The 57671-nt window shown below is 63.1% G+C and carries 44 protein-coding genes and 2 pseudogenes (2 of these 46 only partly in view); 16 read left to right on the forward strand and 30 right to left on the reverse strand.

The genetic code is table 11. From position 1 onward, the window contains the following. A protein-coding gene (locus AABE10_RS15285) for a universal stress protein (RefSeq protein ID WP_342934115.1) crosses the window boundary here: on the reverse strand, window positions 1-366 show its start. Its footprint begins 474 nt before the window's first position; the window shows 366 of its 840 coding nt (coding positions 1-366); its start codon is at window positions 364-366; its stop codon lies beyond the left edge, outside the window. A 231-nt stretch (window positions 367-597) separates the two neighbouring features. Between AABE10_RS15285 and AABE10_RS15290 the strand changes: the two genes are divergently transcribed. From AABE10_RS15290 to AABE10_RS15305, 4 genes are all read left to right on the forward strand, one after another. Continuing rightward, a complete protein-coding gene (locus AABE10_RS15290; RefSeq protein WP_342934116.1) occupies window positions 598-1101 on the forward strand; it encodes a hypothetical protein in 504 nt (167 codons plus the stop codon). A gap of 1 nt (window position 1102) precedes the next feature. Further along, window positions 1103-1876, forward strand: a complete 774-nt coding sequence (gene phbB / locus AABE10_RS15295; protein ID WP_342934117.1) for an acetoacetyl-CoA reductase — start codon at window positions 1103-1105, stop codon at window positions 1874-1876. Then, a complete protein-coding gene (locus AABE10_RS15300; RefSeq protein ID WP_342934118.1) occupies window positions 1873-3702 on the forward strand; it encodes a PHA/PHB synthase family protein in 1830 nt (609 codons plus the stop codon). The genes phbB and AABE10_RS15300 overlap by 4 nt, the downstream gene beginning before the upstream one ends. Window positions 3703-3839: 137 nt before the next feature. Continuing rightward, window positions 3840-4880: a zinc-dependent alcohol dehydrogenase family protein gene (locus AABE10_RS15305; RefSeq protein ID WP_342934119.1), complete on the forward strand. Its 1041-nt coding sequence runs from the start codon at window positions 3840-3842 to the stop codon at window positions 4878-4880. Window positions 4881-5080: 200 nt separating this feature from the next. On the opposite strand, the gene AABE10_RS15310 is transcribed toward AABE10_RS15305, so the two are convergent. Next, complete coding sequence (locus AABE10_RS15310) at window positions 5081-5806, reverse strand: SDR family oxidoreductase (protein WP_342934120.1); 726 nt, start codon at window positions 5804-5806, stop codon at window positions 5081-5083. Window positions 5807-5920: 114 nt separating this feature from the next. On the opposite strand from AABE10_RS15310, the gene AABE10_RS15315 reads away from it, so the two are divergent. Next, window positions 5921-6853 carry a LysR family transcriptional regulator gene (locus AABE10_RS15315; protein WP_342934121.1) on the forward strand — a complete coding sequence of 311 codons (933 nt, stop codon included), beginning with the start codon at window positions 5921-5923 and terminating at the stop codon, window positions 6851-6853. Between the two features lie 96 nt (window positions 6854-6949). Then, window positions 6950-7087, forward strand: coding sequence for a hypothetical protein (locus AABE10_RS15320; protein ID WP_342934122.1), 138 nt, complete (start codon window positions 6950-6952; stop codon window positions 7085-7087). A gap of 179 nt (window positions 7088-7266) precedes the next feature. Here the strand turns inward: AABE10_RS15320 and metE are convergent, their stop codons facing one another. Then, entirely contained in the window at window positions 7267-9558 is a 2292-nt protein-coding gene (gene metE / locus AABE10_RS15325) for a 5-methyltetrahydropteroyltriglutamate--homocysteine S-methyltransferase (RefSeq protein ID WP_342934123.1), read from the reverse strand. A 119-nt stretch (window positions 9559-9677) separates the two neighbouring features. Here metE and AABE10_RS15330 point away from each other — a divergent pair, with 119 nt between their 5' ends. After that, window positions 9678-10586 carry a LysR family transcriptional regulator gene (locus tag AABE10_RS15330; RefSeq protein ID WP_342934124.1) on the forward strand — a complete coding sequence of 303 codons (909 nt, stop codon included), beginning with the start codon at window positions 9678-9680 and terminating at the stop codon, window positions 10584-10586. A 797-nt stretch (window positions 10587-11383) separates the two neighbouring features. Here the strand turns inward: AABE10_RS15330 and AABE10_RS15335 are convergent. From AABE10_RS15335 to AABE10_RS15345, 3 genes are all read right to left on the reverse strand, one after another. Further along, window positions 11384-12328, reverse strand: coding sequence for a hypothetical protein (locus AABE10_RS15335; RefSeq protein WP_342934125.1), 945 nt, complete (start codon window positions 12326-12328; stop codon window positions 11384-11386). A gap of 1400 nt (window positions 12329-13728) precedes the next feature. Continuing rightward, window positions 13729-13959 carry a hypothetical protein gene (locus AABE10_RS15340; protein WP_342934126.1) on the reverse strand — a complete coding sequence of 77 codons (231 nt, stop codon included), beginning with the start codon at window positions 13957-13959 and terminating at the stop codon, window positions 13729-13731. A 23-nt stretch (window positions 13960-13982) separates the two neighbouring features. Beyond that, window positions 13983-14645: a SagB/ThcOx family dehydrogenase gene (locus AABE10_RS15345; protein ID WP_342934127.1), complete on the reverse strand. Its 663-nt coding sequence runs from the start codon at window positions 14643-14645 to the stop codon at window positions 13983-13985. 3 nt (window positions 14646-14648) lie between these two features. On the opposite strand from AABE10_RS15345, the gene AABE10_RS15350 reads away from it, so the two are divergent. After that, window positions 14649-14816 carry a hypothetical protein gene (locus AABE10_RS15350; RefSeq protein ID WP_342934128.1) on the forward strand — a complete coding sequence of 56 codons (168 nt, stop codon included), beginning with the start codon at window positions 14649-14651 and terminating at the stop codon, window positions 14814-14816. Between the two features lie 70 nt (window positions 14817-14886). Continuing rightward, on the forward strand, window positions 14887-15171 hold the full coding sequence (locus tag AABE10_RS15355) for a DUF1488 domain-containing protein (RefSeq protein WP_342934426.1): 285 nt from the start codon (window positions 14887-14889) through the stop codon (window positions 15169-15171). Window positions 15172-15220: 49 nt separating this feature from the next. Here AABE10_RS15355 and AABE10_RS15360 read toward each other — a convergent pair whose 3' ends face one another. From AABE10_RS15360 to AABE10_RS15375, 4 genes are all read right to left on the reverse strand, one after another. After that, complete coding sequence (locus AABE10_RS15360) at window positions 15221-16924, reverse strand: AAA family ATPase (protein ID WP_428983321.1); 1704 nt, start codon at window positions 16922-16924, stop codon at window positions 15221-15223. Continuing rightward, window positions 16921-18252: a polyhydroxyalkanoate depolymerase gene (gene phaZ, locus AABE10_RS15365; RefSeq protein ID WP_342934130.1), complete on the reverse strand. Its 1332-nt coding sequence runs from the start codon at window positions 18250-18252 to the stop codon at window positions 16921-16923. The genes AABE10_RS15360 and phaZ overlap by 4 nt, the downstream gene beginning before the upstream one ends. 164 nt (window positions 18253-18416) lie before the next feature. Continuing rightward, window positions 18417-19379, reverse strand: coding sequence for a polysaccharide deacetylase family protein (locus tag AABE10_RS15370; protein WP_342934131.1), 963 nt, complete (start codon window positions 19377-19379; stop codon window positions 18417-18419). A gap of 359 nt (window positions 19380-19738) precedes the next feature. Next, window positions 19739-20335, reverse strand: a complete 597-nt coding sequence (locus tag AABE10_RS15375) for a rhomboid family intramembrane serine protease (protein WP_342934132.1) — start codon at window positions 20333-20335, stop codon at window positions 19739-19741. 202 nt (window positions 20336-20537) lie between these two features. Here AABE10_RS15375 and AABE10_RS15380 point away from each other — a divergent pair, with 202 nt between their 5' ends. Then, the gene (locus tag AABE10_RS15380; protein WP_342934133.1) at window positions 20538-21227 is read left to right on the forward strand and encodes a CBS domain-containing protein; all 690 of its coding nucleotides are present in this window, start codon (window positions 20538-20540) and stop codon (window positions 21225-21227) included. Between the two features lie 150 nt (window positions 21228-21377). On the opposite strand, the gene AABE10_RS15385 is transcribed toward AABE10_RS15380, so the two are convergent. After that, window positions 21378-21587, reverse strand: a complete 210-nt coding sequence (locus AABE10_RS15385; RefSeq protein WP_342934134.1) for a ChaB family protein — start codon at window positions 21585-21587, stop codon at window positions 21378-21380. Window positions 21588-21907: 320 nt separating this feature from the next. Between AABE10_RS15385 and AABE10_RS15390 the strand changes: the two genes are divergently transcribed. Next, window positions 21908-26059 carry an ATP-binding protein gene (locus AABE10_RS15390; protein WP_342934135.1) on the forward strand — a complete coding sequence of 1384 codons (4152 nt, stop codon included), beginning with the start codon at window positions 21908-21910 and terminating at the stop codon, window positions 26057-26059. Window positions 26060-26076: 17 nt separating this feature from the next. Here AABE10_RS15390 and AABE10_RS15395 read toward each other — a convergent pair whose 3' ends face one another. The 10 genes and pseudogenes from AABE10_RS15395 to AABE10_RS15435 form a co-directional block, all read right to left on the reverse strand. Next, on the reverse strand, window positions 26077-26742 hold the full coding sequence (locus AABE10_RS15395; protein ID WP_342934136.1) for a response regulator transcription factor: 666 nt from the start codon (window positions 26740-26742) through the stop codon (window positions 26077-26079). After that, a complete protein-coding gene (locus AABE10_RS15400) occupies window positions 26739-28610 on the reverse strand; it encodes a type IV pili methyl-accepting chemotaxis transducer N-terminal domain-containing protein (RefSeq protein WP_342934137.1) in 1872 nt (623 codons plus the stop codon). Before AABE10_RS15400 ends, AABE10_RS15395 begins: the two co-directional genes overlap by 4 nt. 221 nt (window positions 28611-28831) lie before the next feature. Beyond that, a complete protein-coding gene (locus tag AABE10_RS15405; RefSeq protein WP_342934138.1) occupies window positions 28832-29233 on the reverse strand; it encodes a SirB2 family protein in 402 nt (133 codons plus the stop codon). A gap of 54 nt (window positions 29234-29287) precedes the next feature. Further along, window positions 29288-30091 carry a peptidylprolyl isomerase gene (locus AABE10_RS15410; protein WP_342934139.1) on the reverse strand — a complete coding sequence of 268 codons (804 nt, stop codon included), beginning with the start codon at window positions 30089-30091 and terminating at the stop codon, window positions 29288-29290. A 16-nt stretch (window positions 30092-30107) separates the two neighbouring features. After that, window positions 30108-30830 carry a respiratory nitrate reductase subunit gamma gene (gene narI, locus AABE10_RS15415; RefSeq protein WP_342934140.1) on the reverse strand — a complete coding sequence of 241 codons (723 nt, stop codon included), beginning with the start codon at window positions 30828-30830 and terminating at the stop codon, window positions 30108-30110. Next, entirely contained in the window at window positions 30827-31597 is a 771-nt protein-coding gene (gene narJ, locus AABE10_RS15420) for a nitrate reductase molybdenum cofactor assembly chaperone (RefSeq protein WP_342934141.1), read from the reverse strand. The genes narI and narJ overlap by 4 nt, the downstream gene beginning before the upstream one ends. A 3-nt stretch (window positions 31598-31600) precedes the next feature. Further along, window positions 31601-33124, reverse strand: coding sequence for a nitrate reductase subunit beta (narH, locus tag AABE10_RS15425; protein ID WP_342934142.1), 1524 nt, complete (start codon window positions 33122-33124; stop codon window positions 31601-31603). Window positions 33125-33151: 27 nt separating this feature from the next. Beyond that, window positions 33152-36781, reverse strand: coding sequence for a nitrate reductase subunit alpha (locus AABE10_RS15430; protein ID WP_428983322.1), 3630 nt, complete (start codon window positions 36779-36781; stop codon window positions 33152-33154). 110 nt (window positions 36782-36891) lie between these two features. Further along, window positions 36892-36957: pseudogene (locus AABE10_RS36440) on the reverse strand (hypothetical protein); the annotation flags it as partial. 18 nt (window positions 36958-36975) lie between these two features. Then, window positions 36976-38385, reverse strand: a complete 1410-nt coding sequence (locus tag AABE10_RS15435; protein ID WP_342934143.1) for a NarK family nitrate/nitrite MFS transporter — start codon at window positions 38383-38385, stop codon at window positions 36976-36978. A 971-nt stretch (window positions 38386-39356) separates the two neighbouring features. On the opposite strand from AABE10_RS15435, the gene AABE10_RS15440 reads away from it, so the two are divergent. The 3 genes from AABE10_RS15440 (at window position 39357) to AABE10_RS15450 (ending at window position 43759) form a co-directional block, all read left to right on the forward strand. Then, window positions 39357-39692, forward strand: coding sequence for a hypothetical protein (locus tag AABE10_RS15440; protein WP_342934144.1), 336 nt, complete (start codon window positions 39357-39359; stop codon window positions 39690-39692). A gap of 123 nt (window positions 39693-39815) precedes the next feature. Next, entirely contained in the window at window positions 39816-40481 is a 666-nt protein-coding gene (locus tag AABE10_RS15445) for a response regulator transcription factor (protein WP_342934145.1), read from the forward strand. Then, complete coding sequence (locus AABE10_RS15450; protein ID WP_342934146.1) at window positions 40481-43759, forward strand: ATP-binding protein; 3279 nt, start codon at window positions 40481-40483, stop codon at window positions 43757-43759. The genes AABE10_RS15445 and AABE10_RS15450 overlap by 1 nt, the downstream gene beginning before the upstream one ends. A 513-nt stretch (window positions 43760-44272) precedes the next feature. Here the strand turns inward: AABE10_RS15450 and AABE10_RS15455 are convergent. The 9 genes from AABE10_RS15455 to AABE10_RS15495 form a co-directional block, all read right to left on the reverse strand. Then, window positions 44273-45001 carry a response regulator transcription factor gene (locus tag AABE10_RS15455; protein WP_342934147.1) on the reverse strand — a complete coding sequence of 243 codons (729 nt, stop codon included), beginning with the start codon at window positions 44999-45001 and terminating at the stop codon, window positions 44273-44275. A 35-nt stretch (window positions 45002-45036) separates the two neighbouring features. Beyond that, a complete protein-coding gene (locus AABE10_RS15460) occupies window positions 45037-45750 on the reverse strand; it encodes a response regulator transcription factor (RefSeq protein ID WP_342934148.1) in 714 nt (237 codons plus the stop codon). 62 nt (window positions 45751-45812) lie between these two features. Further along, a complete protein-coding gene (locus tag AABE10_RS15465) occupies window positions 45813-46193 on the reverse strand; it encodes a transposase (RefSeq protein WP_342934149.1) in 381 nt (126 codons plus the stop codon). An 87-nt stretch (window positions 46194-46280) separates the two neighbouring features. Further along, window positions 46281-46598 carry a hypothetical protein gene (locus tag AABE10_RS15470; RefSeq protein ID WP_342934150.1) on the reverse strand — a complete coding sequence of 106 codons (318 nt, stop codon included), beginning with the start codon at window positions 46596-46598 and terminating at the stop codon, window positions 46281-46283. A gap of 4 nt (window positions 46599-46602) precedes the next feature. Then, on the reverse strand, window positions 46603-48354 hold the full coding sequence (locus AABE10_RS15475) for a methyltransferase domain-containing protein (RefSeq protein ID WP_342934151.1): 1752 nt from the start codon (window positions 48352-48354) through the stop codon (window positions 46603-46605). A 7-nt stretch (window positions 48355-48361) separates the two neighbouring features. Beyond that, complete coding sequence (locus AABE10_RS15480; protein WP_342934152.1) at window positions 48362-53797, reverse strand: filamentous hemagglutinin N-terminal domain-containing protein; 5436 nt, start codon at window positions 53795-53797, stop codon at window positions 48362-48364. A 527-nt stretch (window positions 53798-54324) separates the two neighbouring features. Then, window positions 54325-55065, reverse strand: a complete 741-nt coding sequence (locus tag AABE10_RS15485; RefSeq protein WP_342934153.1) for a response regulator transcription factor — start codon at window positions 55063-55065, stop codon at window positions 54325-54327. Window positions 55066-55267: 202 nt separating this feature from the next. Next, the gene (locus AABE10_RS15490; RefSeq protein WP_342934154.1) at window positions 55268-56104 is read right to left on the reverse strand and encodes an EAL domain-containing protein; all 837 of its coding nucleotides are present in this window, start codon (window positions 56102-56104) and stop codon (window positions 55268-55270) included. Then, on the reverse strand, window positions 56104-56541 hold the full coding sequence (locus AABE10_RS15495) for a transposase (RefSeq protein ID WP_342934155.1): 438 nt from the start codon (window positions 56539-56541) through the stop codon (window positions 56104-56106). The genes AABE10_RS15490 and AABE10_RS15495 overlap by 1 nt, the downstream gene beginning before the upstream one ends. 601 nt (window positions 56542-57142) lie before the next feature. On the opposite strand from AABE10_RS15495, the pseudogene AABE10_RS15500 reads away from it, so the two are divergent. Further along, window positions 57143-57358: pseudogene (locus AABE10_RS15500) on the forward strand (response regulator); the annotation flags it as partial. Between the two features lie 18 nt (window positions 57359-57376). Next, window positions 57377-57671, forward strand: the 5' portion of a protein-coding gene (locus tag AABE10_RS15505) for a response regulator transcription factor (protein WP_342934427.1). It continues 47 nt past the right edge of the window; the window shows 295 of its 342 coding nt (coding positions 1-295); its start codon is at window positions 57377-57379; the stop codon falls past the right edge of the window.

Below are 57671 nucleotides of genomic sequence, written 5' to 3' on the forward strand. Positions count from 1 at the left end.
CGATTCGGGATCGGACGGGTCCGTCTGCCCAAGGACGATCAGATCGGCGAGACGGGCATACGGAGGCACGACATCGTTCGCATAGCCGTTCGCCGCGATCCATTGGCCCTCGACCTCCGCGCGCGCGAGCTCCGCATGAAACAGGCGCTCCAGCGCGGCGCAGCGCTCGTGACGCTGGCGCTCGTGCTCCTCGTAGTACTCCGCCGTGCCGGCCATCACGAAGAACGCGTGCGGCGCGGGAATGTACGTCGAGAAAACGCCCGTCAGCCGCGCATGAAACTGATGTGCGAGCTGCAACGCCATTTCGAGGCGCGGATGCGCGCGAGCGCTCGTGTCGAGGTGAACGAGGATGCTTTTGTAGCTCATCGCCATAGCTCCGTGACAGAACGAGATAAACGGGCGAGCGCCCGATGCTGAAATCGAGTCTATGAGCCGCACACGCGCCGCCGTTGACGCAGATCAACCGCGCCCGTGTTGCGGGGCCGGTTGATACAGGTCAACGGGTGGCCGCTGCGCGCTAATACAGTGGGATCAGCGAAAGACGCCATGCAGTCTGTTTCGACAGTGAATCGTCTTGTGCTCCGGAGGGCACCCATCATGAATCGTGAACCCAATGCTCCATTCGAGCTGTGCCGCGCGGAACTCACTGCGCCCGTGCGGCTCAGCCGCCTCGCCGGGGACTGGCGGCGCGATCTGAACGCGCTGGAGGCTCATCGGATCAAGCGCGACCGCGACGCGATGCAGCGCGTCGAGGCAGCGCTCACCGGCTCGGGTGACTGGTTCGGGTTCGCGTCGGCGGTTCAGGCGGCGACCCGCGACTACGCCAACGAAAGTCTCGCGATCTGGGGCGAGGCCATCTCGCTGGCGGCGCAGCACCAGGGCGAATGGCTCGCCGAACTCGACAGCGTGTTCGGCGCGTGGCGAACCTTGTGGCATGCGCCATTGCAGAAGCTGCCCGGCATCGAGCCGGCTGTCGGCAGCTTCAGCGCCTGGATGCGGACCTGGCACGACGCGATGCCGCACCTGGGCGTCTGGCCGAAACTCGTACCCGCATCGACGGCCGACGCGCAAACGGTTCCCGATACGGCAAAGGGAGGCTGACATGCAAACGGGCCAGACGGGCAAAGCGGACAAAGCGGGCCGTGTCGCCTTTGTCACGGGTGGAATGGGCGGACTCGGCGCGGCAGTCAGCCGGGCGCTTCACGATGCGGGCATGACGGTCGCGATGTCGTATTCGACGCGCAACGATCACGCCGCGACCTGGCTCACGCGCGAGCGCGAGTCGGGGCGCAATTTCCATGCATACGAAGCCGACGTGACCGACTTCGATTCGTGCGACCGTTGCGCGCAACGCGTGCTCGCCGAACTCGGCAAGGTCGACGTGCTCGTCAACAACGCGGGCATCACGCGCGACAAGTCGTTCGCGCGCATGAGCAAGGCGGATTGGGATGCGGTCATCCGAACCGATCTCGACGGCCTCTTCAACATGACGAAGCCGCTCCTGTCGGGCATGGTCGAGCGGGGCTTCGGACGTATCGTCAACATCGGCTCCGTCAACGGTTCGCGCGGCGCGTATGGACAGACGAATTATTCGGCGGCCAAGTCCGGCGTGCACGGCTTCACGAAGGCGCTCGCGCTCGAAACGGCGAAGCGTGGCGTGACGGTGAACACGGTATCGCCGGGGTATCTGGCGACGGCGATGGTCGAAGCCGTGCCGCACGACATCGTGGAGACGAAGATTCTTCCGCAGATTCCTGTCGGGCGGCTCGGGCGTCCCGAAGAGGTGGCCGCGCTGATTGCCTTTCTCTGTTCGGATGCGGCCGCGTTCATCACGGGCGCCGATATCGCGATCAACGGCGGCATGCACATGCGATGAGCTCCCCTCAGCTGCTTCGAAAAAAGGCGCCGGCGCCGGCTCCCGCGAGCACGTTACCCGCCAATATCACTGATACGGCCGATGATGCTGCCGTGACCCCGCCGACGCGCGGCGCTGCGGACTCCGCCTGCGCTCCTGCGCGCGGGACGGCCAGCGACGATCTCGACCGCGCGGCGCATGCGGCTGTCGCGGCGTGGACGGGTGGACTGTCGCCGGCATCGATGGTGTTCGCGTGGCTCGACTGGGCAATGCACCTAACGGTCTCGCCCGGCAAGCAACTCGATCTCGCGACCGAGGCGCTGGTCGCCCCGGCGGTGCAAGCAGGCGGCACGCCACCGGCGGCGCTTCAGACACCGCCGGACCCGCGCTTCGCAGCCGCCGAGTGGGACGCGTGGCCGTTTCGCTTGTATCGCGATGCGTTCCTGGTTGCGCAGCAGTGGTGGGAGCACGCGTCGACGGGCGTTCCCGGCGTCGAAGCGCATCACGAAGATCTGGTCCGGTTCTGGGCGCGGCAGTGGCTCGACGCGTGCTCGCCGGGCAATTTCTTCGTGACGAATCCTTCCGCGCAGAAAGCGCTGATCGATTCGGGCGGCGGCGTCGCGATCCAGGGCGCGCAACACTGGCTCGAAGATTTCGCCGACATGACGGGCCGGCTGCGAGGCGGCCGTCCCGTTCATCCGTCGGCATGGCGTCCGGGCCACGAGGTTGCATGCACGCGAGGTCGCGTGATCTGGCGCAACGAGCTTTGCGAACTGCTCCAGTACGCGCCGACGACATCGCAGGTGACGCGCGAGCCCGTGCTGATCGTGCCGTCGTGGATCATGAAGTACTACATCCTCGATCTTCAGCCGAAAGATTCGCTCGTCAAGTATCTGGTCGACGAGGGACATACCGTCTTCATGGTGTCGTGGCGCAATCCCGGCGCGGCCGATCGCGATCTCGCGCTCGACGACTATCTGAAGCGGGGCCTGCTGGCCGCGCTGTTCGAGGTGCATGCCCGATGCGGCGAAGCCGTTCATGCGACGGGCTATTGCCTCGGCGGCACGCTGCTCGCGATTGCGGCGGCCGCGCTGGCGCGCGACGGGAAAGCCGATCTGATGCGCACGATCACACTGCTCGCCGCGCAGGCGGATTTCAGCGAACCCGGCGAACTCGGGCTCTTTGTCGACGCGAGCGAACTTGCCGCGCTCGATGCGCTGATGTGGCAGCAAGGCTATCTGGACGGGTCGCAGATGGCGGCGACGTTCCAGCTGCTCAACGCACGCGATCTCATCTGGTCGCGGATGATGAGCGAATACATGCTGGGCCGCCGCTCGAAGCCGAACGATCTGATGGCGTGGAATGCCGATACGACGCGCATGCCGTATCGAATGCACTCGGAGTACCTGACGAAGCTCTTTCTCAACAACGATCTCGCGGAAGGCCGCTATTGCGTGGACGGCCAGCCCGTTGCGCTGCCCAACATCGATACGCCCGCTTTTGTCGTGGGGACGGAGCGCGATCATGTGTCGCCGTGGCCGTCCGTCTACAAGCTGCATCTGTTCACGCACAACGCACTGACCTTCGTATTGACGTCGGGTGGGCACAACGCGGGCATCGTCTCCGAGCCGGGGCATCCGGGGCGCCATTATCGCTGCGCGACGCGCGAGCATGACGCGCCGTATCGCAGCCGCCACGAATTTTTCGAGCAGACGCCGACCACCGACGGCTCATGGTGGCCTTGCTGGTCCGCCTGGTTGCGCGCGCATTCGATTGGCCAGGTGAGCGCGCGGCAACCGGACCCGGCACTCGAACCGGCGCCTGGCCGCTATGTTCTGGAATCTTGACGAAGGCATTGCGTGACGGCGTCGCGTGAGCGGCGCCCTGGTTTTTCGAAGTCAATCTCGAAGTCGAGCCTGTCCGGCCGCGCACGTCTGGACTGGACAGTGTGCAACCGTTGCATGGGTCACAGGAGAAATGCGACATGAAAGCACTCGTTTATCACGGTCCCGGCGAGAAGTCGCTCGACGAGCGTCCGATGCCCGAACTGTCGGCGCCCACCGACGCAATCGTAGAAGTCACGCGTACCACCATCTGCGGCACGGACCTTCACATCCTGAAGGGCGACGTGCCGACCTGCGAGCCGGGCCGCATTCTCGGGCATGAAGGCGTGGGCATCGTTCATAGCGTGGGCAACGCGGTGAGCGCGCTGTCGGTCGGCGATCACGTGCTGATCTCGTGCATCTCGTCGTGCGGACAATGCGAGTATTGCCGGCGCGGCATGTACTCGCATTGCGCGACGGGCGGCTGGATTCTCGGCAACCGGATCGACGGGACGCAGGCCGGGTACGTGCGCATCCCGCATGCGCAGACCAGTCTTTACCGCATTCCGCCGGGCCTCGACGAAGAGGCGCTCGTGGTGCTGTCCGACATCCTGCCGACGGGCTTCGAATGCGGCGTGCTCAACGGCAAGGTTCAGCCGGGCAGCACGGTCGCCATCGTCGGAGCGGGGCCGATCGGACTCGCGTCGCTGCTCACCGCGCAGTTCTACTCGCCCGCGCAGATCATCATGGTCGACCCGGACGCGAACCGGCTGGAAGTCGCGCGGCGTTTCGGTGCGACCGCTTGCGTCGACAATTCGCACGCGGATGCCGTCGCGGAAGTGCTGAAGCTGACGGATTCCGTGGGCGTCGATTGCGTGATCGAAGCAGTCGGCATTCCCGCGACGTTCGAACTGTGCCAGGGGTTGGTCGCGCCGGGTGGCACGATTGCGAATGTCGGCGTGCACGGGGTCAAGTGCGATCTGCATCTGGAGAAGCTTTGGGATCGCAACATCGCGATCACGACACGTCTCGTCGATACCGTCAGCACGCCGATGTTGCTGAAGACGGTCAAAGCGGGACGCCTCGATCCCGCGCAACTGATCACACATCGCTTCAAGCTCGCCGATATTCTTGTTGCGTACGAGACGTTTGCGCACGCCGCCAACACGCATGCGCTCAAGGTGCTGATCGAGGCATCGTAGAACGCGCTGGCCGAACCGGCGCTCGCGATCGACGATACTCGCAAGCGCCGGGCATCGGGCGCCGCTGGTCGTGTGGCCATTGGCGACGCCTCGATGCCCTTCGTTTTTTTTAGCGCTTGGTCCAGCCGTTCGATCCATCGGCACCACGATACGTCCATCGACGGTTCCCTCGCGCAGCGCGCCAAACGCCGCATACACAGTCAAAGCAGCCGCAAGCCTCCGTCGCATTCGATGACGGCACCCGTCATGAAGGTGTTTTCCATCAGAAACCGGAGTGCGTGCGCGATGTCTTCCGCCCGCCCGACGCGTCTGACTGGCAGCGTTTGAGCCTGCTTGTCGAACAGCTCGGTCTTGACGCCCACGGGTAATTTGTCCCACCACGCGGTATCGATCACGCCCGGCGAAACGGCGTTGACGCGCAGCGGCGCGAGTTCACGTGCGAGCGTGCCGATCATGCTTTCGAGCGCGCCGTTGATCGCGCCCAGGCCAGCAGTGCCTGGATTGGCAATGCGCGCGGAAATGGCGGTCACGAATGTCAGGCTGCCGTCGCGGCGAAGGGCCCGCAGGCCGGCCTGCGCCGCTTCGAGTTGCGGCCAGAACTTGGCCTCGAAGCCGCGACGCAGCGCTGTCAGATCCAGTTCGCCAAACTGGCCGCCGCCTTCGCCTCCGGAGAGCGTCAGCACCAGATGGTCGATAGTGCCCACGCGCGCGAAGAAACCGTCGAGCGCGGCGCGGTCGTTGCAGTAAAGCGCTTCGCCGACGACATGTCCACGTCCTTCGAGGCCGTCGAGCGCCTTGTCGAGTTTTTCCTGATTGCGGCCGACGGCGACAACGCTCGCGCCGGCAGCGGCCAGCCACGACACCGTTGCTAATCCGATGCCCGAAGAACCGCCCAGCACCACGGCTTTCTGATCTTGCCAGTCCATATCGCTGCTCCTGTGGATGAAAGGGAGAGCGGCCCGCCATCACATCGCGTGTTGCGGTGCTCCCGTGGCTATAGAATGCGTGTCACGCACATATCATTCAAATCGTTCATCACGATGACGGACATCATTGAAAATGATTTCAGGCGTTTCGACCTGAACTTGCTGCTGACCTTTCGCGCGCTGTTTGAGGAGCGCAGCGTCACGCGAGCGGCCCAGCGGCGCTTTCTCGGCCAGCCTGCAGTGAGCGGGGCGCTCAAACGGTTGCGTGAGGCATTCGGAGATGAACTGTTCGTGCGCACGTCGCGCGGCATCGCGCCTACTCCGCGTGCGCTTGAACTGGCGCGGCAGATCGAGCCATTTCTTCAATCGCTGCACCTGGCGCTGACCCAGCCGCCCGTGTTCGAGCCGGCAACCGCGCGACGCGTGTTTCGCATCGGCTTGAGCGATTCGCTGGAAGTTTTGATGATGCCGGAAATCATCGATCGCCTACGCACCACTGCTCCCAATGTGAAGCTGATCGCGCGCCCCACTGATTCGACGCGCGCGGCGGCGATGCTCGACGAGGGGGAGATAGAACTCGCGGTCGGCGTATTTCCCGAATGCGTGCAGTGGCAGCGCCGCAGGCCGCTATTTCAGTGGAGCTTTGTGAGCGTCTTTAACCCGCGCCTCGTCAAGGCACGCCGAAAACGTTTGTCGATGGAGGAGTTTTTGCGGCATCGGCATGTGCTGACGTCGTTCAGTGCCGGCCTGCATGGTTTCGTCGACGAGCGGCTGGAGTTGGAGGGACTCAAGCGCAACGTGGTGTTTTCCAGCGCGAGCTTTGCCACGAGTCCGTTCATCGTGCTGCGCACGCCTGCGATCGCTACGGTGCCCGATTTTATCGGCCGCGTCTGGTGCGACACGTTGGGTCTGGCAATGAGTCCGCTGCCATTCGATGTACCGGCCTACGAGGTCTCGTTGATGTGGTCCGCCGCGAGGGACCAGGATCCGGCGCTCGCGTGGCTAGCCGATGTGTTTGCGCGAGCGTTCCGGCGCCATCCGGCCTAAGCAACGCGAGGCAGACCGGATTGACTGGTCCGTGTCGTTGTCGACCTCATTGTCGAAGCGCAGGGCATCGCGCTCGCTCGTCCGTTCGTAGTCTCGATGGACTGCTCAATCGCGTTGAGCGCGTTGCAGGCGAGCTTCGTGAAAGTGGTGGACGACACCGAGCGTATTCGTGCCGATGCACGCCAACGACACGGCTGGATCATGGACACTTATCTGTTGAAAACGGAGAAGTAAAGCAGAGGCGTAGCCTTGGACCGGTTCCACCTATCGCGTGCTTGCGCAACCGCAACCGCAACCGCAACGGCAACCGCAATTGCAATGAAAAATGCCACCCGCAGCTGGCCTTCGATTCGTCACAGATCGCCATGCCCTGCGATTCTGCACCGCGATTGACGCGGCGCGGATCGCAACGATTACACCGACTGGCGCAGGGTTTTCGCGGCCGCCACCATGTTGGTCAGCGCGGGTATCACTTCCGCCCATGCACGCGTCTTCAGACCGCAGTCCGGGTTCACCCACAGACGCTCCGCCGGAATGCGTTCGGCTGCTTGCTTCATCAGCTTCACGATATGTTCCTGACTCGGGATGTTCGGCGAGTGAATGTCGTACACGCCAGGGCCGATTTCATTCGGATACTTGAAGTCGTCGAATGCATCGAGCAGTTCCATGTCGGAGCGCGACGTCTCGATCGTGATGACGTCGGCGTCCATGTCGGCGATCGACGCAATGATGTCGTTGAACTCCGAATAGCACATATGCGTGTGGATCTGCGTTTCGTCGCGCACGCCGTTCGCGCTGATGCGGAACGATTCCACCGCCCATTGCAGATACTCGTTCCACTGCGCGCGGCGCAGCGGCAGTCCTTCGCGCAGCGCGGCTTCATCGATCTGGATCACGCGCACGCCGGCCTTTTCGAGGTCCAGCACTTCTTCGCGGATCGCGAGTGCGAGCTGGTAGCACGACACCGAGCGCGGCTGGTCATCGCGCACGAACGACCAGTTCAGGATCGTGACGGGCCCCGTCAACATGCCCTTAATCGGCTTTGTCGTTAGCGACTGCGCATACTTGATCCATTCGACCGTCATCGCCTTCCGTCGGCTGATGTCGCCGAACAGGATGGGCGGCTTCACGCAACGCGAACCGTACGACTGCACCCAGCCGAACTGGCTGAAAACGTAGCCATCGAGTTGTTCGCCGAAGTATTCGACCATGTCGTTGCGTTCGGCTTCGCCGTGCACCAGCACGTCGAGGCCCAGCGCTTCCTGCTCCTTCACGGCACGCGTGATTTCCTGCTCCATCGCTGCCTTGTAGCCAGCGTGATCGAGCTCGCCCGCCTTGTACTGGCTGCGTGCGTGACGGATTTCGCTGGTCTGCGGGAACGAGCCGATCGTGGTGGTCGGGAACGCGGGCAGGTTGAGAATCGTGGACTGCTTCTCGGCGCGCTGCTCATAAGCGCTCGCACGCTTGCCGAGCGACGCATCGATGCGCGCAATGGCGGCCTTGACCGCGAGGTTGTGCACGCGCGGCGACGTGCGGCGGCTTTCGATGGCCTTCGCGTTGGCAGCTAGCGCGTCGGCAACCGAATCACGTCCGTTGTTCAGCGCACCGGCGAGCACCGTCAGTTCGTCGAGCTTTTGCAGCGCGAATGCGAGCCATGACTTGATCTCGGCGTCGAGCTTCTGTTCGCTGCTCAGGTCGACGGGCGTGTGCAGCAGCGAGCACGACGGCGCGATCCACAGACGATCGCCGAGCGAACGATGCAGCGGCTCGAGCCATTCCAGCGCGGCCGTCAGATCCGTCTTCCAGATATTGCGGCCATTGATCGCTCCGACCGATACGACCGACGTCACGGGCAATTGCGCGACGGCGTTCGCGATTTCGTCGCGGGCGTTGATCGCGTCGATATGCAGACCATCGACGGGCAGCTTGCACGCGAGTTCGAGATTGTCCTGCAACTGGCCGAAGTACGTGGCGAGCAGCAGCTTCACGCGGCGCTCCGACAGCGCTTCGTACGCGGTACGGAATGCCTGGCACCACGTTGCATCGAGTTCCGTGACGAGCGCGGGCTCGTCGATCTGCACCCATTCGATACCCTGCGCCGTAAAGTAATCGAGCAGTGCCGCGTACACGGGCAGCAGGCGCGGCAGCAGCGCGAGCTTGTCGGAATCGTCCTTCGCCTTGCCGAGCCACAGATACGTGACGGGTCCGACGATCACGGGTTTGCCCTTCACGCCGAGCGTGCGCGCTTGAGTGAGCTGTTCGAGCAGGCGCGACGGGTCGAGCGAGAAGTTCGTGTTCGCGTCGAACTCAGGGACGATGTAGTGATAGTTCGTATCGAACCACTTCGTCATTTCACCGGCTGCGATGCCGCCGCAGCATGCGCTGTGATCTTCTGCACCCAGGGCCGAACGGCCGCGCGCCACCCGGAAATAGTTGTCGAGCGCGTCGCCATGAAAGCCGCGCGCGCGTTCCGGCAGATTGCCGAGCGTGAAGCTCATGTCGAGAACCTGGTCGTAGAACGCGAAATCGCCAACGGGTACAAAGTCCAGACCCGCCTGGTCCTTCCAGTGACGCTCGCGAAGCTGTGCGCCGACCGCCTTCAGCTCGTCGCGCGACGACTCGTTTTTCCAGTATTTTTCGAGTGCGAACTTCAGTTCACGTTTTGCGCCGATGCGCGGAAAACCCAGGTTGTGCGTAGTGACCATTTCTCGTTTGCCGTCCAGACGTTCAAAGGAAGTAGCTGGAAGCGATGATAGAATTTTTGTTGCATGAATAAAAATGGATTTATTTCATGCAAGCATTAATTCTGTTCATGGAGTGAGCGATGCTGGAACGCAGTCATCTGATGGTCGTGCGTGAAGTCGAGCGTCAGGGGTCGCTCACCGCTGCCGCTGATACGCTCAATCTCACGCAGTCGGCGCTGAGCCATGCGGTGAAGAAACTGGAGCAGCAACTCGGCACGCCCGTCTGGACGCGCGAAGGCCGTTCGATGCGGCTCACGCAGGCGGGCCAGTATCTGTTCGGTCTCGCGAACCGCATGCTGCCGCAGTTCGAGCTTGCCGAAGACCGCATGAAGCAGTACGCGCAGGGCGAGCGCGGGGCGCTGCGCATCGGCATGGAATGCGCTCCGTGCTATCAGTGGTTGCTCAAGGTGGTCTCGCCGTATCTCGCGCGCTGGCCGGATGTCGATGTCGACGTGAAGCAGCGTTTTCAGTTCGGCGGCATTGGCGCGCTTATCGGCTACGAGATCGACGTGCTCGTGACGCCCGATCCGCTAAAGAAGCCCGAATTGCGCTTCCAGCCGGTGTTCGACTATGAGCAGGTGCTGGTCGTTGCCGATGAGCACGCGCTGGCCGATGGGCCATACGTCACGCCAGAGCAGCTTGCGAAGGAAGTGCTCATCACCTACCCCGTCGAAACCGATCGGCTCGATATCTACACGCAGTTCCTGACGCCAGCGAACGTCGTGCCGAGGCGCCATAAGGTGATCGAGACGACCGACATCATGCTGCAGATGGTCGCAAGCGGCCGGGGCGTGGCGGCGCTGCCACGCTGGCTCGCGGAGGAATACGCGGGCTGGATGCCGCTGACGCCACTGCAACTTGGCAAGAAGGGCATCGCGAAACAGATCTTTCTCGGCACGCGCAAGGCCGATGACGAGATCGAATATCTGTCGGCGTTCGTCAAGACTGCGCGCGAGTCGAAGTTGGCGGAAGCGAAGATACGCGGCTAGTTTTATTGGCTTCTTTCGTCGCTGGCGCGTGCTGGCCGGTCTGTCGCGGCTTCGCCCTGTTCCCGTCGCGATGCATCGCTGAAGCGCGGTGGTGACAGCATGGCAGCTAACCTTCCCGGCGACGTGAACACACGATGCCCCGGCGCAGCGCGACAGGACGTTAGATGACGAGTCGTTTGACATGGAGGAGTGCGGTCCTGCATGCGGCGCGGCCAGCGCAGATGACCTGTCCCGTTGCGGCATGCAGCTGACGCCCGTTCAATATTTCACATCGCCCTTTCAGATGCGCGACGCGAGCATGACGAGCGCGGCGCGATGACGTGCCGCGGCCCACCACGGGCTGCGGCGGCGCGATGAATGGCGTGTGGGTCGTGGTGCTTGAGAGTGGATGCCGAAATGATGCATCGCTGCTTCCGTCTGCAAGAACCGCTGCTGGACGGCGACAGCAAAGCAAACGCATCAAACACATGGTGAAGTCAACGAGGCCTTGCGACATTTTGGAGACCGACGTTTCGCGCGGCCGAGGCTATCGAGCAGCGCGAGTCTGTTTAGGGGCCTCTACCGGTCATTCCGCGTTGGAGGGGCGACGGGCAGTTTCGGGCGTCTGCGGAAGCTCGCGGCTGACGTGCTACGGGTAGTGGAGCAGCCAACTTCGAATTTCCGGGTGCGGCCAGGGCCCGTCATTCCTTTGAGCAAATGGACGCTCATCTGGCCAATGCGCTTTGGCAACTGACGTTCGCTTAACAGTGTTGCCCCGAAACGGGGCGGCCGGCTGCATACGGCCATCGGAGCCTCCGTTAAAGGGATCGACAGATGCAAGGGATCTCACGTTGCATGCGCCACGTAACGGGATTGTCCGCACGGTAGCCTCCATGACCTTCGTCTCTTGCACGAAGGGGCGGCTGAAAACAAAGTGGCCGATTACCTTGACCCGCCTCCGCCGTGACCGCCCCCGCCGTTCCCGCCTCCGCCGTTCCCGCCTGCGCCGTGACCGCCTGCACCCGCGCCCGCGCCCGCGCCGCCCGGACCCGCACCCGCGCCGCCCGGACCCGCGCCCGCACCCGCACCGCCCGGACCCGCACCCGCACCGCCCGGACCCGCACCCGCACCGCCTGCACCCGCACCGCCTGCACCCGCGCCGCCCGCACCGGCACCGCCAGCGCCTGTACCGCCAGCGCCCGCGCCCGCGCTACCTGCGCCGTGACCGCCTGCGCCTGCACCGCCTGCGCCTGCACCGCCTGCGCCTGTACCGCCCGCGCCTGTACCGCCCGCGCCTGTACCGCCCGCGCCCGCGCTACCTGCGCCGTGACCGCCTGCGCCTGCGCCGCCTGCACCCGCGCCGCCTGCGCCTGCACCACCTGCGCCCGCGCCACCTGCGCCCGCGCCACCCGCGCCTGCACCGCCCGCGCCTGCACCGCCCGCGCCTGCACCGCCCGCGCCTGCACCGCCCGCACCCGCACCACCTGCACCCGCACCACCTGCACCCGCACCACCTGCACCCGCACCACCTGCACCCGCAGCACCACCTGCACCCGCACTACCTCCGCCGTGACCGCCTGCACCCGTACCGCCTGCACCCGTACCGCCTGCACCCGTACCGCCTGCACCCGTACCGCCTGCACCCGTACCACCTGCACCCGTACCGCCTGCACCCGTACCGCCTGCACCCGAACCACCTGCACCCGAACCACCTGCACCCGTACCACCTGCACCCGTACCACCTGCACCCACACCACCTGCACCTACACCACCACCTGCACCTACACCACCACCTGCACCTACACCACCACCTGCACCCGAACCGCGTCCGCCGTGACTGCCTGCAGGTTGTCCTTCAGCCAGCTGCTGTGAAGCAGAATCCGGAGAACGTGCATCGCGGTGATCGAACGAAGCGGAAGCCTCGGGCAGGGCGCGTTCAGCGCTGCCAGTTGCAGTTCCCCCGGTCGGGGATGACGATGAACCCGCGACACGAGCGGACGACAACGCTTGTTGCGTTGGCGATGTGGGTCGTGTGATCCCGGGCGCATGCCGCGCGGTTGCCTTCACGTGAGGTGCCGAATGGCGGCGATTCGGTGTGGCTGCATAGCCTGGTTGAGAAGACCCTCGTGTCACCGACTGCGGCGCAGCGGCAGCAGAATCCGAAGTTGGTTCAGCGCGTTGATCGGACGGATCGGAAGACACAGGCGGGGTGGGCTCGGCATTGGCAACCGCCGTTCCGCGCGCGGGAGGCGACGGTGGTGGCGGGACATGACCGGACCAGGACGTGTGTTGCGCCGGCGACGTAGGTCCGTCGATCCCGAGCGCCTGCTCATAGTCGAACCGATCGCCATAAGCGACGACACCTATGATCCCGACAGCCAATGCGCTCGCCGACGCGACCCAAAGCGCAAGGCGTCTGCGCCGCGCAGGCGACGCGGCCTTGGTATCTGGATCCGGGCTATCTGCACCCGAAGGCGCAAGTCCGGCCCGTCTGAACATGACAATCCGCTTCGGATTGTTTCGTCTGATCCTTCCATTTACTACGTTCATGTGCCGTCCCCTTGCGGAGTGCTCATCGAAATGAGCCGCGGGACCCCGAGCCAGCGTGCGAAGCCGCCGGAACCATCTTGCAAGTGACGCACCGGCCGGCGTGCAGTTTCGTTGAACGTTCTGCGCGTTTTGCCCCTGGTGCCCCCACCGCAATGAGTGATGTACCAGGTTTCTAGCGTAAGCCTTTGAGCTATGAAAACGCTCGCCATCTTGTGGCCGATCTGGACGGGTGGCGGGAGCCGCGGTCCAGCGTGCCTGTCCGCGATGAATCCACGGTTGATGACGGCCAGGCCGATGGCAAACAAACCGAGCACCAGAACCGGTCCTGGTCGAGAAAAGGTGGCGAACGTTCGGAGGGAGAGGGAGCATTCCCCGTGCCTGCAAGCTGAACCCGATTGCATGTGTAATCGTGGGCACAGCATGGACATGCACGATCCAACAGGACCCGCGCCAAGCGAGGCGCGGATCGAACTGGAAAAAGATGGAAGTGAATGGTCTGTTTATGAAGCTGCTCAATTTTGACGCGGAAACAAGGCAAATCCGGGGATGGCTTGCAAGTAAAGGAGCGCTCGCGAATCGTTGTTCAGGCGGCGCACGCCTTCGCACGCGATCATCAGTTGCGGGATGGCCTCGGTGAGTTGACGTTGCACGATGTAGAAGTGTTCGAACGATGCGCGCGCGTGTCCACGATGTCGGGCGACCCGTGCAGCGCCGCGGCGGCCTCCCGCGCATCGTCGACCTGAGCGAGCACCAGCGAATCCGCCGACAGATACTTTCGCGCGAGCGTCGATGCATCGGCGGCGAGATCGAGGCGTTGGCCGTACTGATCGAGCAACGCATCCACAGCCGCATCGGTCCCGCGAGAGCCTACGGCCTGTCGACGCCGGAAAAGTGACCGATGGTCTGCGCAAGTAGCGCAGCCGACCCGACGGGCAGCTTTAGATTCAGGGCGAGCGCCGTCCGGTTCATCCATCCTCGCGCGGCCGCCGCGAGTCCCGCCGATGCGCAAAAAAGATAGACGTTCTGCAGAATCGCGCCAGCGCTCGCATAGGCGAACGCTTCGCGCTGCGTTTGCGGAATGTCCTGCATGCGCGTGAGATCGGCGACATACACGAGGTTCACGGGCGCATGACCGTGGAAGTCCTGATATCCCGTCACGCTTCGCAGATCCGCCGACGCGACCAGTTCGAGCGCGTGATCGACGGGATCGTAGCGATACGCACCGTTGGCGAGCAGCACGTAGATGTCGATCTCGTAGCCGCCCAGCGCGGAGGGCGCGGTCCGGCCGCCGTCGACGTTGCGGTTGATGCCGTCGGCGGCCCACAGCAGATCGCCGAGCGTGGCGTGGTCGATCGGCGTCTCGGCGAAGCTGCGCGACGTCTGACGCGCCGCCAGTGCATCGAGCAACGGCATGCCGCCGCTGCGATGCGCGACGGGCAAGCCGATGTGGGGTGCAGGCGTCCCTTCGACGGGCCGCGGCGCGGGCGTGTTCAGCAGCGCTGCGCCGATCCGGAAGATAGGCTTGATCATGACGTGGCCATCCGCATCGAGAAACAGGTCGACCTTCATGAACGCGACAAGGTCAAATCGATCGTCCCACGCGTCGAGTCGATGGCGTTGATGCAGGTCAAGCGATGCGCAGTCGCGCCGTGCGTTGTCTGCGTTGACGTGCATCAGGCGCAGCGGGTAGCGGCGGGCTAAGCTTGTTTGAGCGTCTGGCGCGCAGACGGCCTGCGAGTCTTCCAATGCGGCATTTCATTCGCGAGTTGGGATCGGCATCATGCATATTTCGTTTCCTTCCTGTGCCCCTGAATATTGCGCACGTGATCTGGTGCTGGCGTTTCCCGCGCTCGTCGACGATCGGCCTGTCCAGTGCGCGATCACGGCGGAAGCACTCGAAGATCATTGCGGCGCGCGTTCGCTGCGAGAAGACGATCTGATCGGCGCGTTCACGGCGCATCGCGTCGAAATCGAGCGCGCTGCACAGCGGATGTTGAAGGAAGTGGGCGGCAAGCCCGTGCAGCTGCATAGCGGGTATTTCCGCTTCTGCGACTGAATCTGCGAGTGAATCCGCAACTGCGTCTGCAACTGGGTTTGCCATGGGGCTAGCACGCTTGCATTGTCGGTTCGGTGAGCTCGGCGGCGCGCTGCATGAGTTCGATCACAGGCCGCCAGTAAGCGGTTGAGTCGAATGCCGCAAGCGGGACCGCCGTATCGAACGTGAAGGTCAGCGCTTTTTCGTCGTGAGTCAACGGATCGGCGCCTGCAAGTTGCAGCGTGAGCGTCGACACATCGGCGTCGGATGCATTGCGCGGCCCCCTGTTGCGCGCCTCGATGCGTTCGATAAGCACCGATGGGTCCGCGTGAAAATCGAGCATGCAAACCGGAACGCCAAGGCGCTGCGCAAGCGCGACAAACGCGCTGCGATGCATGTGCATGATGAATGTCGCGTCGACGATCACGCTGTATCCCTGCTGAAGCACATCGGATGCAAGCCGGAGCAGATGGTCGTATATCGCATCGCGGGCGATGTGCGTGTAGTGCTCGACGCCGAGCCGGTCATCCGACGCACGCGGCGAAATCAGCCGCTTGCGCTCGACGTCGCTCGACAGATGCACCGCGCCGCTCAGTTCAGCCAACGCTCGGCTCGCGACCGATTTGCCCGAACCCGAATAGCCGTGACAGAGCAATAAAACAGGCCGTGGCCGCCGCATTTCCGCGCAGGCGACCCCGATGTAGCGCTGCGTATCGAGCGCGGCATTGGCGGCTCTGCGGGCAGATGCGTTCCTGCCTTTGAGATGCGCGACCCACGCGCGCACCAGCGCTCGGTACACGACGTACAACGCCATCGGCGCAAGCGCGGAATAGTCACCTGATACGTCGAGCCATCCATTCAGCAGCCGGTTTGCCAGACGCGCTCCGGCACGCGCGCGCAGATCCATGATGAGAAACGCAACGTCGTTTGCGACATCGATCCAGCGCAGCGCATCGTCGAAATCGATGCAGTCGAACATCGCTATCCGACCGCGCCAGCGCACCACGTTGTCGAGGTGCAGATCGCCATGACAGCCGCGCACGAAACCATCGGCGCGGCGTCGCTCGAGAGCGGACGCGTGCATGTCGAGTTGTTGCGCGCACCAGGCGGAGATCTCACGTAGCGCGGGATGGCTGACGTTTGCCAGCAGCGACGCGTTGACGGCTTCGACCTGCGCGCGCAGCAGCGCGGCGCTGCCATATCGGGACGCAGGCACGTTGTGCGGCGCATGCCGATGATAGCCGGCGAGCCGTCGAGCCGCGCCGTCGATATCGCGCGGCATGAGCGCCGAGTGCTTCGCGAGAGTCGAAAAGAGCGTGGCCTCGTCGAAGCGGCGCATCTTCACCGCATGTTCGATTGCGGCGCCGGTTGCACCGAGTCGCAGGCGTCCGCCATTGCGCGCGATGGGCAGCACGTCGAGATAGAGGGCGCGCGCGAGCGGCCTGTTCAGACGCACCTGTGCTTCACAGCAGCGCCGTCGAGTGTCCATCGCCGTGAAGTCCGCGAAGCCGGGAGCGACGGGCTTGATGATCTTGTACGCGAAGCGCCCGGCGAGATACACAACGGAGATATGCGTTTCGATCCTGACGATCCTGCCCGCCGGATGGCAATACGTGCCGGGCCTTCGCATCGCCGCATCGAGTCCGCGCACGCTGCGCCGCGCGGCCCGGACGCGGTTCGCCGCGTGTTGCGCACCGCGATGTGCGGCATCATCACCGCGGCGGCGGAGCCGTTGGCGGGATATAGGCTCCGTGCGCCCTCGACGGCGCGTCATGCCTCTCTCCTGTCAGCACGTCTTGTCTCGCGTCGTCTTCGCAGGATGGCGGACGCGACGTTTTCGACTTCGCGCCAGAAGTCGCACAGGCCGGGATGCACGACGTCGCGCCAGCGCTCGCCCGTAAAGAGATCATAGTGATTGCAGTGCGGAACGGTGATCTTCCCGCCCACCCGCGCGTGCGACGTGTCGCACAGTTCGTGCGCGCAATGGGTTTGCCCTTCGCCCGCGATGTCGTCGTCGGCACCTTCTATCGTGCACAGCGGCGTATCGCGCAGCGCGTCGGTCGTCACGCGTCGTCCCGCGACCGACCACGTCTGGCGCGGCAGCAGATGTTCATGAAACACGACGCGAATGATGTCGAGGAAATAGCATTCCGCCATGTCGAGCACCGCGGCGTACTCGTTCAGCGAACGCAGCGCTTTCAGCGCGCCGGACATGTCGCCTGCGAGCCAGCTCGCCCAGTAGCGGCCCTCCAGGCACAGATGCCGTTCCGGGTGCGCGGCGTTGATGGCCGCCTGCTGGACGAAGCCAGGATACACGCGCCGCCCGGCTCCGCGATACGGCGCGGGCACGGCGTCGATCGCGTTGGTGCGGAACCAGTCGAGCGTGTGCGAACGGGCGAAACGGTCGATGAGCGTCGGATGCAGCCGCGTATCGATCGGCCCGCCCAGCAGCGCGACACTGGCGAATGGAGCGTCCTGCGAGCTTGCGAGCAACGCGGCCGCCGCGAGCGCCGGCACGGTCGCCTGGCAGACGGCCATCACGTGGACGGGCGTTCCGTGCGCGCGAGCGGTGCGCATGAAGCGTCCGAGCGCGAGCACGTAATCGTCGAGCGGCAGAGGGCCGGCTTCGGGCGGCACGTCGCGGGCGTCGGCCCAGTCGGTGATATAGACGTCGCGGTGTTCGAGCAACGTTTCCACCGTTTCCCGCATCATCACCGCGTGATGGCCGGCGAGCGGCGAGCACAGCATGACGGGCCATTTCCCCGGCGGCTCGGGGGCGATGCGCTTGCGCGTGAACTTGCGCAGCGTGCCGACGGGCAGCGTGTCGACGACAGATTCATCGACGCGAATCCGGCAACCGTCGCCCGTGACGGCGCTAGGTACGGTGCTAGTGACGTCGCTAGTGACGGCGTCGATCGCGAACGGCGGCGCCTGTTCGAACGCACAGGCGGACCTGAGCAGCCAGTGCCGGAACGCGCTCGCCGCTTCGCCGGGCACGACCCAGGACGCTGGCGCAGCAAGCGGACACGCGCATTCTTCCGGCAGCCTTTCGGCCATCGCCCGGGTCATGCGTCGTTGTGCATCGATGAGGGCATACCACATGATCGGCTCTGTGCATCCGTCGATAGCGCAGGTGGCGTTGCATAAGGCGAAAGCCTGAGCATACATCGCGTGCAGCATCCGGACGAGCGCGACGCCGCGACTATTGCGCGCGCGCTCGCTTGCCATCGCGTGCCCCTCGCGTATCCAATAAGCGGCGCGTGCCGTCACGAGCGTGCGCGGGGCGCATGGACAATTGGCGTGTCGTGCTCGCCGAGCAGACGGCCGAGGATGCGCGGCGTCACATCGTCGACCATCGGGAAACGGGGCAAAGCCAGCAACGTCGAAGACTTTTCGACGCGACGCGCGCTCAGCGTGAATCCCGCGACGTAGCCGAGCTTGTTCGCAATGTGCATGACGTCGACATCGCACACGCCGAAGGGCCAGGCGAGCATGTCGGCGCGCGCGCCGAGTTCGGCTTCGATCTGTTCGCGCGAATCTTGCAGCCGCGCCGTTGCGAAACGCTCGAACGAAGCGGCCGATTGGCGGCTGCGCTCGATAGCGAAGTTCGGATGCCAGCCGGTGTGCGACTGCACATCGAACAGAGTCGTCGCGCGCATCGCGCGCAATTGCTTCCACGTCAGCGCACACGACGCCTTCGAGATCGCAGACGGATAGACGAAGAGCGTGATGGGCAACTGCTCGCGCTGTGCGATCGGCAACAGGCGTTCATAGACCGATTGCTGCGCGTCGTCGACAGTCAGCGCAACGGCTTTCGGCGGCAGCGGCGCGCGCGGTTCGCGCAGCCACGCGACGATGTCGCGCAGCGGCACGATCGCATAGCCGCGCTCTCGCAGGAAGCGCAGATGCTCGTGGAAAGTGGCGACGTGAACGGCCGTCGAATCGTCGTCGGCGTCGGAGAAGCGATGGTAGACAAGGATCGCGACAAGCGAGACGGCATCGTGCGAACCCGGCGCCGCGAAGGGCATCGGAGCGGCGAGCAGCGTCGCGAGCGCCAGCAGGCATGTGTACAGCAAGAGCCAGGCGACGCCCGGATGCGCTGCCGCGCCGCAAGATAGCGGCCAGCGAGCGGGAAGGGCGGTGGTCGTGCAAGCTGCTGCGAGAGGCCGCTGCGCCGCGATCGGCAACTGCCGTGCATCCGGGTGAAATACGAACTTACTGCGTGACATGGCGGACCTCCGCGTGGTTCGACGGATGGCGCTCAGTTCGCGCAACCGTAGTGGACGCTGTCTGGTCATTTAAGCGTGGGCGCCGGACGTCGACTTGATCTGAGTCAACGGGGCCGGGACGGATGCAACGGACGGGCGAAGCCCCGGTGCAGATCGCAAGTCGTGGCGGCGTGCAGGAGTACACGAAGATCGCGACGCACGTGCAGGCCACGCATTTCCCGCTTCCCGCTCTGCAAGAGAACCATCGCGAAACAAACGAAGCCGGGCGCGACAACGAATCCTGTTCGGGCCGAAGCCGCGCGAACTTCAGGTGCGCAATACCGCGCGCGCCTGAACGCGGGCCGTCGAATCGAATCGCTTCAGTCGACGGGACCGCGATCCAGTTTGCCCGACCAGTAGACGATGAGCGCGACCGCGCCCGTCATGCCGCCCAGATGCGCGAAATGCGCGACGCCCGTCGCTTCGCGCGAGACGCCCAGCACCAGTTCGAGCACCGCGTAGCCCGTGGCGAAGAGCCATGCGGGCATCGGAATGGGCGGGAACAGCAGCACGACACGGCGTCTCGGGAACATCATCGCGTAGGCGATGAGCACGCCGAACACACCAGCGGAGGCGCCGATCGTCGGATACGCGTCGCCCGTCATCGACACCGTGGTCAGCGTTTGCACGATGCCTCCGCACGCGACGCTCGTCGCATAAAGCGCGAGCATTCGCCGGCCGCCGAGCACGCGCTCCACCTCGTTGCCGAACATGAACAGGCCCAGCATGTTGAACGCGAGATGCGTCACGCTGGCGTGCAGCGCGCTATACGTCAGCAGCTGCCAGATGTGGAAAGCAGGCGCGCCGCTGCCCGCCGCTTGCAGCGGCCATAGCGCGAAGACGTCGATCAGCGAGTTCGGATCGAGCGCCTCCACGGCGAACGCGAGCACGTTGAGTGCGATCAGCAGAAGAGTCATGAATGGCGGCGACTGTGCGAGCGAGGAGCGCGAACCTGTTTTGGCTATGTAGTCAGGTTACTGCCCGCAAGTCACCGGCAGTTGATCTGCGTCAGCCCTGCAGGGGCGCTGCGGACGGAAGCTTGAATCAGATGATCGGCCGTCCCTGCGTTCATGCAGCCGGGACGTCACATTCAGTTGCGTCTGTTTTCAGGAGAAAACCATGCGAGCCATCGATGTGATGACACCCTCCGTGATTTGCGCACAACCTGACATGACCGTTCAGGAAGCCGCAAAACGTCTGGTGGAGAACAGGATAAGCGGCATGCCCGTCGTCGACGAAAGCGGCGCGCTTGTCGGCATCGTCAGCGAGGGCGATCTGTTGCGGCGCGTCGAAACATCGACGCAGACGAGAAACCCCTGGTGGCTCGAATTCCTTTCGTCCACGCGCGAACTGGCGACGACCTTCGTGAAAGAGCACGGACGCCTCGTGGGCGACGTGATGACGCCCGAGGTGATGACTGTCGACGAGCAGACATCGCTGACCGATATCGCCGACATGATGGAAAGGCGCGGCATCAAGCGCGTGCCGGTTCTGCGCGACGGCAAGCTGGTCGGCATCGTGAGCCGCTCGAATCTGATCCGCGCGCTCGCAAGCGCGCCGCCGCTGGTGCAAGACGATGCGCCCGTCGGCGACAGGGAAATTGCCGAAGCGATCGTCGCCGCTTTGCACGGCAAGCGGTGGGCGTTGCCGAAGGAGAATGTGATCGTCGTGGATGGCGTCGCGCATCTGTGGGGAATGATCCAGTCCGACGAAGAAGAGAAAGCGCTGTGCATCGCCGCGAGAGAAGTGAAAGGCGTGAAGCACGTGCAGGCGCATCTGGCCTTTCCCACTGCCATGCCGCTGATGTGAGCGCTGATGTGAACGCTGACGTAGGCGTTTATTCGAGCGCAGGCCGGCGATGAGACATCGAAATGAATCGCCCGTCGCCGCGCAAGCCCGCCTATCAGGCAACGCGGTTTCTGGCGACGAGAAGCACGCCGTGTTTGCCCAACGACACGGCTAGGATTTGCGGACCCACGAGTCGCCTTCCTTGTCGTAGGACCGTTTGACGGCCGCCCACGCGATCCGGTGAGCCGCCTCCTCGCGACGCGAATCGTTGGCATGCGCTTCGAACGCGTGATTGAACGCAGCGCGATAGATATCCTGGGCGTGAGCGGGCAGGTGATCCCGGACGGACGCCGGAAGATCTTCGTTTGTCTGATAGGGCATCGCATCTCCCGTTGGACAGGTCGTGAACCGATCGTGATCATGTAGCATGCCTCGACAGAAACCATGATGTTCTGACGCTTCGAGTCTCTGTGAAACGCGGCAAGCATCCCGCTTCCCACGCCGATCCCGCTTTCGCCTCCGTCAGAACGGAGCGCTCCAGAAACGCCCCGCTTTCCGAATACGTTTGACAACAGACGGCAAGCTAATTATCTGTCGGTGCATCGGCGTGCGCAGTCCTGGTTGCAAAGATCATTCCACACGGCCTCGCTCGCGCGTCAACGTCGGCGGTTGACTCTGCTGTTCGCGTTTTCCGGAGTGCCATGCACACGACTTCGATCTTTCGCGTCAGACTGCGCCTGCTCCTGCTGGTGACGCTTGTCGTACTGTCGAGCGCGGCCGTCGGACAGACATCACCGCAGACGCCACCACAGACGCCACCACAGACGACGCCGGACAGCCTCACCGTCGGGGCGGTCGAAGGCGGCTGGCCCCCGATCATGATCCTGAACAACGGTCAGTTGTCCGGCGCCGCATTCGATTTCCTGAAGGCCGTTCTGGACCCGTCGACGCAGGTGCGGGTTCAGATATTTCCGGACTTCGAATCGCTGAACGCGGCCGTCTGCGCGGGCTCGGTGGATATCGTGCTCGGCGTCCAGGGGCCGGGCCGACCCAGGACTTGCCTGGTGCTTTCCGATGCGTATTTCGATTCCGATGTGCTGGTGGTCGGGCGCGCGTCGGATGCCGCGGCGGGCAGCATGTTTCCGCGCCTCGCCGGCAAACGCATCGCCACGGAAGCCGGCTCTTACATCGAGCGGGTGTCGCGCGACCGCTACCCCGATTCCGTCTTCGTGCACGTGCCCAATCCGCACGCCGGCCTGAACGCGGTGCTGCACAACGATGCCGACGTCTACATCACGCTGGCGCCCGTTGCCGAATATGCGATGTCGCAGCCCGAGTTCGCCGGACTGGCGGAGATCAATCGTTATCGGGAAACGGAAAGCGGCGTCCATTTCGGTTTTCCTCGCGCGCGGCAAATGCTGCGCGACACGCTCGACGAGCGGCTGAACGCGCTGCCCGCCGTTGCCCGCGAGCGCATCGTGAGCCGCTGGATGGGCACGGGCCCGATCCAGCGGCAGATCGCGGGACCGTTCTTTCTGACGGATGACGAGCGCGCCTATCTGCGCTCGCTGGCCCCGCTGCGCGTAGCCGTCGATACGGGACTCGCGCCGTACGCGTACGTCGACGACGGCGGCGAGCCGCACGGCATGGCGCTCGACTATCTTCGCTATCTGGCGGACAAGCTGGGGATCACTTTCGTGCGTCAGCGCCTGCCCGACTTCGCCGCGACGGTGGATGCGCTGAAATCCGGCAAGCTGGATCTGATCGCCGTGGCCGTGCCGGGCGATTCCGCGTTGCATGGCATCCCCGTGTCGCATCCGTATGCGACGTTTCCCGTCGTCGTCGTGGGCGCGCGGGAAACGCCTGCCATCGGCCAGATGCGCGAGCTCAACGACAAGCGCGTGGCCGTCACCGAGGGCGGCGGTCTGCGCTCGCTCGTGGCGTCGGTGGCTCCCCAGTCGCGCATCATTGCCGTTCCCGATATCGAAGCCGGCATGAACGCCGTCGCCCACGGAACGGCCGATGTCTACGTTGACGATCTGGCGGCCGCCGACTACATGCTGCACCGGATGCATGGCGGCAATCTTCGCGTCATCGGCTCCGATGGCACGCCGCTGCAGACGGGCGTTGCGATGACGCCGGCGCTGGCCGCGCGGCTTATGCCGCTCGTCAACCGCGCGCTGGCTTCGATGCCCGACACCGAGCGGCTGGCGATCCAGAACCGCTATTTCGCCGCGAACTACTCGCTCGGCCCGTCCTGGCGAGACATCGCCGCGAGGATTGCGCCGTTCGCGATCGCGATGCTGGTGGTGATCGCCGTGTTGTGGCGCTCGCGGTGGCTGCTGCGCAAAGAGGCGCGGGTGCGCCGCGAAGCGGAACTTCGGCTGCTCGACGTGACGAGCCAGTTGCCGGCGACGGCCTTCCAGTTTCGACGCGGGAAAAATCGCGATCCGGGTTACACGTGGCTGAGCGGAAATTCCGTCGAGCTGTTCGGCAAGAGCAGCGCCGATCTGCAAGTCGGCGCGAACATGCTGTCGTCCATCCATCCCGACGACCGGGACGCGCTTTTGGAGGATCTTCGGAATGCCGGCCAGAGCTTGACGGCTGTCAGCCGCGAGGTCCGCGTGCAGCGCCATGACGCGTTCAGATGGACGCGGTTGCACGCGGTGCCGCAGAGAGCCGCCAACGGTGATCTCGTCTGGAACGGCTACTGGAGCGACGCCGGGCAGGAGCACGAATACGCGGCCGCGCTTGCCGCAGCGCGCGATGCGGCCGAGCAGGCGTCGCGCGCGAAGAGCGACTTCCTCGCGACGATGAGCCACGAAATACGCACGCCGATGAGTGCCGTGCTGGGCCTGATCGAACTGCTGGCCCACAGCGATCTTCGCCCCGATCAGACCGACAAGGTGAAGCTGATTTCGCAGGCCGCCGAATCGTTGCTGCAAATACTGAACGACATACTCGACTACTCGAAGATCGAAGCGGGCAAGATCGTTCTCGAGCGCGCGCCCGTCGATATTCGCGAATTGTGCACGAGCAGCCTCGGCCTGCTTTTCTGGCGCGCGCAGGAAAAAGGCCTGAGGCTCGGGCTGTGCATCGACGCGGCCGTGGCGCATCTGGTATGGAGCGACGGCGTGCGGCTGCGGCAGATTCTTTTCAATCTGCTCAGCAACGCGATCAAGTTCACGGCGGAGGGCAGTGTCACGCTCGACGTCGAGCTGGCGGGTGACGCCCGTGGCGTGCAAACCATCGTGTGGCGTGTCACCGATACGGGCATCGGCGTCAGCGCCGAGCAGCAGGCGCAGTTGTTCCAGCCGTTCGTGCAAGCGGAAGCGTCGACGACGCGGCGCTTCGGCGGCACGGGTCTCGGGCTGTCGATCTGCCGGCGCCTCGTGGATATGCTAGGCGGCACCATCGGCATGGAAGGCGAGATCGGCCGTGGCACGCGGGTGGTGTTCCGCATGCCGCTGGAGGTCTGTCAGCGGGAGTTCCAGCGCTCCCCGCTCCGCGGCATGACGACGGGCCTGCGTATCCGCGACGCTTATGTGCTGCGCAGCGTGACGGAAGCCGTGCGTACGCTCGGAGGCGCGGTGGTGACGCTGGACCCGAACGCGTCTGCTCGCGCTGCCGTCACGTTGCAGGCGCAGTGCCAGCTGATCATCGACGACTATATGACGGCGGCAGAACCGCCATCGGACGAACTGCCTTCGGACGAACCGGCATCGGATGAACTGCTTGCCCCCGAGCGACGCGAGCCTGCCGTTCACGCGCGGACGGGGCATGTGCCCGTCATTCCGACGACGGCCGCGCCCAAGTCCAGCGGATATCTGCGCGTGGGGGACGTCTTTTATCTGGGCGTTTATCCCGTCACGTTGCAGGGCGTTTCCGCCGTCTGCAACGCGGCACTGCACGGCGATGCGGAACTCGGTCAGGAGTCGCCTGCATCGGCGTTCACGCCCGTCGTGCCGCGCAGCCGCGATGACGCGTTGCGCCTGCACGTTCTGATTCTGGTTGCCGAAGACAATCCGATCAACCGTCATCTGATCCGCCAGCAGCTCGCACTGCTCGGCTGCACGTGCGATGCCGTCGAAGATGGCGCACAGGCGCTGGAGGCCTGGGAGTCGGCGGACTACGCGATGTTGATCACCGACTGCCACATGCCGCAGATGGACGGCTACACGCTCGCGATGCGCATACGCGCCCGGGAAGGCGGCGCGCGCAGGATCCCCATCGTCGGACTGACGGCGAGCGTCGGGCGTGAAGAGCGCGGCGAATGCATCGCCGCCGGGATGGACGAATGCCTTTACAAGCCGGCAAAGCTTAGTGATCTGGTCAACTGTATCGCCCAGTTTGCGCCTCAGTGCCTGCCCGGTCCCGAGATATCGGCGGGCCATGAAGCGGTTGCGCCGAATGCCGGCGTTCGCGAAGCCGATGCGGCGGTTGTCGTCGGGATGGGCTCGGGTTCCGCAGCCGTCGCTATGGAGACGAGCGATGCGGGCGAGGCAGGGGAGGCAAGCGCTCTGCCGGATCTCGACTGGTCCGCCATCAACCAGAGTTTCGGCAGCAGTGGCCGCGACGAGGCGCTGATCGCGGTCATCGTCCAGACGATGGTCGCGGACGCGGACGAATTGCAAGGTCTGCTGGCCGAGCCCGACATCGGGCCGGCTACGCTGCGGCAGTGGATTCATCGCGTCGACGGCGGCGCGTCGGTGCTCCGGTACGAACCGCTGAGGCGCGCGTTGCAGACGTTCCGCGCCAGCGTGCTGACCGGCGATCCGCCGCAGTACATCGCGGCAGGCGAACGGATGCTGCGCGAGTTGCGTGCGATTGCCGATCGTCTCGCGCGTCAGTAAAGCGGCATTGGAGAATCCTACGTTGCGCGCGCGACGGCGTAAGTGGCGGCCTGCACGTGCGAGCTGAGCTTCAGCTTGCGCAGAATGTGCTGCACGTGAATCTTGACGGTCGTTTCCGCAATGTTCATCGCGCGTGCGATTTCCTTGTTGGTCCGGCCTTGCGCGACTTGCGCCAGGATTTGCTCTTCGCGCGGCGACAGATTGTGGATCGGGTCTTCTTCCGGCGAAGCCTTTTCGTCCTTGCCTTGCAGCGATTGAAACGCGGTGACGAGCTTGCTGGTCATCTCCGGGCTGACGGTCGATTCGCCTGCCATCGTTCGCACGATTGCCGTGGCCATCACGTCGCTGTCGACGGTCTTCAGCAGATAGCCGCGCGCGCCGCCACGCAGCGCGGCAGCCAGATCGCTTTCGTCTTCGCTGACGGTCAGCATCAGCACACGCGCCTGCGGCGCCGCTTCGAGTAGCCCTGGCAGCGCATCCACGCCGCTGACGCCCGGCAGGTGATTGTCGAGCAGGATGATGTCCGGTTGCGTTTCGGCGGCGCGCCGATAGGCCTCGCCGGCATCGCCCGCCTCGGCGACCACTTCGAAGCGCGAGTCGGCGCTCAACAGCGCGGTGACGCCGCGCCGGAACAGCGTGTGATCGTCGACCACGAGCACGCGGATCGATCTCGGGTCTTTCATGCTGCCAGCCTCCTGGGTTCGGGCAAGGTGAGCACGATGCGCGTTCCCGAGCCGGGCATCGAGTCGATTGTGACGGCTGCGCCGATGCGCTCGGCCCGCTCATGCATGATCCGCAAGCCGATGTGTCGGTCGATTTGCACGGCGCCGCTGACGAAGCCGCATCCGTTGTCGCGGACCGTTACGCGCCATTGCGGTTCCTGCTGCACGTCGAGCCACACCTCGGTTGCGTGGGCGTGCTTGCGGATGTTCGACAACGCTTCCTGAACGACGTGCAGCACCTGCACCTGAACGTCGGCCGGCAGCGGTACGCCGTGTCCTTCGACGGACAGATGCGTCGCGAGCCCTGTCTGGTGCTCGAATTTTTGCAACGTCGTGAGCAGCGCGGGAATGATGTCTTCGCCGCTCGTGCGCGTGCGGAAATTCAGCAACAGCTCGCGCACGTCGGACAGGCTCTCGTGAATGCCCGCATCGAGTTCGCAAACCGTGCGCTCGACGCGCGGCTCGTCCGCATGCTTGATCGCGCCGCGCAGAAGGCCGATCTGGATTTTCATGAAGGCGAGGCTTTGCGCGATCGAGTCGTGCATTTCGCGCGCAAGCAGATTGCGCTCGGCGGCGACGGCCGCTTCGCGTTCCAGCGCACCCGCGCGCAACCCTTCGAGCGCGACGGCGAGATGGCTTCCCATCGTTTCGATCAACACGCGGTCCTCGTCCGTCAGCGTCGCGCGGGCGTTGAAGAACAGATCCAGTTCGCCGACCATGCGGTCCTGCAATTTGACGGGCACGCCGATCACGGTGCCGAAACCGGCATTGGAGCAGTGTCCAAACAAGCCCGGATGATCGGGGCGAATCGGAATCACGCGCGTGCTCGCTTGCGCGTGCTGCTGGCCGCAATGGCAGGCGCCCGTCGGAATGCACTTTTCGCTTTCGGAAATCTCGGTCGGCAGGCCGTCGGATGCCACGAGCAGATAGCGCTGATTCGCTTCGTCGGTCCATCGCACGGCAGTCGCATCGGCTTTCACGGCCCGCCGCGCGAGTCTTGCAAAGCCGCTTGCAAGTTCGTCGAACGTTGCCGCGTGCGCGGCAAACGCGCTCGCCTCGTAGAGCGTGCCGAGCCGGGCATTTTGCGCGGCGAGCCGTTCGGTCTTTTCCTCGACTTTCACCTCCAGGTTCTGATAAAGCTCCTGGAGGGTCTCGGCCATCCGGTTAAAGCCTTTGGACAGCGTGCCGAATTCGTCGTTCGAATCGACTTTGACACGCGCGGTCAGATCGCCTTCGCGCACGCGCGCGAGTCCCGTCTTGAGCCGTTCGAGCGGATTGAACACGAAGATATAGGCCGAATAAAGCAGCGTGACCGCGCTCGCAATCGTCAAGCCGATCATGAAAACCTGCAGCATGTTCAGGATTGCGGTCAGATAGGACAGACGCCCCTCGATGGCCGACACGAGCCGATCGATATGCTTGACGAAATCCTCGGCCTCGGCGGCCGCCTGCGTCGAGTCCGGCGCGGGGGAAGCGGTCCAGTGGCTGCGCACGACGGTCCATGTGTGCTGCACGTCCGCAAACGCGGCCGTCGAGCGTGCGTCGTGCGGCACGAGCAGCGGCCGCGCCGGATCGCCGTTGCGCAACAGCGCGACGCTTTGCTCGAACTGATCGACCTGTGCGTTGATGTGCGCGGGATCGCCGCGCGCGAGGGCTTGCGCGAGTTGCCAGGTCTGCATGCGCATACGGCCCGCTTCGTTGACGGCGGCCGCGCCGCCTTCGAGCTGCCAGCTTGCCCACAGCGTGTAGCCGATCGAAACGGACGCCGCCAACAACAGCAAACCGCCGATGATGCCTAGCTTCGCCGCGAGAGTCTGGAATTTTTTCATTGACGTCGGTGGGTGTTCGGAACCGTCGGCCGGGAACTCGGCTGACAGTCGACACCCAAAGCCTTCCTTCGACAATGTGCCTTCGCCTGGTCGAGAGAAGTCTGATCCAGATCAAGTGTTTGCGGTTGTGTCGTCAAGCGGGTTGCGCTGGCGATATCGGGCCGCAAAGCGGTTGCGCGTGAGCCGGCGCGCCGAATGCGCGCAACCAGAGGTGCAGATCGCTACGTCAGCGCGAACAGTCCGAGCGGGCGATGCGCGACGGCAACCGACGCGATCAGCAGATACAGCGCGAGCGCAATTCCGAAGCTCACGCACTGGAGGAGCCGCGTGCGGCCGTGTGTTAGCGCAAACGATCCGGCCACGATATAGGCGACGAGCATGAGCAGCTTCGTGCCAAGCCATGCATCCCGTACGGGATTCAAATGCAGCATGATCCACAACGTGATGCCGGCTGCCAGCAGCGACGTGTCGATCAGATAGCTGAGCCGACGCCAGCCGGGACGCATCGGCCACGCTTGCCCGGTCAGCACGGCCGCGCCGCGCGTCGCGAACAGCACGCCGCTGCTGGTCACGAACGACACATGAGCGAGCTTCACATACGGATAGAGTTCGATCAGCGGCATGACGTGAGCAAAAGCAAAAGCCAGGGCAAGGGCGGCCGCTTCGATAGAGCAGGTTTACTGGACGAGCGGCGTTGCGGCCGCTTCGATATCGACGCCGATGATATCGGCATGCGCGGCCTCGAGGCTCACATACTGACGCACTGCCGTCGAAAACGCCAATTGCCGCAGCGTCTGCGCGACGGCTGCGCGTACCGTCTCGAAGTCTTGCAGCGAGCCGGGCTTGCGCGCGAGGACTTCGACTACATGCAGCCCGAAGCGCGTATGCACGAGCCGTGGCAACACGCCGATCTCCGTCTGGCCGAAAAGTTGCGCGGCGAATTCGGGTGCGCATTCGTCGGCCGCGAGCCAACCCAGGTCGCCGCCCGCAGCGCCGCTCGGGCAATTCGACAACTCGGCCGCCGCGCGGGCGAAGCGGTCATCGAAGCGGTCATCGAAGCGGTGATCTTTGCCGGCGCCGCTGCATCGCACGTCGAGCAGGCACGCTTCCGCCCGCTGACGAAGCGCGTTGACGTCCACGCCCTGCGTCACGGCGAACAGCACATGCCGCGCATGCACGCGTTCGCCCACCGCGTAGCGGGCGGGGTGAGCGGCGTAGTAGCGGCGGCACGCGTCGTCGGCTGGTTCCGGCACGTGCAGCACGCGTTCGAGCAGCGCGTCGATGGCGGCCGTCGCCTCGGGGCTGGTTGCGCCGTCCACGGATGCGGGGTCGTCCGCGTCGAGCAGTCCTTGCGCGATGGCCGCCTGCCGCAATAGTTCGGTGCAGGCGCGCTGGCGCAGCGTTGCGACGTCGAGCGCGTCATCCGGACGATGAAGCGCCACGCCATTGACCGCTGCGACGTCCGTCAGATCGTTCTGCATGTTTGACTCCTCGAGTTCAGCGCTTGCGGGCCGACTGACCCTGCGAGCGCAGGTTCAGCCGACGCGAACGCACCAGCTGGTAAGGCCGGAACACATAGGCCACCGATGCGAAGCCGCTCCACACGTGCACGAGCCGGCTGAACGGGAACAGCAGGAAGATCGTCATGCCGAGCACGATGTGCACCTTGAACGGCCACTCGACGCCGAGCAGGCCGCTCGCATCCGGGCGGAACGTCACGACATGCTGGGCCCAGTCGGCGAGTACGAGCATCGTGTGCGCGTCCGCGCGGTCGGCGAACGAAAACGGCAGCGTGATCAGCCCGAGGCACAGTTGCAGCCACAGGATCGCGAGAATGGCGATATCCGTGCGGCGGCTCGTGAGGCGGATGCGCGGATCGGACAGGCGCCGGTGCAGAAGCAACGTCAGCCCGACGAAGCAGATCAGTCCCGCCGTTCCGCCCGACATGATCGCGAGCAACTGCTTGTGCTGCGCGCTGATGAACGGCTCGTAGAGCGCATGCGGCGTCAGCAGGCCGACCGTGTGCCCGAACAGCAGGAACAGGATGCCGATATGAAACAGATTGCTGCCCCAGCGTAGCTGCCCGGCCCGCAAGAGCTGGGATGAATCGCTCTTCCATGTGTACTGGTCGCGGTCGAAGCGGATGAGACTGCCCAACAGGAACACGGCGAGGCACAGGTACGGATAGACGCCGAAGAAGAAGTTGTGCACGGGGTTCATGCCGATGCTCCTTGCTCAGGTTGCGCAGGTTGCTTAGGTTGCACGTGCAGTTCCGCATGAGGTTGCATGCGGGATTGCGTTTCAAGAGGCGAGCGCTCGTGTCTGACGATGCGCACGGGCTGTGGCTCGCCGGGGCGTCGCTGGCCTTGGGACGCGCAGCCGTCGAAGGCGGCGGGCTCGCTCCAGCTTTCGTCGAGGCCCGGCTCGCGCGGCAGTTCGACCGCGCGCACCGGTTCTCCCGCGAGATCGAGCAGCGCGGCCAGCACGGCCGCATACGCGCTTTGCCGGCGGGTCAGCGCGCTGTAGATGTTGCGCAGGATATGCGCGACTTCGCCGAGCAGACCCTTCGCGGATTCGGACGGCTGCGTCGATGCGTATTCGAGCAGCACGGTCAGGTGATCGGGCAATTCATCCGACGCGAGATAAAGCCCCGTTTGCTCGTAGGTCTGGATCAGATCGATCATCGCCGGACCGCGCTCACGCGAGTCGCCGTGCACGTGCTCGAACAGATGCAGCGCGGTGCCGCGGCCGCGATCGAACAGGTCGACATAAGCGGCCTCGGTATCGAAGCCGTCGTCGCGCAGAAGCGTATTGACAAGCTCGTCGATGTCGGCAAGCCGTTGCTCGCGGAGCGTGGATTGCGCATGCAGTGCGTCGCGCATCTCGGGCAGGGCCGCTCGCAACGCGGCGTCCGGATAGTCGAGCAGGTGCGCGAGCACGCGCAGCGTCGTCTTGAGCGAAGGCTGATCGGTATGAATGGTCGACATCGCTCAGACCTCCACGCGAATCGGAATCGTGCGCTTCTTCTCGCTTCCGAACAGGCTCGTTTCCGTGACGCCCTCCGAACAGCCGTTGCCGAAGCTGAACCCGCAGCCGCCGCGCACGTTGAACGCGTTCTCTGCGTATTCGCGGTGCGACGTCGGAATGACGAAGCGATCTTCGTAGTTCGCGATGGCCATCACGCGATACATCTCGTCGACTTCCGCGACGCTCAGCCGGACTTGCTGAAGGACCGCGTGGTTTTCTCGTCCATCGACGTGGCGGCCCCGCTGCCACGCGCGCATGGCCAGCATGCGTTCGAGCGCGCGCACGACGGGCGTCGTGTCGCCGGCCGTGAGCAGGTTCGCGAGGTATTGGACGGGCACGCGCAACTGGCTCACATCGGGGATTTCGCCGTTCGCGCTCACGTGCCCGGCGTTCGCGGCGGCCGTGATGGGCGAGAGGGGCGGCACGTACCAGACCATCGGCAGCGTGCGGTATTCGGGGTGCAGCGGCAGCGCAACCTGCCACTCGACGGCCATCTTGTAGACGGGACTCGCGCGAGCGGCGTCGAGCCAGTTCTGCGGCACGCCATCCTTGAGCGCCTGCGCGGTGACGGCGGGATCGTGCGGATCCAGAAAGACGCCGAGCTGGGCCTGATAGAGGTCCTTGTCGTGCTCGACGCTCGCCGCCTGTTCGATACGATCGGCGTCATACAGCAGCACGCCCAGATAGCGGATGCGTCCGACGCAGGTTTCGGAGCAGACGGTCGGCTGGCCGGCCTCGATGCGCGGATAGCAGAAGATGCATTTCTCCGCTTTGCCGCTCTTCCAGTTGTAATAGATCTTCTTGTACGGACAGCCGCTCACGCACATGCGCCAGCCCCGGCACTTGTCCTGATCGATCAGCACGATGCCGTCTTCTTCGCGCTTGTAGATCGAGCCCGACGGGCACGATGCGACGCACGCCGGGTTCAGGCAGTGCTCGCACAGGCGCGGCAGATACATCATGAAGGTGTTTTCGAACTGGCCGTAGATATCCTTCTGTATATCGTCGAAATTGCGGTCCTTGCTGCGCTTGCTGAATTCGCCGCCCAGAATTTCTTCCCAGTTCGGGCCCCAGACGATCTTCTCCATCCGCTGCCCGGTGATCAGGCTGCGCGGCCGCGCGGTGGGCGCCGCCTTCATTTCGGGCGCGCGATGCAGGTGGTCGTAGTCGAACGTGAAGGGCTCGTAGTAGTCATCGATCTGCGGCAAATTCGGGTTCGCGAAGATCTTCATCAGCAGCTTCCACTTCGCGCCCTGACGCGGCGCGATCGAACCGTCCGCGCGGCGCTCCCAGCCGCCATTCCACTTGTCCTGGTTTTCCCATTCCTTCGGATAGCCGATACCCGGTTTCGTTTCGACGTTGTTGAACCATGCATACTCGACGCCCGGCCGGCTCGTCCATACGTTCTTGCAGGTCACGCTGCAGGTATGGCATCCGATGCACTTGTCGAGATTCAGCACCATGCCGATCTGTGCGCGTACTTTCATCATTGACTCCTTTGTGCCGGCTGCGGGTCAGCGGTTTTCGCCCTGGGTCTGGTATGCACGCGCAAGATCGTCATCGCGCGGGGTATCCAGCCAGTCGACGTTCTTCATCTTGCGCACCACCACGAACTCGTCGCGGTTCGTGCCGATCGTCCCGTAGTAGTTGAAGCCGTAGCTCAACTGCGCGTAGCCGCCGATCATGTGCGTGGGCTTCAGCACGATGCGCGTGACCGAGTTGTGGATGCCGCCCCGTACGCCCGTGATCTCGGAGCCCGGCGTGTTGATGATCTTTTCCTGCGCGTGATACATCAGCACCATGCCGGGATTCACGCGCTGGCTGACCACGGCGCGCGCCGCAATGGCGCCGTTGACGTTGAAGAGCTCGACCCAGTCGTTGTCCTCGATGCCGGCGCGCCGCGCATCGTCTTCGCTCAGCCAGACGACAGGGCCGCCGCGATTCAGCGTGAGCATCAGCAGGTTGTCGCTGTATGTGCTGTGAATGCCCCATTTCTGGTGCGGCGTGATGAAGTTCAGCACGACCTCGGGATGACCGTTCGGCTTGATCTCGTGGATACCCGATGTGGCCTTCAGGTCAACGGGCGGGCGATAGCTCGAAAAGCCTTCGCCGAACGCGATCATCCAAGGATGATCCTGATAGAACTGCTGCCGTCCCGTGAGCGTGCGCCACGGAATCAGTTCATGCACGTTCGTATAGCCCGCGTTGTAGCTGACCGTTTCGCTTTCGATGCCGCTCCACGTCGGCGAGCTGATGATCTTGCGCGGTTGCGCCTGCACGTCGCGATAGCGGATCTTTTCGTCCTCGCGATAGAGCGCGAGGTGACTGTGATCGCGGCCGGTGGCTTTCGACAGCGCTTCCCACGCCTTCACGGCGACGTGTCCGTTCGTTTCGGGCGCGAGTTGCAGGATCACTTCGCACGCGTCGATGTCCGACACGATGCGCGGCATGCCTTTCGTCGCGCCTTCCGCTTCCGTGATGCCGTTGAGCTGGCCGAGTTGCGTGACTTCCGTTTCCGTCTTCCACGCGATGCCTTTGCCGCCGTTGCCCACCTTGTTCATCAGCGGGCCGAGCGCGGTGTAGCGCCTGTACAGGTTCGGATAGTCGCGCTCGACCACGGCGACCTGCGGCGCGGTCTTGCCGGGAATCAGCTCGCATTCGCCCTTGTGCCATTCCTTCACGCCGAACGGTTGCGCGAGCTCGGCGGGCGAGTCGTGCATCAGCGGCGTGAGCACGACGTCCTGCTCGACGCCGAGATGCCCGACGCACACTTCGCTGAAGGCCTTCGCAAATCCCTTGTAGATTTCCCAGTCGGAGCGCGACTGCCAGACGGGATCGACGGCTGCCGAAAGCGGATGGATGAACGGATGCATGTCGCTGGTATTGAGGTCGTTCTTCTCGTACCAGCTAGCGGTCGGCAGCACGATGTCCGAGTACAGGCATGTCGTGCTCATGCGGAAGTCGAGCGTCACCAGCAAGTCGAGCTTGCCTTCAGGCGCCCGTCCGTGCCACGTCACTTCAGTGGGGCGCGCGTCGTCGTCGCCGAGGTCCTTGCCCTGCACGCCGTTTTCCGTGCCGAGCAGGTGCTTGCAGAAGTATTCGTGACCCTTGCCCGACGAGCCCAGCAGATTCGAGCGCCACACGAACATGTTGCGCGGCCAGTTCTCCGGCGCATCGGGGTCTTCGCAGCTCATCTGCAGGCTGCCGTCGCGCAGCCCGTTCGCCACATAGTCCTTTGCTTCGATGCCCGCAGCGGCGGCGTCTTTCGCGAGATGCAGCGGATTGGTCCGCAGTTGCGGCGCGCTCGGCAGCCATCCCATGCGTTCCGCCCGAACGTTGTAGTCGATCATGCTGCCGCCATAGACTTGCCGGTCAGCGAGCGGCGAAACGATTTCCTCCATGTCGAGCTTCTCGTAGCGCCACTGGTCCGTGTGCGCATAGAAGAAGCTCGTGCCGTTCATCTGGCGCGGCGGGCGTGCCCAGTCGAGCGCGAACGCGAGCGCCGTCCAGCCCGTCTGCGGGCGCAGCTTTTCCTGGCCGACGTAATGCGCCCAGCCGCCGCCGCTCTTGCCGATGCAGCCGCACATCATCAGCAGGTTGATGACGCCGCGGTAGTTCATGTCGGCGTGATACCAGTGATTCATCGCCGCGCCGATGATCACCATCGAGCGGCCTTGCGTCTTGTCCGCATTGCTTGCGAATTCGCGCGCGACGGTGATGATCTGATCGCGTGGCACGCCTGTGATCGACTCGGCCCAGGCGGGCGTATAGGCGGCGTTGTCGTCGTAGCCGGATGCACCGCTGCCGAGGCCGCGATCGATGCCGTACTGCGCGGCCTGAAGGTCGAACACGGTGGCCACCAGCGCGTCGCGGCGCTCGCCTTCCTTGCCGAGCGGCAGGCGCACGGCGGCCACGCGGACATGATTGATCTGCCCGTTCAGCGGATTGGCCGTGAAGTGCGGCGACTCAACACCGCCGAAATAAGGCAGTGCGACATCGACGATCTCATGCGCCTGCTCGCCGTCTTCGAGCACGGAGAGCTTGAGCTTGACCTGCGCGTCGTGGCGCGCTTCCTTGTCTTCGAGATTCCATTTGCCCGCGTCGTCGCCGTCCTGCGCGCGCCATCGAAAGCCGATCGAGCCGTTCGGCAACACCGCGCGCCCCGTCGTGTCGAACGCGATCGTCTTCCATTCGGGGTTGTTGCTCTGTCCGAGCGCGCCGTTGAAATCGCTTGCGCGCAGGTAGCGGTCCGGCACGAGCGTCGTGCGTCCGTCGGGCAGCGTGTGCTCCTTGAGCATCACCAGCATCGGCAGGTCGGTGTAGCGCCGCGCGTAGTCGTCGAAATAGGCGCTGCGCGTCCTGAAGTAGAACTCGTTCAGCACGACGTGGCCGAACGCCATCGCGAGCGCCGCGTCCGTGCCTTGCCGCGGATGCAGCCACAGGTCGGACAGCTTCGCGACTTCGCTGTAGTCCGGCGTCACGGCGACTGTCTTCGTGCCCTTGTAGCGGACTTCGGTGAAGAAGTGAGCGTCGGGCGTGCGCGTCTGCGGAACATTGCTGCCCCACGCGATGATGTACGAGGAGTTGTACCAGTCCGCCGATTCGGGTACGTCGGTCTGCTCGCCCCAGACTTGCGGGCTGGCGGGCGGCAGGTCGCAATACCAGTCGTAGAAGCTCATACATACGCCGCCGATCAGGCTCAGGTAGCGGCTTCCCGCCGCGTAGCTGACCATCGACATTGCCGGAATCGGCGAGAAGCCGATCACGCGGTCGGGACCATGCTTCTTGATCGTGTAGACATTGGCCGCGGCGACGAGCTTGTTCACTTCGTCCCACGTGCTGCGCACGAAGCCGCCCATGCCGCGCACCTTCTGATAGTCGCGCCGGGCGTCGGCGTTCTCGACGATCGACGCCCACGCGTCGACGGGATCGCGATGCACAGTGAGCGCCTCGCGCCAGCGCTTGAGCAGCCGGCCGCGCACCATCGGATGCTTGATGCGGTTCGCGCTGTACAGGTACCACGAATACGATGCGCCCCGCGCGCAGCCGCGCGGCTCGTGGTTCGGCATGTCCCAGCGGGTGCGCGGATAGTCGGTCTGCTGCGTTTCCCACGTGACGATGCCGCCCTTACGTAGATCTTCCACGAGCAGGAGCCCGTGCAGTTCACGCCATGCGTGCTGCGCACGATCTTGTCGTGCGACCAGCGGTTCCGGTACGCGTCTTCCCAGGTGCGGTCTTCACCTGTGGTCAGACCGTGGCCGTCCGCGAAACGCTCCTTGGGCAGCGCGAAGTGGCTCAGTCGGTCGAGAAAGTGGCTCATATGATTGCGCTCCGGGGTTCAACAGGGCATCGGCGCGTTGCGGCGGGCGTAGTGCCACCAGGTCAGCGCGATGCAGATCAGGTAAAAGGCGATGAAGGTGTACAGCGCGGCCTGCGGGCCGCCCGTCAGGGCGATCGAGCTGCCGTAGCTCTTCGGGATGAAGAAGCCGCCATAGGCCGCGATCGCTGCCGCGAAGCCGAGCGTGGCGGCCGCTTCCGTATTGCCTTCCCTGGTTGCGCGCTGCACCGCGTCGCGATCGTTGGCATCGACTTCCTTCAGCCTCGACGACAGGAAGATCACCGGGATCATGCGGAAGGTCGAGCCGTTGCCGATGCCCGTCGTCAGGAACAGCACGAGAAAGCTCATGAAGAAGCCCGAGAAGGCGCCGCCCGACGGACCCGACGGCAGGAACCAGAGGACGCCGCCCACCGCGCACGCCATCACGACGAAGTTCCACAGCGTCACGCGCGCGCCGCCGAGCTTGTCCGCGAGCCAGCCGCCAAACGGCCGGACGACGGCGCCGACGAGCGGTCCGAGCCACGCATACGCGAGAGGATTCACGCCCGGGAACTGGCTCTTGATCAGCAGCGGAAATCCCGCCGCGTAGCCGATGAACGAGCCGAACGTGCCGAGGTAGAGAACGCACATCAGCCAGTTGTGCTTGCGCCTGAAAATGATGGCCTGCTCGGCGAACGACGCCTTGGCCTCCGCGAGATCGTTCATGCCGAACCACGCGGCCAGCGACGCGATCGCGATCCACGGCACCCAGACGAACGCGGCGTTCTGCGTCCAGACGTGCGAAATGTGCCCGTCCTTGACGATGCTTTGCGCGTCGCCCGCGAATACGCCGAAAATTCCCGCCGTCACAACGAGGGGACTGAGGAACTGCACGACCGACACGCCCAGGTTGCCGAGCCCCGCATTGACGCCGAGCGCGGAGCCCTTGCGCTCGCGCGGGAAGAAGAAGCTGATGTTGGCCATGCTCGAACTGAAGTTGCCGCCGCCGAAGCCGCATAGCAACGCAAGCGAAAGCATGGTCGGATAGCTCGTCGACGCGTCCTGCACCGCGATGCCGATGCCGATTGCCGGGATCAGCAGCGATGCCGTCGAAATCGCCGTCCAGCGTCGACCGCCGACGAGCGGCACCATGAACGAATAGAAAATGCGCAGCGTCGCGCCGCTGAGCGCGGGCGCGGCGGCGAGCCAGAAGAGCTGGTTGGTCGAATACCTGAACCCGAGCGTCGGCAGGCTCACGGCCACGACGCTCCACACCTGCCAGATCGCAAACGCGAGGAAGAGGGCAGGGACCGAGATCCACAGGTTGAGCTTGGCGACGGCTTCGCCCTCGCGTTCCCAGAAGGCTTTGTCCTCGGGTGTCCAGATTTCGATCACGCGGCCGCGCCGCGTCGATAACGGTCTTGAACTCATCGTGCTTCTCCTTTGATACGTCCCGGCGTGCGTGGGCAGCACCACGGGACGACATGCAAGTCGCTGAGCACGATTGTGTTCGTCCGGCATCGGGATGAATATCCGCCGGATGGTCAGTCGGGGCGATCCGTTCGAACTAGGAGAAAAGGCCGGGACATAGTTCTTTCGAACTATGTCGATCGCAGAGTGGCCGAAGGTTGAGATGGATCAACACGATGGACGCGGCTTTCTGGCTCGGCGTCAGGGCTGCATCGACGGCATTGGGCGGGCCGATTATCGACAGCACTGAATCGAGAACGCGCGCGTCAACCGGTCGAATCGGTCGAACAACCGGTTGAAATTCGCGATCGATTTAATCCGGCATCAATATACGCACACGCCATCGCAAAAAATCGAAATCCTTCTATAGGACTGAGCCGTCAAAAGTCTTGGAATAACGGTTGGCCAGTCGTCACGCAATACGGCTGGTGAATATGCTCCGATTTCGGCCTTGCCGCCCTGTGTGTGGGGCGGCATTTTTTTACTCGCGATTCCGATCGTCGCGGCGGGCCGAAGCGTGACGTGAGGCAGATGAGCGTCCGCAATACAAAGCAAAGCGGTAGAAACCGATTACCCGTATCGCGAAATCGACATTCTTCTATATCACGGCGAATACGGTTTTCTTACAGTCTGAATCGTGCGCGGACACGAGCAACAGACGCACTTGTCGCGCGGCGCGGCGGAGTAATGCACTCCTCGCGACCTTTACGCCTATCGGCGCTCAGTTACTTTTCTTCGACCAGGTCCAATGTATGTTCGCTTCCAGGCAGTTCGGCCCAACATTGCGAAAGTGGTGTGAAGGAGTGGGTGACGCTTCGATCATTCTGCTACCGGCATTTTTCTTGCTGTCGCTTGCGCTGCTCGGCGCGCTGAGTCTGCATGGCAACGCGAATCGCGCAATGGTGTCGACTGCGCTCGCGTTTTCTGCGTCGATGGTCATCGTGACGGGCATGTTGCTGGCCGCGAGCGAGCAGCTTCGTCGATCGCAGTTGTCCAATCCGCTGCATATGCCGTTACGTGGCCTGGAGCCATCGATGCGGCAAGCCGCGCACGCGTCCGTCGAAGAAGATCAGGGATGCCTGGGAGCGGCGCCGGATTGCGCGCTGTGTGCAATGGGCGGCGGCAGCTTGCGCCTTGCCTGCCAGCACCGCGCCCGCTGCGGTGGCGAAAAGACATGCAACGCTTCATTTTCGTCAGGGCGGAAGGGCTTTATTCACATTTCTGTTCACAATGAACAGCGCACGTTCGACTCGCGGATTTCTCAATAAAACCAGGCATGTCTTACAATGTAAAGGGCCGTATACCCAACCCGCGGAGATTGTGATGAACCACGTTGTTGGTCTGTTCGATCTGTCGAGGCAAATACCAACGGCTCTTCATTCGGTGCGTTCATGAGCGGCACGACGCGTAATGTCCGGGTCGTGCTGGCAGACGACCACCCGATCGTCCTTTTGGCAATTTCCGACACGTTCGCCGACATACCGGGCTACACGGTAGCGGCAAAGGCCCATTCGGGCGCTGAACTCGTTCGCCTGCTCGAAAAAGAACCCGCGGACCTCATCATCACCGATCTGGTGATGCAGGGCGACGAGGAGGTCGAGCTCGACGGTCTGCGTCTCGTCAGCATGTTGCGGCGCGCGCATCCGCAGATACCGCTCGTCGTCTTTACGATGGTCACGAGCGGCGGCATGTTTCATGAGCTCTGCAAGATGGGCGTTGCCGGGATCGTGAGCAAGGAAGAACCGACCTCCGAGCTTGCGCAGATCTGCATGCGGGCTTTGGTCAGCAAGGAAACGGTCATTTCGCCGAAGATCCAGCAGCGACTCGCGCGCGAAGGCGCGCGCACGAAAGACCTCGGCCGCGAGCAAAAGCTCTCGCCGCGCGAGCTTGAAGTGGTGCGCCTTTTCGCGCAAGGTCTCTCCGTGACGGAGATCGCGCGCACGTTGAGCCGCTCGGTGCCGACCGTCGCGACGCAAAAACGCTCGGCGATGCGCAAGCTGCATGTCGAGAACCACGCTGAACTCGTCAAATACGCAACCGAGATGGGACTCGCCTGATGGAGCGTCTCTTTGCTTCAGGGCAGGATTCGCCCCTCGAGATGCTGCGGATGCTCGAGCGCAATCTGAAGCGCGAGCGTCGCATCTTTTCCGTTGCCGTTGGATTGCTGATTATCGCCGCGCTATCGGCAGCACTCGTCACGGCGCTCACGTTGGTGAATACGTCGCTCAAGCGCGAGCAGGAATCGGTGCATCTGATGACGACCAATGTGAATGCGGCGCTCGGCGCCCAGCAAGCCATGTTGACGACGGGACGGCTGCTGCTCGAACTGAGCGGACAGGGCCTGCTCGGTTCACCCGTCAGCAGGAGCGGCGACAGGTGCGTCGCCTGGCGGCGCGACCATAGCGAAACGCGCATCCAGTTCGCCTGTGACGAAGCCGTGCAACTGCTCGCGCGCAGCAGCCGCGCGCCGACGCTGCAATTCGGCCTGCTCGATGCAAGCGCGTCATACGGATACGGCTTCTTTTCGGCAGACGCCAATGTGCGCGAACCGAATGGCGAAGACCGGCTCGCGATACTGTCGCACTGGATAAAGGCAACCATGGCGGCGCGCGATATCGATCAACTCGATGCCGTGCGAGAGCGGCGCACGATGTGGTTCAAGGCACCGCCTTCGCTCGGCTTCCACGCGCATACGTTCATCGCGTTTTCGATTGTCGCGAAGGACGATCAGCCTTATGCGTTCGTCGCGACGAGAATCGATCTGGACCGTGTGGTTGCCGACTCGATCCCCGAGTCGATGGAGTCCGATGCCGCGTTGTTCGACCCGCAAGGCGAATTGCTGGCGGGCGACGCGGCCGCGAATGTCTTTTACGCTGAAAAGCACCTGCGGCCGGGACCGACAGGCGTCTTTCGCTGGATCCCGGGACATGGCTGGGGCGCGCGCTCGCAATCGCTGATCTACGACATCGGGCACATCGTGCTTTCGCTGCCGGTCTATAAGGATCTCGCCGCGAGGCGCACGGAAGCATTCGTCATCCTGGTCCTGACTCTGGCGCTGGTCGGCCTGCTGCTGGCGATGTACCGCTACTGGAACTACCGCTATCTCACGCGCACTTATGACCAGGCGTGCCTCGCCGTGGAAGGCGAAATTCTCAATCACCTGCTGGTGCACGCGACGCCCGTCGGCTTGTGCATCGTCCTGCGATACGACTTCCGGATCATCGCGGCGAACCAGATCGCGCGCACCGTGCTCGATCTGGGCGAAACGCCGACGCGGTTGCCGCTCGGCTTGTGCGAAGCCTTCGAAAAGCGCGGCATTTTGCCGACGCCGACGCGAAGCGATGCAGGTATCGAACAGTTCGAATATTCGCAGCCGCGGCCCGGCGCTGACGATCTGCACCTGAAGATCGCGTTTGCGCCTGCCGTCGTCAACAAGACGGATGTGCTCTTCTGCGCGATCGCCGACATCACCGAGCAGCACGAGGTAGAAAGGCTCTTGCGCGCGGCGAAGGAAACGAGCGACAACATGGCGAAGGCCAAGCTCAATTTCTTCGCGTCGATGAGTCATGAGATTCGCACGCCGCTTGCGTCGCTCGTCGGCAATCTCGAACTGGTGGCGCTCGGCCCGCTCGCCGCCGAACAGGCCGCGCGTGTCCAGACGATGCAGGCATCCGCGGGCGCGCTGTTGCAGGTCGTGAACGACGTGCTGGATTTCTCGAAGATGGACATCGGCGAGATGCGCCTCGCAGAAGAGTGGAGCGGCATCCGCGAGCTGATTCTGCGCGTGATGGCCGCGCACGCGCCGCTCGCAAACCGTCAGGGGCTGAAGCTGTTCGTCGTGATCGATCGCGAGTGCCCCGAGCGGCTGCTGTTCGATCCGATTCGCGTGTCGCAGATACTGAATAATCTGCTGGGCAATGCGCTGAAATTCACGCACTTCGGCAAGATCGTCGTTCGTGCGGACTGGCGCGACGCGGCGCTTCAACTGAGCGTCGCGGATACGGGCGTGGGCATTCCCGACGAACTGCGTCAAAGGCTCTTTCAGCCCTTTACGCAGGGCGAAGGGCATCGGCTCACGCAGGCGCGCGGGACGGGACTTGGCCTTTCCATTTGCGCGCGGCTATGCGAGCTGATGCGAGGGCGGATCGCGGTCGAAAGCATCGAAGGCGTGGGCACGCGCATCGTGGTTTCGCTGCCTTTGCGCAGCGAGGCGCCGGCGGCGCCCGTCGACGAACCGCTTGCGGGGCACCCGGCCGTTCTGTGCCGTGCATCCGAATACCGCGAGTGGTTCGATGGCCTTGCCGATCCGCGAGCGGGCTCGTCGACCTATGTCGACGTTGACAATGGCGTGACGCAGCTTGACGGCTGCGACTATCTCATTGCAACCGATGAGTTTTCCGCAGCCGATATCGCACGTGTCTGGCAAGACGCGTCCCGCGTGATCCGGATGACGCAAGACGGTCCACTGGTGCCCGTGATTCGCGACGATGGTTCGCTGGAAGTGAGCATCTTCAGCCTGCGCGGCTTCAGGCAGGCAGTGCAGTCGCTGATGCAAGGACCGCATGCGAAGGCGCGTCTGTTCGAGCCTGCCGCGAGAGAGCGCGCGGCGAGGGCGCAAACGAACGAGATGCCGGCCGTTCTTGTCGCCGAGGACAATCTGCTGAATCGCGGGCTGCTGCGCGATCAGCTTCTGACGCTAGGCGCGAAAGTGATCGAAGCCGCCGACGGCGAGGAAGCGCTCGCGTTACTCGGCAAACTTCATGTCGATATCGTGCTGACCGACATGGACATGCCGAAGATGACGGGAGCCGAGCTGCTTTCCGCGATTCGCGCGAACGACCCCGATCTCCCCGTGTATGCGGTGAGCGCGAGCGCGAGTGCGCAGGATGTCGAGCAAGGGCGCGCGCAGGGCTTTACCGACTATCTGACGAAGCCCGTGGCGCTGTCGGTGCTCGCGGCCGTATTGGCGACGACGCCCGAAACGCAGTACGAAACGAGTTCTGACGACGATGCCGACGACGAACTGCCGCCCAGGTTTCCCGCTGTGCCCCCCGCATACGTGCGGACGATCGTGCAGCAGACCGACCTGGACCTGGCCGCGCTTCACCCGATTCGGGAGCGCCACGACACGCAGGCGCTGCGTCACTGGGCGCACCGCGTGTCGGGCGGGCTGTCGGTGCTGGGGCCGTCGATGCTTCACGACCAGTGTCAGGAGCTTCGTGCGGCGATCCGCGAATCGGGGAACTGGTCGGAAGACGTCGAGACATTCGTGTCGATCGTGCAGGCCGAACTGACGGAACTGCGCGATCTTCATATGGCCTCGCTTCATGACTAGCGTTTCGGCGCGAGTCATGTCGTTCACGGCAATTCAATCGATTTCTATATCGACGGCCCGCACGTCCCGCTAAAGTTCTGCTCTCAATTCACTCCCTTTGCCATTGACGAATACGCGCGGAATCGGCCGCGCGATAGCGCCAGGCTAGCTATATGTCCCGTTCCATCTTTCGTCGGCGCCGCGTGGTCCGTGCGCGCATCGGTACTATTCTTTTTCTGTTCGCGTGCGCTGTCGTCGCACTGTCATGTGCGGCCAAAGCGTTCGCGGCGTCGCGTGCGGCTCACTATGCGACGCCGGAATCAGAACTGCGCAAGCTCACGATGTCGCACTCGACGAATGACGATGCGACGGATCTGACTGAAACCGATAGTCGGCGAGAGGCGTGGGTATGCGAGCCAGTTCAGGTGAGCGGAGCATGCCGGCGCCTTGCGGTCGGCAAAACGTTGCCCCGCTGACGATGCGTTTGCGTACCGTGCACCCCGTCGTCTGGCGCGCACGGCGAAGGCATAAATGCTACGCGACGACGTGAGCCGGGATCAGCGTCTCGCGATGCATCTTTTTCGATCGCATCAGCCGATAACCGTTCTTGTAGACGGGCTGCAGCCGGAAGCCCTGTCTTTCTTCTATTTGCAGCAGTGTGCGCAGCTTCGATACGGTGCTGTCGATCGTGCGAGTGGGCGCTCTGAGTTCGCGGCCCCACACCACAGAGAAGATGTGCTCACGCGACAACACCTTGTCGAGGTTCGAGAAGAACATCAACGCAAGGCGGTACTGAGTGTGAGAAAGAAGAACGGGCGTACCGTCGATCTTGACTATTTGTCGCGACGGTTCGAATTCGTAAGGCCCCACGCAAAATTCGTGCTGCGCCGCTTCTTCCGGATAAGCGCGGCGAAGCACTGCGCTTAGCCGTTCGCGGAATTCCGCGCGGCGCAGGGGCAGCGCGACATAGTCATCCGCGCCGCAGGCGAGCGCGCGCACCACACTTTCCTCGGAGACATCCGCCGACGCGAATATGACGGGCACCCGGTCGCTTCGCACGTACCGCAATGAACTGAGCACATCCGCGCCCGACAGCACCGATGCATGCCAGTCGAGCACGACCAGATGCACATTGGACTTGCCGAGTGCAGTCGACAGACTGAGGCCGTCAGTAAGCTTCAGGCAGCAATGACCCGCTTCGACAATGGCCTGCTCGAGCAGATTCGCTTGAGCGGGGTCGCGCTGAAGTATGGCGACGCGCATGTATTCCGTCCTGACCACCTGGGCGCGAGAGTCCGTTAGCGGACAACTACGTCGGCATTGGCGGCTCTCAGGTCCGTCAGCCGATATCCGATCTTGTAGACCGATTGAATTTCGAAGCCGCTGCGGCCATCGATTTTCAGCAGGCTTCTTATCCGCGATATGTGGCTGTCGATTGTTCGCGTTGCTTCGACGAATTCCCGTCCCCATATCGACGCGAAAATATGATCTCTCGACAGCAGGCGGCCAATGTTCGAAAAGAGCAGTTCGGCCAGGCGGAATTGCGTATCCGACAAAATCACGCGCTCGCCCTGGAAAGAAACCGTGAGCCGGTTCCGACTGAATCGATAGGGGCCGAGTTGATATTCGGCGTCCTCGGCTGGCTGCGGATAGGACCGGCGCAACAGCGCATCGACGCGAAGCCGGAACAGCGAAAGATTGACGGGCAGTCCGATGTAGTCGTCCGCGCCGAGCGTGAGAGCACGCATTGCGCTCTCATCCGAGTTGTCCTGCGAAGCGAATACGACGGGCAGACGCGTGCCGCCCGTTGCGCGGATATTCCTCAACAGGTCCGCGCCTGAAAGCCGTCCAACGCGCCAATCGAGTACCAGCAAATCGACGGAGGAACGCGACAGCATTCGCAGCATGCACAGGCCATCTTCTTGACGCGTGCATGTATGTCCTGCATCGACGAGGCTGATTTCCAGATGCTTTGCAAGAGTCGCATCGCTCTGCAATATCGCTATATGCATGAGTAGCTTTTGGTTTTATTTGAACAATTCCGATGCCTCGGACTCGCGCGACGATGCGCCTGCTAGATCGCCGGCGCGGAGTGCTTTGCCGGATACTGCGTATCGGCCACGCCGGGCGGCGCGGATATCGACGCACTTATCCGCGCGCCCATTTCACGATGCAAGGCGGCACAGTCCTCGCCGTATAGCGTCTGGAATACGTTTTGCAAAACGCCCGTATCGCGCCATGCCATAAAGCGCCGGTGACACGTCTGATACGGGGGATATCGGCGCGGCATGCTGGCCCACGTCGCGCCATTGACGATGATCCACAGGACGCCGTTGAGCACGGCGCGCGTGTTCGCCAACGGCCGGCCACGCGAAACCGGCCGGGGACGCAACTCCGGCAGCAGTCGCGAAACGCGTTCCCACTCTTCATCGGTCAGCTCGCGATAAAAGGGCATTTGGCTCTCCTTTGAAGACCGTATGAACGTTAGCTGTCGGGCGCGCGGGCGTATATCGAATTCATTCGAATTTCACCGGCTGCGAAATCAGCGAAGCAGGTTGAAGATCCAGAGGCTCGCCGTCACGCCAGATACGAGACCCATCGCGCGCCCGATCAGCATGCTGTCGATATCCTGGTCGAGCAGGAAAGGGCTGCGGCGATCGCGCAGCAAGGTGCGCAGCAGCAGCGGGCGAGGAAACACGATGCATGCGGCCGCGCCGACGCCGATCAGTATCTGTCTCACGCCCAGGCTTCCATTCAACGCAGGAGCAGGCAATGCAGGGATCACCATCAGGATCGTGAGGGTGACGATTGTGGTCAGAAACAACCCACCGAACATCTTGTCGACAGAGTGTCCGAACATGTTTCTACTCCTTGCGTTCCGTTCTTTCGGCGATGAGTTGCAGCATGTGGCCATTGATGCGCGCGACGACTTCCGACCAGTCGCATCCGAAGGGCCGGCGGAATAGCCGCATCGTCGGATACCACGGGCTGTCATCGCGCGTGTAGTGCCAGCGCCAGTCGCCATATGACGGGAGCATCAGCCAAACGGGTTTGCCCATCGCGCCCGCGACGTGCGCGACGGATGTATCGACGGTCAGCACGAGATCGAGTGCTTCGACTGCGCTGGCCGTCTCGGCCATCGTGTTCAGGTTCACGCCGACGTCGTGGAAATTCGGCAGTTTCTTCGCGTAGTCCGCCACCTCGTCGGCGCCCGCGCCTTTTTGCAGGCTGAAGAACTCGACGCCCTCGAGCCTGAACAGACTGTCGAGCACGGAGAGCGACGGCATCGACCGCTGATGATCGTTTTCGTGCGTGGGATTGCCCTTGAACACGATGCCCACTTTCAGCTTGTCCGCGGCGACCTGAGGCAGCTTCGAAGGCGTGCCTCGCGGCGCGCGCAGGTAGGGAACCGTCGCCGGCAATGCCTCCAGATCGAGCGGCATATACGCGGGAATCGCATGCGGAAACACCCAGTAGTCGAGCGCAGGCAGTGCGCCGATCTGCTCGACGCCGAGCACGTCATCGGGCTTGCACGACGCCTTGTAGAGATCGAGCAGCGGCGCCTGGCACACGACTGTTACGCGTCGCGCGCCGCACCGTTCGCGGAAGATCTTTGCGAAGCGCAGAAAGAAGATCTCGTCGCCCAGGCCGAACTCGCTCCAGATCGCAATGCTCTTTCCGACGAGCGATTGGCCTGTCCACGCGGGCACCGTCGACGGTGGTTCGACGGTCGTGCGTCGATTCCAGCCCAACGGGCCCATCACCGCCTCGCGCCACACGAAACCTTGCCGCAACTGGCCGCGCGAGATCGCATGCAACGCACGGTAGAGGCGCGCCATATGTTCGCCGGGCAGCCGTTCGCACCCCTGCGCCCAAAACGCGTCCACTTCTTCGGGCACGTTCCAGCGCAGCATTTCCATCATCGTCCTGTGATAAGCCTCGAAGCGATATGGGTACAACTGGATTGCCTGCTTGCATGCGGCCATGCTCTCGCTGGCGCTGCGCGCGCGCGACGCCGCTTCGAGTTGCGCGCCCAGTGACGGCACGTCGCGTTTGCGCAGCACGATTTCGATCGCGCATTCCGCGACGCCGTGCGCCGTCTGATCCGCTTCGCGGCGTTTGTCGTCATAGTGTTCGCGCACGAGCGCGATGCGCTCGCACTCCGCTACATGCGACATCTCGCGTACGAGATCGATCACGTTGATGGAGTTGGGCAATGCCTTCGACGGCTTGTGTACGGTGTAGCTCGCCTTGTGATTTCGGTTGAAGCGGCTCGGCCATTCCCCTTTGCCGTACAGATCTTCGTCGGGCACGGTGACGATCGCATAGCCGCCAGGCTTCAGCAGATCGAGCCAACGGGCCAACGCCTTATGAGGGTTGTCCTGATCGGCGAGGCAATGGCTCGCATGCACGAAGTCCATCGACGCATCTTGCAGCCCCGTGATCGTCACCGCGCTGTCGTGCGGTACGATCCGGCGCACGCTAGGAAACAGGTGCATGTAAGCGCTGAGAGGATCGGCGCCCGGCCGGATGTCGACACCCTCGCCGGAGAAATACCGCTGCACGAACACGGGTTCGCGCGAGCGGCGCAGCGCTGCTTTGCTCGTCTCTTTCACGATCGCCTCACGCTGCCTTCGAGACTTGCGCGGCTTCGATCTGCTCTAGCCAGAGCGCCTGCATGCGCTCGCCGAGTATTTCCGGGCGGCCCTTGAAAATGAGTTTCTCGACGGCCTTCGGCCCTGCCAGCGAGCGCGCCAGTTCACGACGCTCGGCGGCGTTGTCGATCAGGCGCAGCGCGGCGGTCTTGTATTCATCGTTTGTCTTCGCGATCAGGCACTCGGGGAAGCCCAGGCGGCGGAACATCCCTTCGTCGATATGCTCGTGCACTTCGCGTCCCGTCTTGCACACGCCGACTAGACCTGCCCATACCGTATCGACGATGCCGTTCGTGTTGCCGAACGGGAACGGGTTGAGGAACAGATCGCACTCGGCGATGACCTTCATGTAGTTCGCGTAGTTCTGATGCTTGTGTACGACGGCCTTGTCGCCCATCAGACGGCGCACGAGGTTGCGCACTTGCGGGAACGTGAGACCCGTTGCCTGGCCGACGAGAAAATGAAACTCGACGGGCACCGACGCCTCGTTGGCAATCGCCGCGCACGTCTGCAGGAAGCCCGGATTCATCTTGATCGTCGTACCCGCGACGGCGATTTTCACGGGGCCCGATTTCGTCGCGCGCTTGCGTGGCAGATCGAGTTCGAGCATGGCTGCGGGCGGACGGTACGGCATGCCGTCGGAAGGCAGCTTCAGCAGCTTTTCGCTGAAGCACGCTTCGTCACCGACGTAATCTTCTTCGACAACGACATAGTCCATCGCATGGCCGTGCGTGGTGGCCGGGTGGCCGAGTGCCATCAGTTGAAGCGGCGCGACGCGCAGGCATGCGAGGGCCATCGTGATCGGGAACATGCCGACGCTCGGCATGTACATCATCTGTGCCTGGCGCGCTTCGCTCACTTCGCGCACGTGGCGCACGTTCTCCCACAGGTTGGCGCCCTTTACGGGGATGAACTCATGGAACACGGCCTGGCCCGCATCGTCGACACGTCCTTCGAAGCCCATGCCGACCAGATGGAACTTGTCGCGCATCGCGACCATCGTCTGCGAGTGCGTGCGGTAGATCGAGTGGTTCTTCGAGAACCATTCGAGCACGACGAGCACGACGAGCACGACGGGCTTGCCGTCGACGACGGGCGCGGCCTTGCGCTGCACGTCATGCAGGCCGAGGCTCGCGAGCTTGCGGCGGATCAGCGTGTTGATCGGCTTCTTGATGTCGTGCTTACCATTGGTCGACGTACCATCGATGCTGACGTTTCCGTTGTCCGTGGTATTGATGGAGCCGGTATTGAGGTTGACACCCGTTCCATTCGTCGATGAACCGGCAATGGAAATCTCGCCGTCACCCGATGTGTTGATCGAACTGGTCCCGTTCTGAAGAACACCCGTCCCCTCGGTCGAGTTGCCATGCACGGTTAATGTGCCATTGTCGGTTACACCAATATCATTGGCCCGGAGGACAACGCCAGCGCTGGTATTCGACTGACCATCAATGCTTACGGCGCCGTTGCCCGAGATATCCAGGCTGGTAGAGGGGGCGAGCCAGGCTCCGGCGCCGGTATCTGATTGACCTTTGATGTTCAACTGGGCAGCGTCAGTGAGGTTGGTGCCACTCCAGCCAATGAAGCCATCCGAAGTGGTGGATGTCCCGGTAAGATTGATCTGGGCGTCACCCGATTCGTTCCAGTTTGAGCCGGAGTTCTTTTGAACGCCATAGCCGTTAATCGACGTACCGTTCGCGTCCAGCGTGGCATTCTGTGAGAAGTTCGACGTCCCTCCGATGGCAACACCGCTCCCGTTCGTGCTGTTGCCCGAGAGGACGATCGCAGCATTGTCAGTCGCGTTGCCGTTCAGGGTGAACGAAGCACCCGTGCCGTTCATGCTGTTGCCCGAGAGGACGATCGCAGCATTGTCAGTCGCGTTGCCGTTCAGGGTGAACGAAGCACCCGTGCCGTTCGTGCTCGTGCCGGAGACATCCAGCGTGCTGTTGCCGCTTAGATTTCCGGTAAAGGTCGACGAGGCACCCGTGCCGTTCGTACTGGTACCGTTGACATCCAGCGTGGCATTGCCGCTGAGATTCCCGATAAAGCTCGACGAGGCACCTGTGCCGTTCACGCTACTGCCCGTCAGGTTGAGCGTGGAATCGCCCGAGATATTGCCTGACAGAACGGCACCTGAGACCCCGGTTCCCGACGAACTGGTGCCGTTGATATTGACGGCAGCCTGGTTGCTCTCCGTGATGTCCGTGCCGTAGCTGTAACCGTAGGCAGGGTTGCCGGTCGATACGCCCGCGCTCTGCGTCGACGTGCCCGTCACGTTCAGCACCGCACTGTCGGAAACGTTCCAGGCGTTGTCAAACATGTTCACGCCGTTAGCACTACCACTCTGCCCGTCGATATTGACCTTTGAACTTCCCGTTTCCGTGATGTAGGTTTTTACGATGTACGGTTCGACACCAGAAGCCACGCCCCAGCCCGAAGTAGAGCGACCCACTATGTTGACGCTGGCGTTATCCGCTGTCTGGAGGTTTGCGCCGTAAATCTCTGTACCGATACCGCTGCTACTCGTGCCCGCCACATTCATGGAAGCGCTTTGCGAGACCTGGTAAGTGCCGCTGATGTATGCACCCGCGCCGTTCATGCTCGTGCCGGAAACACCCAGTGTGGCATTGCCGCTGACGTTTCCGTTAAAGGTCGACGAAGCGCCCGTACCGTTCGTACTCGTGCCGGTGACATCGAACGTGCTATTGCCGCTGACATTCCCGGTAACGCTCGACGACGCACCCGTGCCGTTCGTGCTCGTGCCGGAGACATCCAGCGTGCTGTTGCCGCTTAGATTTCCGGTAAAGGTCGACGAGGCACCCGTGCCGTTCGTACTGGTACCGTTGACATCCAGCGTGGCATTGCCGCTGAGATTTCCGTTGAAGGTCGACGAGGCACCCGTGCCATTCGTGCTCGTGCCGTTGATATTCAACGTGCCATTGCCGCTGATATTTCCCGTAAGACCTGTGGAAGTACCCGTGCCGTTCGTACTTGTGCCATGAATATCGAGGATGACATTGTCAGCGATATTCACGACACCGCCGATGCCGTCGTAGCTACCGCCGCTTGCAACGCCGGTGCCTGTTGATGATGTTCCTGAAACCGTGATCGCAGCGTTACCTGTGCCGGTGAAATTAGCAGCGGTCGAAACGCCCGAGCCACTGATGCTTTTACCCAGAATATTCAGTGCACCGTTCGCATTGACAGATACCAGGGAAACGTCGTCGGTCTGCGGCTGACCAAACTGGACACCGTTGCCAGTTGAAGAAGTGCCCGAGACGTTGAACGTACCGTTATCCTGTACGTTAACGCTGCCACCGCTGGCATATGCCCCGGCCCCACTCATTATCAATGTACCGGCGCTGCTGCTGGAGGTACCGTTGAAGTTCAGCGTGCCGCTATCCTTCACCATGACGGTTGAATTCGTCCAACCGGTTTCAATACCTACGCCATTCGTCGACGTCCCCGTAACGTTGATCGTCGAGCCCTGAGTAACCGCAAGCGTTCCAGTCGTAAAGTAGACCCCCGTACCGTTGACTGAACTACCTTCGATCGTCAGCGTGCCATGGCCGATCTCCGTAAAGTTGCCACCCACGATCACGCCCGAGCCCGTATTCGCAAAACCCGTAATCGAACCACCACCGACGTTCGTTACAGTGCCGCCGAACGCGAGGCCATTGCCGCCGCTCTGTCCGGACACATCTGCATAGGCAGTCAGATTGCCGCCATTCAGATCAATGGTGCCGCTCTGTTGCCACAGCGTGCCGGTGTGGTTGTGGCCCGCATCCGCCGTCAGATTCAGATTGAGCACATCCGACGTCGACGTGATATTGCCCTTGAGCGTAATGTTTCCATTGGCCGCCAGCGTCAGATTCGCCGCCGCGCCACCGCTCTTGACGATATCCGCGCCCGCGTTCTGCACGATATTGCCCGTCGCCGTGCCCGAACTGGCCGTCGTGATCGTCACGTCCGTGCCGCTGCTCAGCGTGTTGCTGATCGTCTGGTTGTTGACCGTCGCGCTCGTGTTCGTGCCGCCGCTGAAACCGCCGCTCACGTTGCCCGAGTAGTTCGAATCCGCGCCCGTGCTGATCGTCACGTCCGTCGGATCGATCAGCCATTGCCCGGCCTTGCCGTTGGGCGCCGCTGCGCTGACCGAGCCCTGCACGTCGAGGCTATGGCCCGAGGTCTCGACAAAGCCGCCGTTGCCATGTGCCGAATCGGCCTTGATGCTTGCGCCCGCATCCACCTGCGTGAAGTTCGCGAAGTTCACGTTATCCTGCAGCATGCCCGCCGCCTGCGTGCCCGCGAGCTGATGCAGGCTGTCACCACCGATGATCACCTTGCCGCCCGCCGCGTCGCCGCTCACGTCGATCGTCGCGTTGCCGAACACGCCCACGCGATCGCCCGAGAGCACCACCGTGCCGCCCGTGCCGCCAGCGGCCCTGTTCGATGCGTCGATCGTGCCCGTCACCGCGACGTCGCCCGTGTTGCCCGCGTCGGCCACCACCGTGCCCGCGCGCGTGACGCCCGACATGTTGACCACCGTGTCGAGCAGCGTGTTGCTGCCGCGTGCCGTCAGCAGCACCGTGCCGTTGTCGGCCTTGATGTTGCCGCTGTTTTCGACCAGCGCGTTGGCCGTCGCATTGGTCAGCGTGAGCTGGATGCCCTGGCCGTTGGGCAGCGCGACCGTTGCGCTGTCGCCGGCGGCGAGGATCACCTGGCCGCCGGGCGTCGTCGAGATCGTGCCCGTGTTACGCGCCTGGTCGCCCATCAGCGTCACGTAGCCCTGTGCCTGGATCGTGCCGTCGTTGATGACGCTGGCGTTGGTGCCCGTCGAATTCAGTTGCAGCGGGTTGCCCGCCATGAACGCATTGCTGTCGATCGACTTGGTCGTCGCGAGCAGCGAGCCCACGTTGACGACGGCGTTCTTGCCGAACAGCACGCCGTTGGCGTTCTGGATCAGCACCTGGCCGTTGGCGAGCAGCGACCCCTGGATGTTCGAGGCGCCCGCGCCCGTGACGCGGTTCAGCGCCTGGGCCTGCGCGTTGGGCTGATTGAACTGGACGGTGTTGCCCTGGCCGACGTTGAACGAGTTCCAGTCGATCACGGTGCGCTGGCTGCCCTGATTGATGGTCAACGTGTTGCCGTTGGGCTGCGAGATCGTCGCCTGACCGGCCGTGACTTGGCCGCCCGTGGGCAGGGCCTGCGCGTGCGCGATGTCGGGTTGCGTGACGAGCAGGGCGAGTGCGAAGGCCGTCATCGTCGAGATGACGCCAAGTTCTGCGCCGCCTGCTGCGGCTGTGCCTTCGCCGGGCTGCTTGCCCTGGCTCATCACGTTTTCTGCGACTGCGACCAGCATGCCGAGACGTTTGCTGAAGACCCGGCGAAACCGATTCTTGTTCATGTGTGGAAGACTTCCGTGTAATTGAATGTACCGCCCCGACCTGGACGAGCGCGGACCGCATGAGGCGCTGGCAGATGTGTGGCTGATGGGCGGCTCACACCTGTTACATGCCCTTGACAATCAGGAATCCGATGGCTCGATAGGCACATGAGAAGCTTGAATCGCTCAGGTGATCTGGGTCGTCACCGACGAGTCGCAGCTTCGGAAAAGTTCTATTTCGAAGCGTTCGCGCGAGTCAAAGCCGCTCTTACGGATTCCCGAAAATGAATGGTAGGGAGAGGGCCGGGTGGGCTATATAGAAGAAATTCGAATTTGCATGCGCATCGAAAGATCGCATGGCGCAGGCCGCGAAGGAGGGGCAAGGCGGGCGCCACGGAGCATACCGACGCCGCATGTCGCGTTGTGCGATCGTCGCGGCAGAGAGCGCGCGTGCGACGCTTCAGTTCAAGGAAGGGCGAGCGCCTCAACGAGAGCGGCTGAGGCGCTATGGAAAGAATGTCGCAAAGAGGGGGCGATCAACCGCCGGATTACGCAACCTCAAGTATCTGGTCGGCACTCGACCTGTCCAGCCACAGACCGTGCCCAGCGGCAAAGCGATACATTTCGGACTCGCCGGAAAAGCCCATTCGCTTGCATGCCGCCGTGCGCTGAGTGCTAATGGTATTGGGGCGGCGATGGAGCAAGCGGGCCGTCTCGCAGACGGTCAACCCGCACAGCATCAGCCCGGCGACTTCCATCTGCCGTGGTGTGAGTCCAGCGAAACGCCGCAGTTGAGGTAACGCGTCGAACTGTTCCCGTGCGGCGCGTATGAAAGGCGAAAAATAGCGCGTACCTGACGCAACGCGCCGAACGGCGGCTACTACCTCTGACATCTCTTCGCGCTTGCTGACGATACCCGCAACACCTCGCGTGACCAGGCTTCCGATCAGGAACGGATCTTCGAACTCGCTATACACGAGCACGGGCAACTGCGGATACTCGGTCGAAACGGATGCAAGAAGACGCCATCCATTCAGCGCGCGTTCGTCAGGCATCGAGTAGTCCGTTATCAACACGTCGCAAGCGGCGTCATTGAGCAACGCCATTAGCTGCGAAGAATTGCTTACTTCCCCTGTCACGATAAAGCCGTCGTTTTCAAGCGCTTTGCGAAGTCCGTATAGCACGAGCGGATGATCGTCGGCGATCGCAACTTTGATGCATTTATCTTTCACATTCATCCCTCGAAAAAGCGAATTGATGTCTCTTTCAATTCGACGGCTTGCCAGCAATTTTGGCCGTCTTCGTCTGTTGATATCACAACGACATGCGCGGGGGCAACGGAAATGCCATTCCGATAATATGGGGCCGATGATCCGATTTATATCGTCGACTACCGTGACGTCGCTTTTTCGACGTCGCCGCGAGCAGAAGTTGATTGAGGTACTGCCTCTTATGATCCGCTTCAAACAATAGCCGACGTCGACGGATCGCTTATATAGAAGGGGGTTGAAAATGAATGGCGAGTGGGCTGTGCGACAACATGTCCATCAACGCCTGTTGAGGGAGTGCTCGCGACATGGCAAATCCCTGGGCGAAGTCGCAGCCGGCCGTGCTCACTCGTCGAAGGTCGGCAGCCGTTTCAACACCCTCGGCCGTAATGTGCAAACCGAGACGCTTGCCGAGCAGTACGCAGGCGTCCAGCGCCGCGCGAGTTCTCGTGTCGTTCTCCGCATGCTGCACGAAGGCGCGGTCGATCTTCAGCTCGGTGAAGTGGCACTGCATGAGGCGCAGTAGTGAGTTGTGGCCAATGCGGAAGTCATCGATCGCGATTCCCAAGCCGCAGGATCGCAATTCTTTCGTCGCTTCGGGCAGTGCGGCATTGTCGTCAGCCGAACCTGTTTCGACGATTTCAAGCACGATGCGCTCTGGCGCCACGCCGCTTTCGCGGACGATCCGGAGCAGACGCTCTCGCGCAGTGCGTTCTCCGATCACACTGGCCGGAACGTTGACCGAAACAGTAAGTGGATAACCCGATGCCGCCCAGTCCTGCTGCGCGCACAGCGCCTGCGACAACATCGAATGCGTCAGGTTCTGGAGCGCGGCAGGCGTTGCGCGTTCCAGTAGTCCCGCCGCAGACGAAGCGCCATGAACGGGATCCATCACGCGCGCAAGTGCCTCCACGCCGACGATTCTGCCCGTCGCAAGCTCGAATTTCGGCTGGTACCACGCCAATATGGGCGGCAAGCCGTTCTCAGCTGGCCATTCACCGGCATTTGAATGTTGGCCGCCCGGATAGTGTTTGCAGGCTGTTTGGGCTTGCGTGTGCATCACGTGCCTCGCATGGCTTCCAGCGACTGCCTGTGCTGTAGCACGGAATGTTTTTGCTGCCGCGAGCGTGACCGGGTTTTGATCGACTGGAGCAGCGTCTCGGCAGATTCGCCGAACAGTTGCGGAAGCACTTCGTCGAGCAAGCCCTGTTGCGACCACATCTTGAAGCGGCGATGACACGTGCGGAAGTCTGGCGCGCGTGTCGGCAATGTGGCCCACGGCGCACCGTTCGAGATAACCCAAAGCACGCATTCGAAGACGTCCCGATTACGATAGCCAGGGCGGCCGCGCGTTTCGATCTTCGGCTCGCGCTCGAAGATCGGGCTTACGCGAGTCCACTGCTCGTCTGTCAACACGGATTCGAATTTCACGTTCATATCGCTCTCCAAGAATGCTTCCAACGATACAAACGTGAGCGGGCCGCTTCCATCGAACAACTTCGAATCTCACCGGCTCACGCGAATGAACGTCGACTGAAAAATGGAAATCCTTATATCGTTCGCGTGCAAAAAAAAGCGCACCACGTAGGGCGCGCCGAAATCGGAGAGAAAAAGACATATACGCGATCTCGAACCGCGTGCATCCAGACTACTCGTGACGACTGCTCGATGCTATCGAAGGAATTCGAAAAATTTTTCTTTGCGCCGCGCACATCGGGAAAGTGGTGCTTGCTGATAACGTTCATCGCATGAGCGATGAGGCGATTTTGTCGCGAATGGCCGGTTTCTCTGGTGGAACGGTTCGAGTCTTCAGCATTGGGAGTTGTTTGATATACGCCATCGTCTGGTCTTGCATATCGTTCACGACGGGCGCGAGTCTGATTAAGGTCGCCTTTTGTGTCTTTCGCTTTTGCATTCGAACAACACAATGCATGCGAGCGGATGACGAAAACGTCCGGAACAACCATTCTCCTGGTCGCAAGGCTAAGGAATTCGATAGCTCTGCAAGATTATGGCGAATATAACGGACCGCATGAACGTCGCTGTCGCAGACGATCATCCCATTGTTGTCCTGGCGATTTGCGACGCGTTGGCGGTCATGCCGTCGCTCAATGTGATCGCCACCGCGCGTACGGGGACCGAGTTGCTGCGCGTCACGAAGACTGACTCCGTCCAGTTGATCGTCACCGATCTTTTCATGCATTCGAAAGACCCGGACGACGATGGCCTCAAACTCGTTCAGCGCTTGCGCCAGCAGCGGCCTGAAACGCGTATCGTCGTCTTCACGATGACGACGAACAGGGGCGTTCTCCATCAATTGTGCCGTCTCGGCGTGGGGGCCATCGTCGGCAAGGACGAGGATGTCAGCGTGCTGGCGAGGATATGCACGCGCGCGCTCGTCGAGAAAGAAACGATACTTTCTTCGACCATCATGCGCAGCCTTTCGATGGTGGGGAAAACGCAAAGAGATTTGCACCGTGCACAACCGTTGTCTCCACGCGAAACAGAGGTCGTGCGGTTGATTGCAAACGGGATGTCGCTGACGGAGATCGCGCGAAAGCTGAATCGCTCGAAAGCGACGGTTGCGACGCAAAAGTACTCGGCCATGCGCAAACTGCACTTCGAGA

Source organism: Paraburkholderia diazotrophica (genome assembly GCF_038900755.1).
GTDB classification, from domain to species: Bacteria; Pseudomonadota; Gammaproteobacteria; order Burkholderiales; family Burkholderiaceae; genus Paraburkholderia; species Paraburkholderia diazotrophica_A.

Bases quoted from the DNA above. Each gene is read 5' to 3' on its own strand.
- AABE10_RS15290 (WP_342934116.1), top strand. From the start codon at position 598: ATGAATCGTGAACCCAATGCTCCATTCGAGCTGTGCCGCGCGGAACTC.
- phbB (WP_342934117.1), top strand. From the start codon at position 1,103: ATGCAAACGGGCCAGACGGGCAAAGCGGACAAAGCGGGCCGTGTCGCC.
- AABE10_RS15300 (WP_342934118.1), top strand. From the start codon at position 1,873: ATGAGCTCCCCTCAGCTGCTTCGAAAAAAGGCGCCGGCGCCGGCTCCC.
- AABE10_RS15305 (WP_342934119.1), top strand. From the start codon at position 3,840: ATGAAAGCACTCGTTTATCACGGTCCCGGCGAGAAGTCGCTCGACGAG.
- AABE10_RS15310 (WP_342934120.1), bottom strand. From the start codon at position 5,806: ATGGACTGGCAAGATCAGAAAGCCGTGGTGCTGGGCGGTTCTTCGGGC.
- AABE10_RS15315 (WP_342934121.1), top strand. From the start codon at position 5,921: ATGACGGACATCATTGAAAATGATTTCAGGCGTTTCGACCTGAACTTG.
- AABE10_RS15320 (WP_342934122.1), top strand. From the start codon at position 6,950: ATGGACTGCTCAATCGCGTTGAGCGCGTTGCAGGCGAGCTTCGTGAAA.
- metE (WP_342934123.1), bottom strand. From the start codon at position 9,558: ATGGTCACTACGCACAACCTGGGTTTTCCGCGCATCGGCGCAAAACGT.
- AABE10_RS15330 (WP_342934124.1), top strand. From the start codon at position 9,678: ATGCTGGAACGCAGTCATCTGATGGTCGTGCGTGAAGTCGAGCGTCAG.
- AABE10_RS15345 (WP_342934127.1), bottom strand. From the start codon at position 14,645: ATGATCAAGCCTATCTTCCGGATCGGCGCAGCGCTGCTGAACACGCCC.
- AABE10_RS15360 (WP_428983321.1), bottom strand. From the start codon at position 16,924: ATGACGCGCCGTCGAGGGCGCACGGAGCCTATATCCCGCCAACGGCTC.
- phaZ (WP_342934130.1), bottom strand. From the start codon at position 18,252: ATGTGGTATGCCCTCATCGATGCACAACGACGCATGACCCGGGCGATG.
- AABE10_RS15370 (WP_342934131.1), bottom strand. From the start codon at position 19,379: ATGTCACGCAGTAAGTTCGTATTTCACCCGGATGCACGGCAGTTGCCG.
- AABE10_RS15375 (WP_342934132.1), bottom strand. From the start codon at position 20,335: ATGACTCTTCTGCTGATCGCACTCAACGTGCTCGCGTTCGCCGTGGAG.
- AABE10_RS15380 (WP_342934133.1), top strand. From the start codon at position 20,538: ATGCGAGCCATCGATGTGATGACACCCTCCGTGATTTGCGCACAACCT.
- AABE10_RS15385 (WP_342934134.1), bottom strand. From the start codon at position 21,587: ATGCCCTATCAGACAAACGAAGATCTTCCGGCGTCCGTCCGGGATCAC.
- AABE10_RS15390 (WP_342934135.1), top strand. From the start codon at position 21,908: ATGCACACGACTTCGATCTTTCGCGTCAGACTGCGCCTGCTCCTGCTG.
- AABE10_RS15395 (WP_342934136.1), bottom strand. From the start codon at position 26,742: ATGAAAGACCCGAGATCGATCCGCGTGCTCGTGGTCGACGATCACACG.
- AABE10_RS15400 (WP_342934137.1), bottom strand. From the start codon at position 28,610: ATGAAAAAATTCCAGACTCTCGCGGCGAAGCTAGGCATCATCGGCGGT.
- AABE10_RS15405 (WP_342934138.1), bottom strand. From the start codon at position 29,233: ATGCCGCTGATCGAACTCTATCCGTATGTGAAGCTCGCTCATGTGTCG.
- AABE10_RS15410 (WP_342934139.1), bottom strand. From the start codon at position 30,091: ATGCAGAACGATCTGACGGACGTCGCAGCGGTCAATGGCGTGGCGCTT.
- narI (WP_342934140.1), bottom strand. From the start codon at position 30,830: ATGAACCCCGTGCACAACTTCTTCTTCGGCGTCTATCCGTACCTGTGC.
- narJ (WP_342934141.1), bottom strand. From the start codon at position 31,597: ATGTCGACCATTCATACCGATCAGCCTTCGCTCAAGACGACGCTGCGC.
- narH (WP_342934142.1), bottom strand. From the start codon at position 33,124: ATGAAAGTACGCGCACAGATCGGCATGGTGCTGAATCTCGACAAGTGC.
- AABE10_RS15435 (WP_342934143.1), bottom strand. From the start codon at position 38,385: ATGAGTTCAAGACCGTTATCGACGCGGCGCGGCCGCGTGATCGAAATC.
- AABE10_RS15440 (WP_342934144.1), top strand. From the start codon at position 39,357: ATGGTCATCGTGACGGGCATGTTGCTGGCCGCGAGCGAGCAGCTTCGT.
- AABE10_RS15445 (WP_342934145.1), top strand. From the start codon at position 39,816: ATGAGCGGCACGACGCGTAATGTCCGGGTCGTGCTGGCAGACGACCAC.
- AABE10_RS15450 (WP_342934146.1), top strand. From the start codon at position 40,481: ATGGAGCGTCTCTTTGCTTCAGGGCAGGATTCGCCCCTCGAGATGCTG.
- AABE10_RS15455 (WP_342934147.1), bottom strand. From the start codon at position 45,001: ATGCGCGTCGCCATACTTCAGCGCGACCCCGCTCAAGCGAATCTGCTC.
- AABE10_RS15460 (WP_342934148.1), bottom strand. From the start codon at position 45,750: ATGCATATAGCGATATTGCAGAGCGATGCGACTCTTGCAAAGCATCTG.
- AABE10_RS15465 (WP_342934149.1), bottom strand. From the start codon at position 46,193: ATGCCCTTTTATCGCGAGCTGACCGATGAAGAGTGGGAACGCGTTTCG.
- AABE10_RS15470 (WP_342934150.1), bottom strand. From the start codon at position 46,598: ATGTTCGGACACTCTGTCGACAAGATGTTCGGTGGGTTGTTTCTGACC.
- AABE10_RS15480 (WP_342934152.1), bottom strand. From the start codon at position 53,797: ATGAACAAGAATCGGTTTCGCCGGGTCTTCAGCAAACGTCTCGGCATG.
- AABE10_RS15490 (WP_342934154.1), bottom strand. From the start codon at position 56,104: ATGCACACGCAAGCCCAAACAGCCTGCAAACACTATCCGGGCGGCCAA.